Genomic DNA, 57,671 nt, shown 5'->3' with positions numbered 1-57,671 from the left:
GGAACGGCGAGTTCGGCATCGGGGCCCCGTTGCCGCCGGACGCGGGATACGAGGTCTCGGCGACCTCGAGTTCGTAGCCGGGATAGGTCTTGGCCAGCGTGTGCAGGTTGAGCTCGAGGGCCTCCGGCGTACCGTGCCACTCCGGGTAGTACGAGATCGCCAGTACGTCGGGATTCTGGCCCTTGGCCTTGACCCGGGTCAGGAACTGGTTCCAGAACTCCATCGTCTTGGCCAGCCGCCCGGTGCCGACGATCACATGGATCTCGACCTTGGACCGCGGTGACGTGTCGCGGACGGCCTTGATACCGGACGCGGCCAGCGTGGTGAAGCGATCCCACGACTCGTTGTAGAGCCGCTGCTCGACCGGATCGGTCGATCCCCAGTACTTCCAGAGCAGGCCACCACCGGGCTGGGACTGATAGACCGAGGCCTGGTCGACGAAGTACTGCGGCGCCGTCGTACCGATCAGTGCGGCCTCGCTGCCGTACATGAATCCGTTGATGATCTCGTTGCCGACCGCAACCTTATCGGGGACCGTGCCCTGCGCCGCCAGCCGGCGCAGATAACCGGCCGTGTAGTCGTACACCGAGCGGGTCAGATCGTCGAACTCCAGCTCGGCCCATCGCCGTGGCTTCGGTTGCTTGCTCGGGTCGGCCCATGAGTCCGCGTAGTGGAAGTCGATCCCGAGTCCCAGGTTCCGTTGCTTGATCCACTGGGCCGATGTGAGGGACCGATCCGGCCCCTGGCGCGGGACCGCGTTCAGCTCCCCCGTGCTCTCGTTCCTCGGCTCGTTGAAGATCCGCAACCGGGTGAACTGCATGCCGCGGTCCTTCACCACGTCCAGCAGGTGCGGCCCGGCGCCACGGTTCGCACCCAGCGGATCGACCCAGTACTGCCGGTCCTGATGATCGTCCACCCACGACAGGTCCGAGCCCAGTACGACGTCGTCGCGCAGGTAGTTCAGCACCTCGAACTCGCTGACCCCGGCCGGTGAGCCCATCAGGGTGAGGCGCACGTACCGCGTTCCGGGCCGGGTGAACAGGTGAACGGCACCACGCGAACGAACCCGGTCGTCCGAGCGGTCGGCAATGCGGGACCACCGTCGGCCGTCGGACGACGCGTCCACGACGTACTTGTTCAATGCGCGCGGATCCGCCAGCAGCACTCGCACCTTGCGCAGGTTGTCGTAGGCTCCGCCCAGGTCCACGGTCAGTCGTTGAGTGCCCGGCTTGTCCGGCACCCAGGCCGTCGTGGGATCACCGTCGATGGCCTGCTCGGCGGTGCCCGTCCCACTGCTCGCCGTGGCCGAGGCCCAGAACTTGGTGGCGATGTTGCTTTCGATCGGTTTGATGTCCGCGGTCCCGTAGATCGCGTGCGCTGGCAGCGCCTGGATGGCGGCGGCGGTCACGGTTGCGAGGGCGGTCAGTCCTGCGATGATGGGTCGTAAGCTCATGATGCCTCCCAGCGTTGGAGCAGGCGGTCGTACTCGGCCTGGGTGATGGGCAGGACGGTGCCGTGCCGCGGTCGTCCCGGCATGCTGTAGCTGGTCACCGGCGTCCACTGCCGCGCGTTCAGATCGGTGGTGGTGAACGGGACGTAGCCCCGGCCGCCGTACTCGTCGATGAACAGGTACCACCGCTCGGCCGTGTTGGACTTGAAGACCAGCGGTCCCTCACCCTGCCGGATCGCGTTGTTGCCGAGACACTCGGCGACGAACGAGAAGTTGCGGTTGAGGATGGTCGCCGACTTCTCGGCGAGGACGAACTTCCCGCACCGCGACTGCGTCGAGGTGCGCTCGTCCTTGGTGAAGCGGAAGTAGGTCCCGTTGTGCTTGGTCAACGTCGAGTCGATGGTGGAGTAGCCCTTGTCCACCCAGACCTGCGCAGCACTGAAGGTGCGGAAGTCCGACGTCGTCGCGTACATCATCCGGTTGTAACTGGTCCTGGTGTGGTTCGGGTCGCTGGTGGAGTACAGCTTCGAGGCCCAGAACACGACGTACTTGCCGAGGGTCTCGTCGTAGTACGCCTCCGGAGCCCAGGTGTTGCCCGCAGTGCCGGGTGAGACCCGGGCCAGCCGCGGCGCGCTCCAGTTCACCAGGTCGGTCGACTCCCAGACCACGATGGACTTGCTGCCGGTCCGCTGGACCTGGTCCCAGTTGCCGTTCCCGTACATCCGCAGATCGGTGGCGATCTGGTAGAACTTGTCACCCTGCGGCGAGCGGATGATGAACGGGTCGCGGGCGCCACGGGTACCCACGTTGGTCGTCAGCACCGGCCGGCCGCCGTTCAACTGACGCCACCGGGTCGGGTCGTTGCCCTGGCTGAGCGCGAAGTAGACCTGCTCCCCCGCGGACGTGTTCTCGCCGGTGAAGTACGAGAACAGATAGCCGGCGTACGTCGGCGCCGCGGCCGACTGCCCGGGGACCAGCGCGGCCGCGATCGCGATCAGCGCGCAGAAGAGGACGAACGGAGTACGGAAAGACTGCTTCATCAGAGCCATCCAGGGTGGGGACGCCGGGGGACTGCCCGCCTGGTGAACGGGCAGTACCCCGGCTGCTCGAGGGGTCAGAGGCGGGATTCCCACCGGACGTTCGAGCCGGACGCGTCGGCCGGGAGCCGGTCCCGGGCGGCGGTGTCGCCGTACATGGTCCAGCGTGCCCAGTCGACGACGGTCCGCGGGAAGCGCTGGTCACTCCAGAAGCTGGTGTGACTGCCACCGACGAACGTCATGAACGCCTTCGGCCAGGTGATCTCGTTGTACGCCGTCCGCGCCGACGAGTACGACGTGGTCCCGTCCCGATCGCCGTGGACGAACAGGACCTTCGCCGTGACCGTGCTGGACGGGTTGCCCATGTCCACGCAGGACTGCGGGTTGGCCGAGATGATCCGGCTGTCGGGCCAGCGGGTGAGCAGGCCGTGCGTGACCATGCCGCCCAGCGAGTGGCCGGACACCCCGACACCGATCCCGGTGTTGATCCGTCCGGCGAGCGGACCGCTCGCGTTCAGAGCCCGGGTGTTGGTGAGGATCTGCGAGACGTCCTTGGACGTGTTGCCGTTGTTGACGTCAGCGAAGTTGTGGTTGAAGTGCGGGGCGGGTACGACGAAGCCCGCCGAGGCCAGCGCGCGGATGATGAACAGCGAGTTCTGCGGGCTGCTGCCGTAGCCATGGGTGAAGTTGTAGATCGGAAAGACACCGTTGGCTGCCGGCGCGTTCGTCACCGGGTTGCCGCCGGCAGTGCCGGTGGCCGGGTAGTACACGTACGTGGTGCATCGGCGGCTGCCACGGGTCCAGTCGTACCGGCGTACGCCGACCGCGAACGGCGTGGTCGGGGCGGGGGCCAGCAGCGTGGGGGCCGCGGCGAACGCCTGCTGCGCGCCGAACGCGGTCAGGCCGGCGCCTGCGGTCACCTTGAGGAACGTACGACGTTGCATGGTCATGATGACTCCTTGGGGCGAAGGGTGGATCTGGCGGAACTACTGGCGTCACGCGGAACGTGGTGTTGTCACGGGAGCCAGCGGATCGAGGGGTTGATGCGACCGTTGCGGTCGAAGACGGCCTGGTTCTCCCATTCGTTGCCGGAGTTGTTGATGTCGGCCGGGTTCCAGCCGTTGCCGGGGACGGCGTACCAGGTGGGTTCCCAGTAGAAGACTCCGGTTGCACCGGCCCTGCGGGCGGTGTTCTGCACGGCCGCGAAGTTGGCCTGCTGTCCGGATTGGCTGGCCGAGTAGCCGGAGCACGGCTGCGCGGAGCTCATCACGTTGGCGGTGCGGTCGTGGTTGGCCGTCGTGTAGGGGTACGCCGTTTCGGCGAGGATGACCGGCTTCCCGTACCGCGCCTTGACGTCGGAGACGACGCCGGCCATGCCGGACATGCTTCCGTGCCAGTAGCAGTAGTAGGACAGCGCGGTGATGTCCCACCGGACGCCCTGCGCCCGGATGCCGTCGTAGAACCAGCGGGCGTTGCTGGCCACCCGCGCGGTGTGGACGACCACCTGCGTGTCGGCGTTGCACGCCTTGGTGGCGTTGTAGCCGGCCTTGAGCAGCAGACCGAGGTTCGTGAAGTTGCCGTTGCTCACCCGGCCCTCGGGCCAGAGCATGCCGGTGTTGATCTCGTTGCCGATCTGCACGCTGTCCGGCGTCGTGCCCTGCGCCTTCAGGCTGGTGCAGACGTCGTACGTGTAGTTGTAGACGTCGGTCTGCAACTGGCCGATCCCATGGTTGGCCCAGGCCGCGGGCTTGTACTGCTTGCCCGGGTCGGCCCACGTGTCGGAGTAGTGGAAGTCGACCATCAGCTTCAGGCCCTTGGCCTTCACCGTCCGCGCGTACTGCAGGACCTTGGCCTTGTTGTTGTAGCCGCTGCGCGGGTTGTTCCAGATCCGCAGCCGGGCGTAGTTGACGCCGGCGCTCTTCAGGATGTCCAGCGGATCGGCCTGGACGCCGTTGGCGTCGTAGTACTTCGCGCCGAGGTCGGCCGCCCGTTGCAGGGTCGACACATCCGCGCCCTGCATGATCGGATCGGCGGTCACGGCAACCACTTCGGTGGGAGCCGTCAGCAGAGCGGCTGCGGTCGCGAGTACCGCGGTGACTTTTCCGAGCTTCATGAGGGTCTCCGTTATCCCTTGATTCCGGACGTGACCACGCTCCGGATGAAGTACCGCTGGGCGAACAGGAAGATGAGCAGGACCGGGATCATGTACAGCGCCGCACCGGCGGCCTGGACGGTCGGGATCGCGGAGCCGCGCGGATCGCGGTACCAGGCGGTGATCGCGACCGACAAGGTGGTGTGGTCGACGTCGAGCAGCAGCGCCGGAGCGATGTAGTCACCCCAGGTCCAGGTGAACGACAGCAGCAGCGACGTGACCAGCGCGGGCCATGACAGCGGCAGGAAGATCCGGACGAACATCCGGAGCCACCCGCACCCGTCGACAATGGCCGCGTCCTCCAGTTCGCGCGGGATCGCCGCGAAGAACTGCCGGAACAGGAAGACCAGGTACGGCGAGGCCCCGAGCCCCCACAGGACCCACGGCCAGTAGGTGTTGACCAATCCGATCCGCGCGAACAGCACGTACGTCGGCAGCAGCGTCAGGATCTGCGGCAGCATCATCGTCGACAGCACGACCAGGAACAGCGCGTGCTTGCCGCGGCCACGCAGCCGGGCGAACCCGAACCCGACGAACGCGCTGGTCGCGGTGACCAGAACGGCGTACACGGTGGACAGGAACAGCGAGTTGGCCGTGTAGGCCAGGAAGTTGATGTCGGTCAGGGCCTGGGTGAAGTTCTGCCACTGCGCCTCGCTCGGCAGGATCCGGGCCGGCACGGCCGCCCACTCCGCCCGGGTCTTGAGGGCGGCGAGCAGCAACCAGCCGAAAGGCCCCGCGAACAGCACGGCCAGCGCCAGCAACAACACATAGCGCCCGGCAGCGCTCGATCTGCTCGTCTCAGCGGCCATCGTTGTCCACCTCGTAGTACACCCAGAGCCGGCTGGAACGCTGCACGAGCACGGTGATCGCCAGGATCACCAGGAAGCACACCCACAACATCGCCGAGCCGTAGCCGAAGCGGCTCGACGCGAAGAACTCCTCGTACACCTGGACCATGTACAGATGCGTGCCACGCGGCACCTTCCCGACCTCGGCGATGCTGTTGGTCTCGGCCAGCAGCAGCGGCTGCACCACGATCTGGAACGACGCGATCACGCCGGTGACCACCTGAAAGAAGAGCACCGGCGAGATCATCGGGACGGTGACGTGCCGGAACACGTGCCACCGGCCCGCACCGTCCATCACAGCGGCCTCTTCGAGCTCGGGGGGTACCCCTTGCAGCGCAGCGAGTGTGATCACCATGCCACCCCCCAGCCCCCACAGCGAGACCGTGACGAGCGCGTAGAACGCCATCGGATCGACCAGCCAGGTGACCGCCTCGACGCCCGCCACACCGAGCACCGCGTTCAGCAGTCCGGCGTCCCGGTTGAACACCAGCTTCCACATGATCGCCATCGCGACCACCGGCACGACCGAGGGCAGGAAGAAGATCGTCCGCCACAGGCCGACCGCCTTCAGTCGCCGGTTCAGCAGCACTGCCAGCCCGAGCGCGCCGGCGACGCTGAGCGGTACGACGAGCGCGGTGAACCCGATCGTCCGCGCCATCGCCGCCCAGGCGTCGGCGTCGCGGAACAGCTCGGAGTAGTTGCGCAGCCCGATCCAGCGCCAGCGCGGCGAACTGCCGTCGAAGTTGGTCAGGCTCATCCCGAACGCGTAGCCGAGCGGAACGGCCGTCAGCAACAGGAACCCGGCCACCCAGGGTGACACGAACAAGTAGAAGGTCCGGTTCGAGTACCTCGACCAGCTCCGCGCCGCCATCAGCCGATCTGCTCTTTGCCTTGTTTGAGCTTCTGGTTGATCTCGTCGGTGATCGCCTTGCAGGCCTCCTCCGCACTCGCCTGGTTCTTGATCGCCCGCTGCAGGTGCTTGTCGATGATGCTGCTGCACGTGTCGTTCGTGACGTACGGCGAGTCCGGCAGCGGTTTGGCGTGCGTCAGCTCGGCCTGCGCGACGGCGAAGGCCTGCTTCTGGTACGGCAGGTCCTGCGGGAGCTTCGGCAGCAGCGACTGCAGCGCGGGCAGGCCCCAGCCGCTCTTGGCGCGCTCCTCGGCCGGCGGACCGGCCATGAAGTACTCCATCAGCTTCCAGGCCTCGTCCTTGTGCTTGGCCTTGGCCGGGATGTAGGCGCCCACTCCCGCGTAGGTCGGGCTGACGCGGGTGTCCCCCATCACCGGCGCGGGCGCCATCCGGATGCTGCCCTGCAGGGCCGCTTCCTTGACGAAGTTGCCGCCGTACCAGTAGCCGTCCTGGGTGATCGCCATCCGCTGCGCCAGGAACGTGCTCAGGTCGGCACCGTCGGGCAGCGGATCCAGTGAGGTGGGTCCGACGCCCGCGCGGCCGAAGTCGACGTACCAGGAGATCGCGCGCCGGGCCGCCGCGGTGTTCAGGTCGACCTTGGTGAGGTCGTCGCTGTAGACCTGCTCACCCTGCTGCATGATCATCGTCATGATCGGTGCCCACAGGTTCCAGGCCCACTCCAGTCCGAGGCCGTAGACCTGGGCCTTGCCGCCGCTGCGGGTGGTCAGCTTCTTGCTCATGGCAAGCAACTCGTCATGGCCGATCGGCTCGGTGTCGCTCAGGTGCGGCACCTCGGCCTTGTCGAACAGCTTGGTGTTGTACCAGAGGGTGGCATCCTGGCTCCAGTCCTTGACGATGCCGTAGCGCGGCCCCTGGCCGATCCTGCTGCCGTCCCAGCGGAAGCTGTCGTTGACCTCGAGCAGGTCGTCGGCCCGCAGTACCTTGCTCTTCTCCAAGTACGGCGTCAGGTCGGCGGCCAGGCCGCGGGCGTTGGTGTTCGCGCTGCCGACGGCGGTCGCCCGGACCAGGTCCGGAGGGTTGCCGGAGGCAAGCATGGCGTTGAGCCGGGTGGCGTCGGTCTGGATGAACTCGATCCGGATCCCCGGATTGGCCTTCTCGAACCCCGCGATGTGTTCCTTGGTCAGCTCGTTGTTGTTGTACATCACGATGAGCGTCACGGTCCCTCCGGAGCCGCCGTTCGACGACGAGCCGGAGGTGCCGGCGTTGCAACCACTCAGTACGGTTGCCACCCCACCGGCGGTCAGTGCCGATCGGGCCAGGAACCGGCGCCGCGTGATCTCAGGGTTCATTCCGATCCTCCACAGTTATCCGTTCAGGAATCCGTCCAGGGCGGCCGTCGGCCGCCTGGTGCCGGAGTTCCAGGCAGTCATGTCGTAGCCGGTGAAGGGCGAGTACCCCTCGGGCTCCCAGTAGAAGGTGCCGAGACCGCCGAAGCTCTTGATCCCGCTGACGAACTGCCGCAGGGCATCGCGGGTCTGGGTCGCGCGGCCCACCGGTCCGCCGAACTCGACCTGCATGACCGGTTTGCCGTACGTGGACTGAATGGTCCGCATGTTGCCGATGATCGGGGCGACGTTGCTCCCGGCGGCGTACGACGAGAGTCCGATCAGGTCGTACTTGCCACCATTGCCGCGGTACGCGTTCATGAAGGTGCGGATGCTGTCCATCTTCTGCGGCTGCGCGAGATGGATCATCACCGGTGTCGTCGGGAAGATCTGCTTTGAAACGTCGTAGGCCGCGTTGAGCAGACCGGTCATCTGCGCGGGCTTGCTGACACTGCCGATCGGGCGGCAGATGCCGCTGTTCTGCTCGTTGCCGATCTTCACCCAGCCCGGCGTCACTCCCGCGGCCTTGATGACGTTCAGCGAGCTGTTCATGTAGCTGCGCATGGCGCCGAGCATCTGGGTGTAGTTCATGTTCGCCCAGGCCCGCGGTGGATTCTGCACACCGACGGAGTTCCAGGTGTCTCCGTAGTGATAGCCCAGCAGGACCTGCAGGCCGGCGTCACGGCAACGGGCAGCCATCCGGGCAGTCTCCTCGATACTGCAGTGCCCGTTGGCGGGACTGCTGGACGGGTTCACCCAGGTACGCAGGCTGATCGCGGTGATGCCGTAGGACTTGAGAATCGTGAACAGGTCCTGGCGTTGCCCGGACTTGTTGTTCCAGTAGTAGCCGTTCGCTTCCATCTGCGGCATCCAGCTGATGTCGGCGCCTTTGACGAAGGTGGCCTCCGGAGTCGCCTGGGCCGGGGCGGACCCCAGGGCGAGCACACCCGCACCTGCCGCGGCACCGGCCAGCAGGGTTCGCCGGGAGACACCCGGGGTGGAATCGTCGATCATCGAGAAACTCCTTCCGCAGGGGCGGTTGTGGAATGGAGGAAACCTGAATGACACGCAATTGTCTGTGCACGTTCACACTCTCAAGTGCACTGCTGATGAAAGCGCATGGTCATCGGTCTGACAAGACCTGAGCGACACTTGTGTGCACGTGCACAGCGCTTGTCAAGCTCTGTCAAGTCGCCGGACGGCGGTCAGCCCCGCAGGTCCTCGCGATGGCTTCCAAGCCGCAGCCGCAGCCGGTCGAGCTCGTTGTCGACCAGGACGCTGCCCGCGGCGCGAGCCGCGGAGACGACCGGGCGAGCCAGGTCCACGGCGGCGTCCATCGCACCCCCACAGGCGTGACTGTCAGCCAGCCGCAGGGTCAGCATGAGCCGGCTCGACGGCATACCGGCAGGCAGATTCGCCAGTGCAGACTCGGCGAACGTCACGGCACGAATCGCGCTCGCGCGGTCTCCGGTCGCCTCCGCCAGGTCGCGCATGGCACCTGCGAGATGCGACGCGATGTACGTCGCTCCCTCTGCGTCGAACAGCCAGGGCGCCTCGACGCGGTCACCGTCACCGAGCCGCTCAGCGACCCGCAAGACCTCACCGGACAACCGAGCGACCTCTCGCTGGTCCCCGAGCAGCGCGTACCCACGGAACTCGCCGAGCCCAGCTTGTACGGCGATCCAGCGGCGGCTGCCGCTGACCGCCGCCGCGGCCTGCGCGTAGGCCACCGCAGTACCGCCGTCGCGCTCCAGCAAAGCCAGGCTGCTCATCGAGCTGAGGGTCGAGCACGCCGCGGCGTAGTCCCGAGATGCCGAGGCCCACTCCACACCTCGGTGCAGCCAGGCCATCCCGAGCGCGCGCTGACCGCGATCGACCCGCAGCCACGCGGCACGATCGGCGTACAGAGCGGCGAGCCGGAGCATGGCCATCGCGATTGGCTCGGGCACCTTTGGCACCAAGGCCACAGTCGCTCTGAGCGTCTGCTCCAGGGGCGCGAGGAACTGCCCGCCGCGCCCCTGGAGATCCGCCTCGATCGCCGCGACCAGCGTCGCGGCCAGGACGTGCACCGCGTCGGTTCCGGTCGATTGCAGCTCGCCACCGACCAGGCCGGCCAGTCCGTCGGCAGCCGTGGCCACCGTGCAGCCGTCTGTCCCGTGCAGCGGGCAGATGACGCCGTACGCCGGAAGTCGGAACCGCCGGACCGGCTGCGGGTACACGGCTTCGCTCTGGACGGGTGGCCGGGGAAGTGGCACCCCGACCGTTTCGTTCTCCTGCTGACGCCGTGCTCGGGCATTCGTCGCCAAAGTGACCAGCGAGCCGCCCGCGCCGAGCAGCTCGTCGGCACCGCCGGCGAAGGCGATCCGGGGCACTCGGGCGCCGCTCTCCAGTTTCGAAACGTACGTGTGGCTGTAGCCGAGACGAGTGGCCAGCTGGAGCTGCGTCAGCCCCGCCTGTTCCCGCAGGCGGCGGAGCTCCCGCCCGAACCGGTCGTCGTCCGTTCCAGCCGCGCGCATACCTCGTTATAGCGTCAGGACGACAGCTTGTCAGCCCTCGCCGCGATCGTCACGGCCTGCGGTAGGAGCGGAAGTAGTCGACCACGAACTCCTTCGGCCGGCGGTCCGAGGGGTCGACCGAGCCGGTCCAGCCGGCGTTCTCGTAGACGCCGAGCAGGAACACCATCGGATAGGCCGGCGAGACGTTCATCGTCTTGGTGAGCACGTTGTCGACGTACAACTTCATCTGGGTCGGGGTCCACTCGAGGGCGTAGATGTGCATCTCGCTGGCGATGTCGAAGCCGACCCCGATGTTGTGATGGATCTCCTGTGCGTTCGGGTCGCCCCACTTGAACATGCCGAAATTGAAGTTCCGCGGGGTGCGGCCGGGGGGCTCGAGGATGTCGACCTCGGCCGACTGACTCGCGGTGTCCTGCTTGCCGATCATCCAGAACGCGGCGTGCAGACCGCTCCGGGCCGACGTCTTCGCACGGATCTCGAAGTACCCGTACTTCGCGGTGTACTTCATCACCGTCGGGATCGAGTGGTCGAACCGGTTGTTCTTGTGCAGACCGTTGCGCTGCCCGGTCTGGATACTCGACACCTTCATCTTGTCGTCGGAGTAGTACGTCGGCTGGTTGTCGTCGATCCGCAGTACCAGCGCGTTGTTCCGGAACCCGTATCTGGCCGCGGAGCGCCACTGCGGCGTGCGCGACTCGAGGTAGTTGGTGATCCACAGGCTCGAGTCCAGGCTGCCGTTGAACTCGTCGTGCCGGTCGAGCACCCAGCCCGGCTTCTGCAGCGGGTTCGGCGGCCGGTCGGCCGCCTGGGCAACCGGTCCCGCACCGGTCGCGGCGACCGCCGCGAGCGACAGGACGGCGGCGGCCGTGATCAGCTTGCGAGGGCGTGGCCAAAGCTTGTGCACCACAGTCATCTCCTTGGACAGAAGGGGCGGACCCCAACCGTAGAAGGGCGCAGGCGGTTGTTGCCCAAGGCCCGCTCAGCTGTCAAGGAACTGTCAAACCCGGTCGAGGCACTCAGGCCGAGGCGCGGACGACCAGCTCGGTCGGCAGAATCACGGTGGCCGCTCCCTCACCACCGATCTGGGCCAGCAACTGGCGCGCCATCGACTCACTGATCCGGTCCCACGGTTGCCGGATCGTGGTCAACTGCGGCTGGACGGCGGTCGCGACCGGCGAATCGTCGAAGCCTGCGACGGCGATGTCGCCGGGAACATTCAGGCCGGCCCGCCCGATCGTGGTCAGCGCGCCGTCGGCCATCAGGTCCGACGCGACGAAGACGGCGTCGAGATCCGGTGTCCGGCTGAGCAGTTGCTCCATGCACGCCGCGCCGCTCGCCCGGCTGTAGTCGCCGATCGCCACCAGACGCTTGTCATGGCGTACGCCGTACTCGCTCAGCAGCTCGCGATAACCGACCAGGCGCTCCACCCCGCCCGGGGTGTCCTGTGGACCCGCGATCGTCGCGATCCGGCGCCGGCCGGAGTCGAGCAGGTAGCGCATCATCGTGCGGGCGCCCTCGCGGTCGTCGGCCGCGACATACGACACTGCGCCGTGCCGGCCGAGCGGTTTGCCGCAGCAGACGAACGGCAGACCGGCCCGCTGCAGGTGCTCGATCATCGGATTGCCCCGGTGCGACGAGAACAGCAGGACGCCGTCGACGTGGTGGGCGGAGAAGTACGGGATGATCCGTCGGCGCTCGGCCTCGGTGCCGGCGGTGATCAGGACGAGCGGTACGTCGTACTTGGCCAGAGCTTGGGTGCAGCCGAGCAACAGGGTCATGAAGTTCGGGTCCTCGAACAACACGTCCTGCCTCTCCGACACCAGGAACGCGACCGTGCCGGCCCGCTGGGTGACCAGGCTGCGAGCCGCGAGATTCACGACGTACCCGAGTTTGCGGATGGCCGCATTGACCGCGTCCTGAGAGGCCGGGCTGACGTTGCGCCCACCCTGCAGGACGCGGGAGACCGTGCCGCGGGAGACGCCGGCTTCCGCGGCCAGGTCGTGGATCGTCGGCGGGCGTTCGGAACGCGCCCGCCCGTTCGGCTTCGGTGTCTCTGTCATCGATCCCCTCGTCGGCCGGGGCTGGAACGAAATCCGTCGGGAACCTACTGTGTACGTTCACAGTACGCGTGGCAAGTGAGGCGGGGGATCCATGGAGCGGGATTGGCCGGTGGGGCTGGAAGCCCTGGCCTATGGCGGCGACTACACGCCGGAGCAGTGGCCGGCCGAGGTCTGGGCAGAAGATCGGCAGCTGATGCGCTCGGCCGGCGTCACGATGGTCAGCATCGGCATTTTCGCCTGGTCGCTGCTGGAGCCGGAACCGGGCCGGTACGAGTTCGGCTGGCTGGATCACCAGCTGGCGCTGCTGCACGAGGACGGCATCCGCGTCGACCTCGGTACGCCGACGGTCGTCCCACCCGCATGGTTCTACGAGCAGCACCCTGAAGCTCTTCCCGTCACCCGCTCGGGGGTACGGCTCGAGCCCGGTGGCCGGGGCACGATCTGTCCCAGCTCACCGGCGTACCAGGAGGCCGCCGTCGCGATCACCGAGCAACTCGCCCGGCGGTACGGCGATCATCCCGCCGTCGCGCTCTGGCATGTTCACAACGAGTACGGCGCACCGGTGAGCGCCTGCTACTGCGACGAGTCCGCCAAGGCCTTCCGGGGCTGGCTGCGCGACCGGTACACGACCATCAAGGAGCTCAACGAGGCCTGGGGCACCACCTTCTGGGGTCAGACCTACAACTGCTGGTCGCAGGTGGAACCGCCACGGCAGGTTCCCCCGGTCGCCAATCCGAGCCAGCAGTTGGACTGGGCACGGTTCACCAGCGACGCGCTGCTGGCGAACTTCAAGCGGGAGCGCGATGTCCTGCACGCGCTCTCCCCACAGGTGCCTGTGACAACCAACTTCCACGCCGGGCTGGCACAGTGCGAGTCGCTGGACTACTGGGCCTGGGCCCGCGAGGTCGACGTCGTCACCAACGACCACTACCTGGTCGCCGAAGCCGACCGCAACCACGTCGGTCTCGCGATGGCGGCCGACATCAGCCGCTCGCTGGCCGGCGGCCGGCCATGGCTACTTCTCGAACATTCCACCGGCGCGGTGAACTGGCAGCCGCGCAACCTCGCGAAGCGCCCGGGTGAGATGGCGCGCAACAGCCTCGCGCACGTGGCCCGCGGCTCGGACGGCGCCATGTTCTTCCAGTGGCGGGCGTCCCGGTTCGGCGCGGAGAAGTTCCACTCCGCGATGCTTCCGCACGCCGGGACCGACAGCCGGATCTGGCGCGAGGTCGTCCAGCTCGGCCAGGACATCGCCGCGCTCGCGCCGGTCCGCGGCAGCCGCGTGGTCGCCGACATCGCCATGCTGTGGGACTGGCAGTCGTGGTGGGCGCAGCGTCTGGAGTGGCGTCCGAGCGCCGACCTCGACGCCCGCGAACGCGCCGACACCTGGTACGCCGCCGCCTACAACCATCACCTCACCGTCGACTTCGCCCATCCCGGAGCCGATCTCAGCGCCTATCCGCTGGTCGTCGTACCGGCCCTGTACTCGATGACCGACGCCACGGCCGCCAACCTGCACGAGTACGTCGCGAACGGCGGCGTACTGGTCGTGTCCTGCTTCTCCGGAATCGTGGACGAGCACGACATGGTCCATCCCGGTGCTCACCCGGGCGCGCTGCGCGACCTCCTCGGCCTGACGATCGACGAGTTCACTCCGCTGCGCGCGGACGAACAGGTCCAGCTGGACAACGGCATCACCGGCCAGGTGTGGTCGGAGATCGTCGTCCTGCGTGGGGCCGAACAGGTCTGGTCGTACACCGACGGCCCCGCTGCGGGGCAGCCGGCCGTCACCCGGCACACCGTCGGGCGTGGCACCGCCTGGTACGTGTCGACGTGTCCCACCGAGGACGGGCTCGCGACCGTACTCCAGGCCGCGGGTGCGCTCACCGCACCGGACCTACCGCGCGATGTCGAACTGGTCGAACGCGCCGGCGCCAACGGCCGCTACTTCTTCGCCATCAACCACACCGGCAACAGCGTCACCCTTCCCTTCAGTGAATCCGGCACCGAACTCCTCACCGGAGCCCACGTCGCCAATGCTCTCGAACTCCCACCAGGCGCGGTCCGCATCATCGCCACGGCGTGACGCTTCTGTGATCGTGCACAGCATTCGCTGACTCCTTGTCGTCAGGCATAAAAGCCGATGTCAAGCGAGTCGGCAAGACTTCGATCCCGACAATTTGTGCACGTGCACAGTTTCACCGTTACAGGTTTGATCAAGTGTGATCGTTTGTGTTCGGAGCGTTGACCGGGCACTCGGCCACCCACTGCCATGGACTTCCGCCCCTCAGTAGGAGACCGCCCCCATGGACTCACCAGTGGACATCCACCGTCGTACTCTGCTCGCCGCGGCCGGCGTCACCGCCGCAAGCGCCGTCCTCACTACCGGTACGGCGCGCGCCGACGCGACCGTCCGTGTCGACCCTGCCGCCGATCAGGGCGTCTGGGAAGGCTGGGGGACCTCGTTGGCCTGGTGGGCCAACGTCTTCGGCGACCGGGACGACTTCGCCGACCTGTTCTTCACCACCAGAACCGTGTCCTACAACGGCATGTCCCTCCCCGGCCTCGGCATGAACATCGCCCGCTACAACCTCGGTGCCTGCAGCTGGAACGCGGTCAACGGCCAGCGGATGGTCGTCTCGCCCAACATCCCGCGGTTCAAGCAGATCGAGGGCTTCTGGCAGGACTCACGCAGCGAGGACCCCGCATCGTCGGCGTGGAACTGGAACGCCGACGCCAAGCAGCGCGCGATGATCGTCAAGGCGACCCAGCGCGGTGCCATCAGTGAGCTGTTCGCGAACTCGCCGATGTGGTGGATGTGCGCCAACCGCAACCCCTCCGGCTCCGCGAGTGGCGGCAACAACCTCCCGGCGCAGAATCATCGCCGGCACGCACTGCACCTGGCCGCCACCGCCCGCCGCGCCCGCGACCACTGGGGCGTGAACTTCCGCACCGTTGCCCCGTTCAACGAACCGTCCTCGAACTGGTGGAAGGCCGACGGCAAGCAGGAGGGCTGCCACATCGACGCGGCCTCCCAGCGCGGCGTCATCTCCAACCTCCGCACCGAACTCGACCGGGCCGGCCTGAGTGGCGTGGCGATCTCGGCCTCCGACGAGACGAACTACGACCTCGCACGGTCGACCTGGGCCAGCTTCGACGCGGCGACCAAGGGCCGCGTCCGCCAGGTCAACGTGCACGGCTATCAGGGTCTCAGCGGCCGGCGTGAGCAGCTGGGCAACGAAGTCCGTGCCGCAGGCAAGATCATGTGGAACTCCGAGCACGGCGACAACAACGGCACCGGCATGCACACGGCCCGCTGCCTGCTGATGGACTTCCGCTGGCTCAAACCGACGGCCTGGTGCTACTGGCAGGTGATGGACCCGACCGCCGGCTGGGGAGCCATCCGCTACAACGGCAGCACCGGCCAGGCTGGTGCGATCGAGACGAAGCTGTATGTGCTGGCCCAGTTCACCCGGCACATCCGGCCGGGTATGCGCATCATCAACACCGGCGTGGACTACGCGGTGGCCGCTCACGACCCGGCCACGGGGCGACTGGTGATCGTTGCCGCGAACACCGGTTCCGCCCAGACACTGACCTTCGACCTGTCGCGGTTCGGCACGGTGACGAACAGCACGGCGACTCGCTGGTCGACGTTAACCTCGGGATCGGGTGATCGGTACACGCGCCGCCAGGACATCACGGTCAGCAGCAAGCTCGTCCGGGTGCCGATCGGGGCGAGCGCCGTACAGACGATTCAGCTCGAGGGCGTGACCCGATGAAGTCGATGCTGGCGGTTGTCGTCCTTGCCGCCGCGGTGATCCAGCCTGGAGTCGCGCACGCCGGTCCGGGTGTCACAGTGTTGTCCGACACTGTGCTGGACCAGTCCGCACTGTATTTCGTGTCGTACGACGGGTTGGTCAACAACAACGCCTTCCAGGACGCACTCGTCACCTACAACGGCTACCAGTACGCGGCGTGGTACACCTCCACCCGTAACGCCGTGGTTGCGCGGCGCCCGTTGGGCGGCACCGGCTGGCAGAAGGCCGTGCTGCCGCACCGCCTGAGTGCCAACGACTCGCACAACGTGATCTCGCTCGGGATCTCGCCGCAGGACGGCACCCTGCACGTGGCGATGGACACGCACAACACGCGGCTCTACTACACGAAATCGGTGGCTGGACTCGCCACTCAGCCCGGTACACACCCTTGGTCCGCGTCGCTCTTCGCAGCGGTGCAACGGACGCTGGGCAGTGCCGAGCTCGGGAACATGACCTACCCGCAGTTCGTCGTGACGCCCGAGGGCAGGCTCCAGTTCAGCTATCGGACCGGTGGATCCGGCAACGGCGTGAACGAACTGGCGGAGTACACCAGCGGCAGCTGGCGCAAGCTCGGCGGCTGGTCGTCGGCGACCGGCAACTACACCGGCCCGAACGGCGTCGTGTCCACGACGCGGAACATGTACCTGCACGGCCTGACCTACGACCGGCGCGGACGGCTGCACGCGGCCTTCACCTGGCGTGAGGGCAACTCCCGCGTCTCGTGCAGCTCCGGCGGACTCACCAACCACGACACCGGTTACGTCTACAGCGACGACCGAGGCCGCACCTGGCGCAACGGCGCCGGCACCGTCGTGGGCACCACCGGCGGCTCGCGCGTCTCGGTCAACTCCCCCGGCCTGGTCGCCGACCCGCTCGCCCCGAACCACGGCCTGATGAATCAAGAGGGCCAAGCCGCGGACTCGACCAACACCCCGCATGTCGTGATCAGCTACGTGCCCGGCCGGTTCACCCAGTGCGTCACCAACTACTCGCAGCAGCGCACCCAGAACGGCCGCACCTTCCACCTGGTCCGCAACGCCAACGGCACGTGGAGCAAGCGGGAGATCCCCATCCCGCCCGGCAGCACCCAGCGCACCAAGATCGTCTTCGACCGGAACGACAACGCCTACCTGATCATGCCCCGCGGCCGCATCGTCTCCGCCACCAAGTCCTCCGGCTGGACGGACTGGTCCCTGGTCCTCGACCGTCCCCTGAACGCCTTCGGCGAAGTCAACGTCGACGCGTCCCGGATGGCCGCCGACGGCATCCTCTCGTTCCAGTACCAGCAACGCTCCTCCGGTACCACGCCCTCCCCAATCCGGGTCCTGGACATCCGACTCGGCTAGTCCGCGAGGGCCGAACATCACCTACTCAGAAAGGTGAGCCAGTGACTACCACGAAATTAGTTGCCCCTGCCCTCTTGCTCTCGCTGGTCGCGGCAGGCTCCGTCGTGACGGTCGCCGATCCGGCGTCCGCGAGCAGTGACCTGGTGGCGAGCGTGTACTACGTCGCCCCGAACGGGAACGACTCCGCGGCCGGAACGCAGGCCGCTCCGTGGGCGTCGATCGCCCGTGCGCAGTCCGTCGCCAAGCCCGGCGACACGGTGTACTTCCGCGGCGGCCGGTACTCCTACACCCGCGCGAACAGCGCCTGCTCGAGCCAGACCGCCAAGGTCGACGCGATCACCCTGAACAAGAGCGGTACGTCCGGCAACCCGATCCGCTACTGGGCGCAGCCTGGCGAGAAGCCGGTCTTCGACTTCTCCCGGATGACCGACAACTGCCGGATCAAGGGATTCGGCGTCACCGGCAACTGGATCCACCTCAAGGGACTCGAAGTCACCGGCGTACCGCAGAACAACAACCGGAACGCCGAGTCCTGGGGGATCTGGATCGCCGGGAGCAACAATGTCTTCGAGCAGCTCGACCTGCACCACCACATGGGCACCGGTCTGTTCATCAGCGGCGGCGCCGGCAATCTCGTCCTCAACTCGGACTCGCATCACAACTACGACCCGCGCAGCAGCGACGGGCCCGGCGAGAACGCCGACGGCTTCGGTTCGCACTACACGCCGGGCGGCCGGGCCGCGAACGTGTTCCGGGGCTGCCGATCCTGGTGGAACGCCGACGACGGGTTCGACTTGATCACGACGTACTCGCCGGTGCTCATCGAGAACTCGTGGGCCTGGCGCAACGGGTACGTGCCGGGGACGACGACGCCGTCCGGCAACGGTGCCGGGTTCAAGGTGGGCGGGTTCGGTGCCGAGTACGACGCCAACGCGCCGAAGCACACCGTCCGGTTCTCGGTGGCGTTCCTGAACAAGGCGGCCGGGTTCTACTCCAACCACCACCCGGTGGCCAACGACTACTTCAACAACACCGGCATCAGCAACAACCCGAACTTCAACCTGCGGGGCATCGACTCGCGCGGCAACGCGGTCGGTCGCGGCAATCTGCGCAACAACGTTGCCTACAAGGGAACGGCGACGTCGTACCTGAGTGGCACGACCGCCTCGCACAACACCTGGAATCTCAGCGTCCCGCTGTCCGACGCCCAGTTCCAGAGCGTGTCGACGTCCGGCTGGGACGCACCTCGCCAGACCGACGGCAACCTGCCAGTCCTGCCCCACTTCCGCCTCGCGGCCACCAGCGCCCTGATCGACAAGGGCACGTCGGTCGGCCTGCCGTACCACGGGACGGCGCCGGATCTCGGCGCCTTCGAGCACATCGGAACAACGAAGGAGAAGTCATGATGCGAACAGCACGGAGGGCGCTGAAGCGAGGTGGCCTGATCGGGGCCGCATTGCTGCTGGTGTCAGTGGCGGCGCCGCAGTACGCGGCCACGGCCGGACCCCGCGCGAACCAGGTCTCGCAGTACTCCGAAGCCGTGGCCGAAGCGCCGCAGGTGGAGCGCGGGTTCAACGACCTGGTCGCCGAGTACAAGACGCGCACCCCGACCAAGTACACGCGTGCCTCGTGGGCTCCCTTCGCCAAGGCGCTGACCGCCGCGGACAACGTCGCCGCGAACCGCTCGGCGTCCGGCCGCGATGTCGCCGCCGCGAAGACTGCCCTGATGAAGACCGCCGAAGGACTGCAGGCCGTTGACGAGGGGACGTTCCAGACGATCACCAACAACACCTTCTGGAACGACACCAGCGGCAACCCGATCTACTCCCAAGGTGGCGGCGTCTTCAAGTTCGGCGACACCTACTACTGGTACGGCGTGCACTACCGCGGCGCCGAGCTCTACCGGGCCAACCCGACCCGGAAGTACGACGGCGACGTCACCTTCCAGTCGATTCCCGTGTACTCGTCCAAGGACCTGGTGAACTGGAAGTTCGAGAACCGGATCGCGACGCGTTCCACCGGTGTCGGCAGCGGCGCGAACCTGGGGGGCGCGGGCTGGGTCGGGCGGCTCGGCGTCGGGTACAACGAGAACACCGGCAAGTACGTGCTCGCCGTACAGATGTGGCACACCGGCCGAGGCGGTCACGGCGTTCTGCTGCTGCAGGGCGACACCCCGACCGACACCTTCGACTACGGCTACTTCCAGACCCAGATCGTCAACTCGCCCACGACCGGCACCGGGGACCAGACCGTCTTCACCGACGACGACGGCAAGGACTACCTGATCTTCTCCAACCGCGAAGGACGTTCACGCGGTTTCGTGGCCAAGTTCCGCGAGTCCGACTCGCTGCGACTCGAGGCCGGTAAGGAGATCCGCCGCGGCAGCGGTCGCGAGGGCAACGCCATGTTCAAGCTCGACGGCAAGTACTACCACGCGGCGTCGGACCTGCACGGCTGGAACACCTCGGTCAACTACGTCAACGAGTCGACCGGCTCCGGCGTCCAGGGCACCTACTCGAGCGAGTACGTGATGGCCGGCACCGAGCTGGACTACAGCCACGTGACCCAGACCGGGTTTTTCGTGACGGTCAAGGGCACCAAGCAGAACACTGTGATCTACGCCGGCGACCGGTGGGCCGACTTCGCGTGGAACGGCCTCGGCTACAACCAGTGGGTCCCGATCACGAAGAGCGGAACCCGGCCGCGGTTCCACTCGGTGAGCCAGTGGCAGTTCAACGTGACGACCGGTGAGTGGCGGGTCGGACCGGCGAACAACTACATCCTCAACCCGGACATCCAGGCCGACCGCATCATCGTCTCCAGCGTCCGGGGATTCCGGAACCTCGCCGGTTCGGTGACGAATGTCAACGGCGGGGTGAACGGATCTCGCTTCGCCCTCCAGCTGAGCAACAGCGGCCGCGTCGAGCAGCGGGTCGAGTCGGTGCCCGCAGGTACCTACACCCTGTCCGTGCACGCTCGGGGCAGCGCCGGATCAGTGGTGGTCACCGGCGCCAACGGCACCAGCCACACCCTCAGCATCCCGTCGTCGAGCGGCTGGGCCAAGCGGCAGCTCACCGGCATCGCGCTACCCAGCGGGGCCGCCACCGTCACCGCGCGGGCATCGGGGTCGGGCGGCGTCATCGTCGACCAGTTCTCGCTCGTCAAGACCGCTGGATGACTCTGCTTCATCAATCCGCTCTCAGAAAGAGGTACCGCCCCGTGCCCAGAAAACAGATTGCACCTGCCGTCGCCGCCCTTGGTCTGGTGATCCCCGCCGTCGTGATGACGCCGGCATCGGCCGGACCACAGGCCCTGCCCCCACAGTGTTCGGGAAGTGCCCCGATCAAGTGTCACTTCGCTGTTGCCCCGGGCAACTACGAGGTCACGGTCGATCTCGGTAGCTCGTCCAGGGCGGCCAGCACCGCCATGTCGGTGGAGGCTCGCCGCCAGGTCCTGTCCGCCGTCTCGACCAGCGCGGGCCAAATCGTCCGCTCCGTGGCGACGGTCAACGTCCGCAACCCCGAAGGACAACCCACCGGCCAGGGCGGAACCGGCACGTCGGGCCTGAGCATCACCTTCGAGGGAAGCGCGCCGGCGATCGGCTCGCTGACCGTGAAACCGGCCGTCGCCCCACTGGTGGTCTACCTGGCCGGTGACTCGACCACCTGCGACCAGTTCTATTCGCCGTACGCGGGCTGGGGACAAGCGTTCCCGACCCGAATCAAGAACGGCGCCGTGATCGCGAACTACGGCGACTCCGGCGAGAGCTCCGGCAGTTTCCTCAACAACAGCGCGCTGTTCCCCCGGATGAAGCCACTGATCAAGAGCAAGGATCTGGTCTTCATCCAGTTCGGCCACAACGACAAGCAGACCTCGGCGTCGACCTTCCGCAGCAACCTCACCAAGATGATCAACGGCGTCCGCGAGCGCGGCGGCGTACCGGTTCTGGTGACCCCGCCGGTACGACGGGGCTTCAGCGGCACCAAGCTGACCGCCACCTCGCAGCACGTGAACGGCGTCGGTGTCGACCTGCCCGCCCAGATGCGGTCCCTCGGCCAGAGCATGAACGTCCCGGTGATCGACCTGACCGCGAAGAGCAAGGCCCTGGTCGAATCGCTCGGCCCGACCGCGTCCCAGCCCCTGTACCTCACCCGGGAAGCCGGCGACAACACGCACTTCTCGATGTACGGCGCCGGCCAGATGTCGAACCTCGTCGCCCAGGGCGTCCGCGAACTCAACCTGCCGCTGACCGCCTACCTGCGCTGACGATCGGCATCCTTGCAGTCACATTGTTGCCGAAGGCCGCGGCGGCAGCAATCGTCGCGGCCTATCGGTGGAGTTGGAGGTGTTGCCAGCACAGCATCGCCAGGCCGGCGCTGGTTGCCCACAGCGCCGGGGGGCTGGGCAACGATTCGCAACCGCTCCCGCACCTGCGCGACCGAAGGCACCGGCAGCTCCTGCCAAGCCTCCCTGACCGCGCGAGCAGCGCTCCTTCACGCTGACGTCGTCGTACCCGCGGTCCGCGAACAGCTCCCGTCCGCAGGATTCAGTCGATGCCTTCGACGATGCGGAAGTCGCGCTCGACGCCGTCGGCGAGGGCGGCCAGCGCCTCTTGGTAGGCCGCACTCTCGTGCGCTGCCACGGCCTGCTCGAAGCTGTCGAACTCGACCACCACGGTGCGCTCGGCGATTCCGGCGTCATGTGCCACGACCCGACCGCCCCGGACGATGGTCCGTCCACCCGCGGGACCGACGGCCAGACCGGCCAACTCGTTGTAAGCAGCCAACTTCTCAGGGTCTGAAATGGTGCGGTAAACGCTGACCCAGTAGCCCTTGGGCATGGAACCTCCAGTAGTGGGACAAGTACATCTAGGCGGCCGCGGGCTTGCCGATGGCAACCATCCGCTGGACCGAACGCCTGGCCCGCTCGGTGATCTCGCCCGGCAGCTGGATCTCGTCGCGGCCCTCGCGCAGGCACCGGATCAGCAGTTCCGGGGTGATCATCTTCATGAACCGGCACGACGCCTTCGGGTTCACCGGGACGAACGTCGTGTGCTGATTCACCTTGCGCAGCTGGTGCAGCATGCCGATCTCCGTGGCGACGAGGGCGGTCGTGGCCTTCATACCGCGGGCGGTCTCCAGCATCCCGGCCGTGGAGAGGATGTGGGTCCGCTCGGCCGGCAGGTCGCCCTGTCCGGCCAGCCAGATCGTCGACGACGCGCAGCCGCATTCGGGGTGAACGAGGACCTCGGCGGTGGGATTGGCCGCGACCTGGGCCCGCAGGTCGACCGGGCTGATACCGGCGTGCACATGGCACTCACCCATCCACACCTCGATGTTGTCCCGGCCCGTCTGCCGCCGGACGTGCTCCCCGAGGAACTGGTCGGGCAGGAACAACACCGGCTGATCGCGGGGGATCGAGTTGACGACCTCCACGGCGTTGGACGATGTGCAGCAGATGTCGGCCTCCGCCTTGACCGCCGCGCTGGTGTTGACGTAGGCAACGACCGCGGCACCCGGGTGCTGGGCCTTCCAAGCGCGCAACTGATCCGCGTCGATGGTGTCCGCCAGGGAACAGCCTGCCTGGGCGGTAGGGATCAGCACGGTCTTGCCGGGGCTGAGCAGCTTGGCGGTTTCGGCCATGAAGTGCACGCCGCAGAAGACGATCGTGCCGGCGTCGGTCCCGGCCGCGATCCGGGACAGCGCGAGCGAGTCGCCGACGTGGTCGGCGACATCCTGGATCGCCGGCTCCTGGTAGTTGTGGGCGAGGATCACGGCGTCTCGCTCCCGGGCGAGGCGGCGTACCTCGTCCTGCCAGTGGGTCGATCGGGTCTCGGAAACAGTCACGTCGATGTCCTTCGGGAGGTTTTCGCCCCAGAGGCGATAACTAGGATCACGTTACCATCGTCGACGTGCCGGCAGCCAAGGAAGGTGATCGGGTTAACTTCCCCAGTTATCCCCACGAGGTACTCGCGGTGGTCCTCTCCGTCCGCGAGGGCAGGCTGTGCGTCCTGCTGTGGCAGCGCGCCCGGAGTCCGCACCGTGACCGATGGGCCCTTCCCGGCGGCGGGGTCGAGTCCACCGAGAGGTTCCGGGAGGCCATCACCGGGCACCTCGCCGCGAAGGTCGACGTCCGCGACGTCGCGCATCTGGAACAGCTGGCCACCCACAGTCGCGTCGACCGTGATCCTCGGGCCCGGGTGCTGGCCACGGGCTATCTCGGCCTGGTTCCGTCCGACGTCCAGCCGGACCTTCCGGCCGACACGGCCTGGCATCCGGTCGAGGACCTGCCGCGGACCGCGTTCGACCATCACCACTTCATCGACGCTGCCACCGGGCGGCTGCGCGCGAAGCTCTCGTACACGAACATCGGGTTCGCGCTGGCTCCACTGGAGTTCACCATCGCGGAGCTGCGCGATCTCTTCGCTGCGGCCCTGGGCTACCAGCTCGGCGCCACCAATCTCACCCGCGTCCTGACGCGCCGGCACGTGATCGACCCGACCGATCGACGGACCAGCTCCGGCCAGTCCGGTGGACGCCCGGCCACCGTCTACAAGTTCGCAAAACGCGAACTCACCGTCACAGACCCCTTCGCAGTCCTCCGCCCGCCTCGCTGACGTGGGGAGTATGGCGTCAGGTTGTGGGGAGGATGAGGGTTGTGACTGAGCGCGCGGGGAGGGTGAGGGTGGCGGTGCGGTTGGCGATGGTGACGGTGCCGGTCTGGTGTGGGGTGCCGGCGGTCTCGGTGGATTGCCAGACCTGGGCGGTGCCGGTCGGGTAGCCGGTCAGGTTCAGGGTGGTGGTTGTGCTTGTGGTGGCGGCGTTGACCAGGACGATGTTCTTGGCGCCGTCCGAGGCGAAGGCGCGCAGAAGGTTGCTGCTCGATGCGGTGGAGACCATGGTCGTGCCGAAGTGGCGGAACAGGCCTTCGCCGGTGAACATGCCCAGGCCGTGGTAGATCGGGGTCGGAGCGCTGACCGGGATGCCGCCTTCGCCTTCGGTGCTGGTGATACCCAGGCCGGTGTTCTTGGCGGCGCTGCCGTTCTTGTCGCCGTAGAGCAGCGTTGCTACGCCGGACTGCAGCATCGTGCCGAGCGCTGACGCGCCCCAGACAGTGGCCAGGTGCGAGAGCATCAGGGTGCCGTCAGGATCGGAGTAGTCCATGTTCCACTCACCGATCTGGATCGGCACGTCCCGTCCGGTGAGCCTCGCCGTACGGGCCTTGAGGTCGGCGATGTCGGAGCGGTAGCCGTCGATCACCGTGGTGAGCAGTTCCTCGGGGGTGTACCGCGCGTACCCGGCGCCGTAGTCGTGGTAGTCGATGAAGTCGACGCGACTCCCGGACACAGTCAGGAACGTGTCCATGTACGGCGTACCGAACTGCGGCTCGTACGACGCCAACGCAGGCCCGCCCACCTGTACGGCGGAGTCCAGCGCATGTAACGCGTCGTGCACCAGGTTGTAGCGAGCGCTGTACTCGTCGGCTGTCATCTTCTTCGGGTTGCCGCTGTTGTCGTGCTCGTTGCCGTAGATGAACTTGCGGACCGGCGTCCCGGTCGCCTTGAAGTGGTTGTAGATGTTCTTCGCGTCGGCGAGGTCCTCGGCCCGGGTCCGGCGTCCGTCCGCTGGGAGAATCAGCATCGGTTCGGCGCCGAGTTCGCGGATCGCCGCGACCCAGGCGCCACCGGTGATCGCGGTATCGCAGTACGAACCGCCACACACCAGCCGGCCGTTGGCGTCGTACATGAGTTCCATCCGGAGTACGCCGAAGCCCTGCCGGCGGACGTTTTCCCGGTGGGTGGCGTCGTTGGTGATGTAGCGCTGATTGCCATAGCCGGTGATATCGAGGCCGTAGTCGTTCGCCTCGAGCGTGGTGACCGGCTTGGTGAAGTCGACCGTGACGGTCGCTGTCGCGGCGTGGGCGGGAACACTGGGCAGAAGGAGAGAGCCGGCCGTCAGGAGTACGGCAGCCACTGTCGGTTTCGTGCGCATGCCGCCCAGCTTCGCAGCTCACACCCGCCGAACGCCGTCCACTTGTGGCCACTTACCGCAACTGGCCAGTCCAGGGTGCAGCGGAGAACAGCTTCGAAGTGCGCGACGAGCAGGCAGGCCGGCCGATTGGCTCGACCGTCGGCTCCCGTTCGCCTACGCCCTGATCGCAGGTTGACCTTCCTTGCTCCTATCGTGCGGTCACGTGCAGCTTCACGAGGAAGCGCGCACGGCAAAGGGGGCTTCATGTTTACTCGGTACGGAATCGGCCGGCTGACGCGGACGGTGGTTGCGCTCGGCGCCGCCACCGCGCTCACGGCCGGCGGCGCAGTGAGCGCGGGGGCCGCGTTGCCGAAGGTCACCGGCCCGACTTTGGCCGGGACCGCCGAGCCGACCTCCGCCAAGTACACGGCGCTCAACGGCGGGGTCACCGACGGCACCTACTGGTACGCCGTCGTCGCGGAGCACGCCAAGTCCGGTACGAAGGTCTACGACTCCACCCAGCTGATCAAGACCAAGCTGTACGCGACCAGCCCGACCAAGATCGCGACCTTCCGGATCCGCTCCGGCAACCACACGAACCTGCTCGGGCACGGCAACGACATCGCCTACAACGCCGACACCAAGCGGTTGCTGATCCCCGCCTGGACCAATGACGACTCGATCCAGGGTGCCACCCAGGGGCGGGCGATCCGGGTCGTCAACCCCGGCACGCTCGCGATCGAGAAGACCGTTTTGTTGCCGCGTACAACGACCGGGCTCTGCTACGACGTGGTGAGCAACCGGTACGTCGGCGGCACACTGAACCAGTACTACGCCTACGACAGCGCGTTCAAGCAGACCGGGAAGTCCCCGAAGCTGGCGATGACCGGCCTCGGGCAGGGCATCGACTGCGACCAGAGCTACATCTACGTGATCACCAGCCCCAAGGGCACGCAGAAGACCAACCGCATCTTCGTCTACGACTGGTCGTTCAAGTTGGTGCGCACCTACGAGCACGCCTCCGGCTCCGAGAGCGAACACCTCACCCACCAGCGCGGCACCTATTACCTGGGCTTCAACATCGGCGCCGGCAAGCTCTACCGCCTGGACGGCTTCCAGTTCACGGTGACGTACGCCGCCGCAGGTGGCACCGGCTCGATGGCGTCCACCGTGGTGCTCTACGGACGGTCGACGGCCCTGCGCAAGAACACGTTCGTCCGCTCCGGCTACACCTTCGCGGGCTGGACCGCGAAGCGCTCGTACGACAACAAGACCCGCTACCAGAACCCGAAGGACACCAGCAAGACCGGCTGGTACACCGCCGGCAAGCAGCCGAGCGGCTGGAAGCCGTACCTCTACAAGAACGGCGCGACCGTCCTGCACACCACCCCGCGCGGAGCCGTCGCACTCACCGCAGTCTGGCGCAAGGCGTAAACACCATCTCCTTCCCCGGTACGCCGTTTCTGGTCGGGAGCTGGCGCTGAACCAGCAGGCTTCAGCCAGGGGGCGGTTCGGATGAAATGGCGACAACTCACAGGGCTCGTGGCGATGACCGCCGTTGCGGCATCGTGGGTCGGCTCGTCGGCGCCGGTGGCAGCGGGGACGGCCGCTGCGGATGCAGCGCAGACTCAGCGCGCCACCGCGTCAGTCCCCTGTTCGGTGACCCTCGGCAGCCTGAGTAGCGCCGTCGGCGGCAACCACTCCGCAGAAACCATCAGCGCGACCACACCACCGTCGGTACGGCCGCTCGCAATCCGGGCGGAAAATGTCTACGGGGCACGTGTCGCGACACTCAGCGGCACCATGCACCTGCCAACACCCGCACCGGGACCCTCATCACCATCCACATTCCCGTCACGTCGCCGATGAAGCCGATCGTCAAACGGGTCAGGCAGTCGACTTGGCAAGGTTTCGAGGCCCTGGTAGCCCAGGCCTGCGGCCCGAGGGGCACTGTCGTCGTAGGCATCGACAAGGACAAGCAAGCCGCGTACCTCTACACCTTCAGCCACGCGACCGGCCTCACCACACCGATCCGCCTCCGCGGCAAGGTTCCCGGCACCTTCCCACGCAGCGCGCTCTACTTCCGCTGGTCGACTGGACCCGAGCCACCACTGTTCGGGGAGTAACCGCAGTCACGGAATCGGGTCGACGGCAACCTTTCAGCCTTTGGCGGCAACTGGGGTGTGGACGTCGACTCGATCAACCGGACGGATGGGTATGAGGACAACGAACCACGGTGGGGCGCACCTGCCGAGAAAGCACCGGCGGGCCGTCGGCATTCCGCTGGCTCTGCTGGCCGTGGGCGTGGTGGTCTGCCTGGCCGTCGCGCTGCTCCCCCAGGGCGGCGCAGCCCCTCGTGCCGCTGATGTGCCCGTCACGGCTGCCAAGTCGAGCGTCCCGTCCGATGCCGCCGGTCCGCACGTGACCACCGGCGTCACCACGAAAGCAACGCAACTGCCGGTGACGAGCCCTCCGCCACCGCGCCGTACTCCGAAGACCTCAACCGCCGGCACGCCGCCTGCGACAACTCGCACAGCTTCCGCGACCCGGCCTGCGACTACTCGCAGCCCACGCGCAACCTCCAGCACCCCGCGTACGACGTCCGCGGGATCCATGGCGGGACGGATCAAGCCCGGCGTCCGGTACCGCGGTGTGGCGACCGCCTATGAGGCAGGTGACGGTAACGGCGCCTGTCTCTACGGTCCGGCCGGCGACCTGATGATCGCGGCGATGAACCACACCGACTACGAGTCGGCCAAGGCCTGCGGTGCGCACGTGCTGGTCCGCGCCGCCAACGGGGCCTCCATCACGGTACGGATAGTCAACGAGTGCCCGTTGCCCTGCGCACCTGGGCAACTCGACCTCAGCCAGGAAGCCTTCGCCAAGCTCGCCAAGCTCTCCGTCGGTCGGCTCCCGATCACCTGGACACTGCTGAGCCCCGCCGCGCCGGGCACGATCGCCATCCGGTACAAGGACGGGTCAAGTCAGTACTGGTGTGGCATCCAGGCGATCGGTCATCGCAACCCGCTGGCGGCGCTCGAGGTCAGGACCACCAAGGGCTGGCGCACACTGCATCGCACCGACTACAACTACTTCCTCTCCACCGACGGCAGCGGATGCGGCAAAGCGATCCGGATCACCGACATCTATGGTCAGCGGCTGACCATAGACGCGACCGCCATCAAACCGGACGTCGTGCAGCCGACCAGGGTCCAGTTCGCCAAGCATTGACCGGTACGCTCGGGCCGCTTGTTAACGCGAACATCGCAGGGAGAGGCCGACCGAGGGAGATGCTCCACGACACGTCCGCGGAGTTCCACGACTTCGTCGAACGCCACCACGCCGAACTGGCTCGGCTCGCCCACCTCCTGACCGGCGAGAAGGACGCGGCCGACGATCTTGCCGCCGATGCGTTGGTCGCCCTGTGGCAGCGTTGGGACCGGTTGCGGGCAGCGCAGCACCCGGTCGCCTACGCACGCGGTGTGGTCGCCAATCTGGCGCGGGAACGGATCCGGAGCACGGTTCGCGAGCGACGGCGAGTGGCGCTGTTCTGGTCACGTAGTACGGAACAGGTGGACGGGCCGGACGTTGCGGTCGTGCTGGACGTCCGGGCCGCGCTCTCCCGGCTGCCGTTCCGCAAGCGGGCGTGCGTGGTCCTGCGCCATGCCTTCGACCTGTCGGAGAAAGACACAGCCGCCGCGCTGGGGATATCGGTCGGTACGGTGAAAAGCCAGACCTCGAAGGGCATGGCCGAGCTGGAACGACTGCTCGGCGCAGAGACAGTGGGCGAACTGACGGCAGGAGGGAGGAACCAGTGAACGAGGAGATCAACCGGCGGCTGCGGGAGGCCGCCGAGGCCCACGAGCCCAACCGCGCACGCATCGTGGCGCGCGTCGAGCGCGGCCTGGCCGACCCCACCATGAGGCACCGCACGCGTTCGATCGCGAGGTCGGGGCCCCGCGCGGCGATCGTCGCTCTCATCGCCGCCGCCACACTGGCGACCGGTGGGCTCGCCGTTGCCGCCATCGGCGGAGTTCCGTCGCGGCCGGCCCCCGCTCCCTCTCCCGCCGTACGGTCACCGCTGGTCACCTCTACTCCAACACCATCGCCCCGCCCCACCAGCACCAGTCCGGCCCCCACCACCACAGTCACCGCCCGCCCAACGCCGCCGCCCGATAGCCGGTTCCAGAACGGGCCGTTGTGGTCCGAAGGCTCGATCGACCCAGACAGCAACATCTACTGGGCCCAGAACAACCTGGTCCTCAGGACCACACAGCCGCTCACCTCGCTCACCGTGGAACTGCGCATCGCCCAGACCGGCGCCGTACGGAAGACCGGCAACTGGCAGACCCTGCCGAGCAACGACTTCACCGTCACCGTTCAGGAGTCCAGGGATGCACTGCGCTACCGCTGGATCCTCAAGCCGGGCCGAACCGCTCCGGCCGGACGGCACCAGTTCGCCGCGCAGTACAACCACGCCACCGGCGTCCGCACCGGCAAGCGCGACAGCTACCACGTCCACGCCCAGAGCTCAGGCGGCTCCAGCACAGTCTGGGGAGGGTTCACCCCACCCCGGTGACATCCGTTATTCATTGTGGAGGACCTGGGCGATCGTGGTGCGGGCTGCTGAGCGGGCCGGCAGGTAGGCGCCTGCGGCCGCGATCACCACGCCCGCGAGCATGAGCAGCGCGAGCAGTCCGGCCGGGAACACGTCGAGCATGAAGTCCGGGAGGTCGATCTGGGCTCCGTTCGCCATCGCCGGTATCACCAGGCGGTGCGCCAGGATCCCGAGCGGGATGCCGAGCAGTCCGCCGATCGCGCCCAGGGCCGTCATCGACGTCACGACCATCAGCACAACCTGCGCGGGAGTCATCCCGATCGACTTGAGCATGCCGAGGTCGCGGCGGCGTTCACGGGTGTTGAGGATGACGGTGTTGAACACGCCGAGAGCGGCGACCGTGCCCAGCATCAGGGTGAGCAGGACGACCGTGGCCAGCACGATCGCGACGAACGTCCCGGCGTCCTGACCCTCGCCCTCTATCAGGCCGGAGTCCTTCGCCTGGATCGCCTGTACGACGGCATCCAGGTCCGTCCCGGGTTTCACGTTGACCTCGTAGGTGCTGGCCCGCGCGGCCGGTGCGATCAGCCCGAGCGTCGCCCAGTTGGACAGCACCTCGTCACCCGAGTTGTACATCGCCTTGCCGACGATCTGCGCCCGCACACTCTTTCCCCGGGACTGCAGGGTGATCGTGTCGCCGACTGCGAGCCCACGCTGACGCAGGAAGCGTTCCGACACGACGACCTGCCCCGGCCCATCGAACCAGCGACCTTCCAGCAGCCGGTAGCCGACCTGCTGGAAGTCGCCCCGGTAGAACGACACCGGTAGGTCGGTTTGCGTACCCGCCAGCCGCATCGGCAGGTCGGCGGAGGCGGCCACCGAAGTAACCCCGGGAGTGGACCGCAGCAACGCCTCGTCCGCCGAGTCACTCAACTTCGCGCCCGACGGCTCCCCAGGACCGTTCGGAACCGGGCCGTTCGGGACCGGGCCTTCCGAACCAGGACCTCGGGTTCCGGGCTCGCTCGGGCCGGCGTACAGCGACAGGTCGACCGCACCGGACCGGCTCGCCGCGGTCTGGTACGTCGTCAACGACTTCCCCAGACCGACAGCCAGCGTCACACTCAGCACTCCGAGAACGACGGCCGCCAGCGTCAACGCCGTACGCCCAGGCCGAGCGAACGGCAGCCCCAGCCCGAGACTGAGCGGGCGTGGTAGCCGGCTACCACTGAGCCGGCGCTGGACCCGTAGGCCTCGTCCGGCCTGCGGCGCACTACCCGCGCTGATGGCCTGGGCCGCCGACAGACTCCGTGCCCGCAGAGCCGGGAACAACGCGGACAGTGCCACCACTGCCGGTACGCCGACCAACGCCGCGATGTCCACCCAGATCGGTACGCCGACGCCGCCCGCGCCGTAGTTCTCGAACGCCCTTGTCAGCAAGGAGGTCGCCAACACGTTGCCTATGACAACACCGATCGCACACCCGATCACGGCCGGGATCGACACCATCCCCAGGTAGACGGTCAGCACCTGAGTAGGCGTGAAGCCCAAGGATTTCAGCACGCCGATGTGCTTGACCCCTGCGACCACAGCGCCACTGACGACGTTGGCCACGATCAGTACGGCGACAGCGAGCCCGAGCCACCCGAACACCATCAAGAACGGCACGAACGTGTTGGGCTCACCGGCAGCCTGCGCTCGCAGCGTCAGATACGACTGCGTCCCGATCAGTGCACCGGACGGCAATCCGGCGGTCACCGCCTGCTGGCCGGCGGCCAGCTCTTCATTCGTGGCGGCCTGTGCGAACCGGTAGAGCATCTGGGTCGACGTCGGATTCAACGCGCTCATCTGCTCAGGCGTGACCCATGCACCAGCCGAGTGACTCACGCTGTACGCGAACCCGACGATCGTGAACGTCCGGCCGCCTACGCTGATCGTGCCGTTCAGCTGCGGCGCACCACGGCCTTCTGACGCGGTCGGGTTGCGGTTGAGCACGATCTCGCCAACCTTGTCGGCCCAGCGTCCCTGCCACACGTTGAGCCGGTCGACCGCCCCACCCGGATCTGCGCGCCCCACTGTGACCAGCGAGTCCTGACCACCCTCAAGAGTGACCTGCGCGAACGGCCCGGCGGTAGCCGCCGCACTCCGCGCCGCCTCTGTGAGCTGAGCGTCGGTGACCTTGGTGCGGTCGTACGACGCGCTCAGCTGTGCACCACTTTGCTTGGCGTACGCGCGGTTGAACGGACCACTCGATGCCGCCAGCAACCCCAGCGCGACCACGATCATCGACGTCGACAACAGCACCACCACACCGATGACCACGGTCTGCACGCGGCGTCGCCGTACCGCTGCTCGTGCCACTGGCCAGACGGCGGTCACGACGTACGCTCCAGCATGCGTTCCTTCGCGACCTGACCGTCGACGAAGTCGATGACTCGGCTGGCGCACCTGGTCGCCAACTGCTGGTCATGCGTCACCAGCAACAGCGTCTGACCGATCTGGTTGAGGTCGAGCAGCAGGTCCATCACCTGTTCGCCGGCTCGGGTGTCCAGCGCACCGGTCGGCTCGTCGGCCAGCAACAGCGCCGGGCGGTTCATCAGAGCACGTGCTACCGCGACACGCTGCCGCTCGCCGCCACTCAGCTGGGACGGGTAGACGTTGCGTCGTCCGGCAATGCCCAGCTCCTCGAACAGTTCGAGTGCACGCTTGCGGGCGGGGTTGGCCGCCGTACCGGTCAGCTGTGCCGCGAGTGCGACGTTGTCGAGGGCGGACAGGTCGTCCAGCAGGTTGAAGAACTGGAAGATCATCCCGATCCGCCGGCGCCGGAACAGCGCCAGTCCTTTCTCGTCCAGGCCACCCAGGTCCTCGCCGTGCACCACGACGGAGCCTGACGTCGGCCGGTCCAGTCCGGCCACCATGCTGAGCAGCGTCGACTTGCCGCTGCCGGACGGTCCCATCACCGCGACTGCCTCACCGGCGTGGATCTCCAGTGACACCCCGTCGAGCGCGACCGATTCGCCGTACTCCTTGCGTACGGCGGTGAGCCGTACGACCGCCTGTCCGCTGTCTGCCTCGTCTGTCATGCTGCTCACGCTATGGCCGGTCAACCGCCGCTGACGTCACCCTGGCGGTGTAACGTCCGCCGGCTGTCATCCTGGAGATGTACGGCGTGCCTCCGTGGGAGGATGCGCATTCGCCAACAGCTTTGGGACAGTGGATCTCGTGATCATCGTCTGGCTGCTCGCCGCAGCGCTGGCAGTGGCGACCGGCCTCCTCGCCTTCGCGCTCGTCCGGGCGCGGCGTGCCCACTCCCGCGCGTTGGAAGAGCGTGGCTGGTTGCTGGAGCGCGAACGAGAGGCAGCAGCTCAGAGCGCGGTGGATGCCGAGCGCGCCCGGATAGCGCACGACCTGCACGACATCGTGAGCCACAACGTCAGCGTGATGGTCATCCAAGCCGGTGCGGCCCGGCAGGTGCTGGCCACCGAACCTGACCAGGCCGAGGCCGCCCTGCTCGCCGTAGAGGCCGCTGGTCGCGACACCATGGCTGAGTTGCGGCACCTGCTCGGGCTGCTCGCGCCGAAAGCCGATGAGGCTCTTTCCGGGGACGCCTTGTCGCCACAGCCGAGTCTGAGGCGCCTCAGTGCGCTGGTCGACCGCATCGCCTTCGCTGGGCTACCGGTCGACGTACGGATCTCCGGAGAGCCGCGGCCACTGCCGACCGGTGCCGACGTGACGGCGTACCGCATCATTCAGGAGGCCCTGACCAACGCCCTCAAGCACGGCGATGGCGTGAAGGCCGAGGTGTCGGTGCGCTACAGCGACCACGCCCTTCGGGTGGAAGTCCTGAACACGGGTCCGAGCGTCCTGAGGGGTGGGGCGCGCACTTCACCGGGGTCCAGTGGTGACGGTCGTGGCCTCCTCGGCCTGAAACAACGGGTGGCCGTCTACGGCGGTGAGCTCGACGCGCGTCGCCGCCTCGGCGGTGGCTTCCGGGTGCGCGCCAAGCTTCCGCTGGAACGCCCGTGACAACCCGGGTCGTGATCGCGGACGACCAGGCGCTGGTGCGCACCGGCTTCCGGATGATTCTGACCGCCCGCGGTATCGAGGTCGTCGGCGAGGCGGCGGACGGTGCCGAGGCAGTGGACGCCGTACGACGTCTTCGCCCGGACGTCGTCCTGATGGACATCCGCATGCCCACCATGGACGGCCTGGAGGCAACCCGCCGCATCCTCGCCACCTCCACCGACTGCCGCGTCCTCATCCTCACCACCTTCGACGTGGACCGCTACGTGTACGCCGCCCTCGCCGCCGGCGCCAGCGGCTTCCTCCTCAAGGACGTCACCCCCGAACACCTCACCGCCGCCGTCACCCTGGTCGCCACCGGCGACGCCCTCCTGTCCCCCTCCATCACCCGCCGCCTCGTCGAACGCTTCGCCACCCCGGCCCCCACCCAAGCCGCCCTCCACCGCGACCTGACCGCCCTCACTCCCCGCGAACTCGAAGTCCTCACCCTGATGGGCCACGGCCGCTCCAACGCCGAGATCGCCACCGACCTCACCCTCAGCGAAGCAACAGTCAAAACCCACGCCGCCCGCATCTTCGCCAAACTAACCCTCCGAGACCGAGCCCAAGCAGTAGTCCTAGCCTACGAAACCGGCCTCATCACCCCAGGCAACAACTGACATATGTCGCGAGTGTGGGGAGTATGGCGTCGACTGGAAGTGTTGTGCTGTTGGACATCGATTTCTAGCGGCAATCTCCTTCCACTCGACGTCCGGACTCAGGCGGCGCGGATTACGAATGGCTTGGTCGACGGTGCCGTTCACCGGGACGATCGTTCCGACCGGGGCACTGGTTCTCGACGGGGCCGCCGAGATGGCAGCGGGGCGCAGGACGGGGGTCTCGAGGCGGCTGATCCATCCCGGATTCCCTGGGATCTGCAGGCAGGTGGTCACGTCACCAACCGGTTGCCGGTCGTGTGGCAGGACGACATTGCCTGCTGTATCGCTCAGGACCTTGGTGTACTCCCGCCTCTCCAGGCACCGTTCTTCCTCACCGACCAGAGCTTGTCGTACGGCACCACCTTCGGCGTCACCAGCGACGAACTCGAGACCGTCTACCATCGCCGCCTCGACAGTTCCGTTCGCGGTCGACGGAACGTTCGCCGTACCCCGCCACACGCCAGGCGTACCGTCGCCCTCAACCAGCGCCAGTTCCATCGAGGAGAACTCGGTCAAGGGACCCGTGCCACTGATCCGCTGCCAACGTCAATTCCACCTGTCTAGTGCAAGGCCTGGTGGACGGGGTGGAGTTGCTTCGAGGCGGTTTTCACGATGGTGAAGGTGCCGGAGAGGTTGGGTGAGATGTTGCCGGCGTTGTCGGTGGCTCGGACCTTGACGGTGTGGGTGCCCGGTGTGGTGATCGGTACCGGGGCGGTGTAGGCCGTCCAGGGGCCGCTGTCGATGGCGTACTCGATTGATCTGATTCCGCCGGCGTCGGTGGCGGTGGCGTTGAGGGTGGCTCGGTCGACGAACTCCCAGCGGGCGTTCTGGTTTCCGGTCAGCCAGCCCGAGACCGTGGGCGGGGTGCCGTCGCCGTCGGAGGGGACGACGGTGAAGGTTGCGGTGCCTACGGGGGAGACGTTGCCGGCGGCATCGGTCGCCCGGTAGGTCACCGTGTGGGCGCCGTTCGTGGCCACCTCGATCGGCACTGTGTACGGCGTCCACGTGCCACCGTCGAGCTGGTATTCCACCGAGGCCACACCGGACCCGGCGTCGGTGGCGGTCACCGTCACCGTTGCCTTGCCGACATAGTTGCCGTTGGCATCCTGAGTGCCGGACACGGCTGCGGTCGCGACCGGCGGCACGGAGTCCTGCTCGACCACCGTGAAGTGCGCCATCCCTTCGGGTGAGACATTGCCGGCGTGGTCGGTGGCCCGGTAGTGCAGCATGTGCATCCCGGGGGTGTTCACATCCACAGGCGCCTGGTACGGCGTCCACGTGCCACCGTCGAGTTGGTACTCGACCGTCTTCACGCCGGAGTCGGCGTCGGTCGCGGTAACGGTGACCCGCGCGGTGTCGAGGTAGTTGCCGTCAGCATCTTGTTCGCCGGTGACTGCGGCGGTCACCGTTGGTGGAGTGGTGTCCTCCGGTCGATCGACCACCCGGAATCCCACCGACTTGGTCGGCGACACGTTGCCGTCGTGGTCGGTGGCGCGGTACTGCACCGTGTGATCGCCGATCGCGCTGACCACCACGGGTGCGGTGTACGGCTTGAACCCGGTGTCGTCCAGCTCGTACTCCACCGACGCCACCCCGGACTGCGCGTCCTGAGCGGTCACCGTGACGGTGGCCTGGCCGAGGTAGTGGCCGTCGGGGTTCTGCGACCCGGAGACGGCAGCGGTGACGGTCGGCGGGGTGGTGTCCTCGCCGTCCTCGGTGACGGTGAACTCGCCGACCATCAGGGGGTGCCCCGGGATGGCGCAGAAGTACCGGTACTTCCCCGGTGTGAGAGTCACGTCGACCGAATGCAGGCCGTTACTCCCGTCGTCCGGGTACGCGAGGATGTTCACGTCGACGTCGTGGTTGTAGCCCGGCGTCGAGCGGTCGAACGTCAGCGTGTGCGACATGTCGGTGTCGTTGCCAGTGGCCTCGCTGTTCTCGAACACGATCGTGGTCGGGCCGGCGACCGCCTGGGTCGGCGCCGTGGTGTAGGCGGCGGTGCTGTTGCCCGCGGTCCAGGTCAGCACCTGAGCAGCAGCAGCTGGCTCCGACCCCACTGCAGGCATCGACTGGGGTACGAGCATCACCAGTACGGCGGTGAGCCCGGCTATGAGTCGTCTCATCACAAACTCCGGATCCGGATGTTGCGGAACTCCATCAGGTCGCTGTTCCCGTGGTTCTGCAGTCCGATGTAGCCCTCGAGGAACTGCCGCAGGTCGGTGGACGGGTCGCTCGGTCGCGACGACTGCTGTCCCGGGGTGTTGTCGAACTCGTTGATCACCACACCGTTCCGGATGATCGTGTAGTGCTGCCCGACCACCTTGACCTCGTACTCGTTCCACTGCGCCTTCGGGGTCGGCCGGGCCGCATCCAGTCCGATCGGGTCGAAGTTGTAGATCGACCCGGTCTTCTGCGGCTCGCCCGTATCACCGTCGTACAGCTGGACCTCGTGGCCGCAGTAGATCGCTACCCAGGCCTGTGAGGTGCGGGCCGAGCCGATGGTGCCGCAACTGCCGAGCGGCCGTTGCTCGAGCGGTGTGCGCGGATCCGGGAACCGGACGAAGACGCCGCTGTTCGCGCGAACAGCATCCGGCGCAACATCCCGGAACTGCAGCTTGAGCGAGAAGTCGCCGTACGGCTTCTTCGCGAACCACAGCATGCCGAGCCCGCCGGACGGTTTCAGCGACCCGTCCGGCTGTACGGCGAACTCGCCCGACGGCGCCTGGGCCCAGTCGTAGAACGACTCGTTCGTGCCGTCGAACAGCGGCTCGTAGCCGGTGAACCCGGGCTTGCCGATGTTCGATGCCCGGGCGATGGCGATCAGACTGTCCCGTTCGGCGACGGTGATGATCCCGCGCTGCCGCAACTGCCGGGTGGCCTGCTGGACGTGCGAGACGAACAGGGCATGGGTGGCCCACGTACTCTCGTCGTCGATCAGGTCGTCCACCTTGCAGCCACCGCCCGCATTGCGGTTCGGCACTGTCGTCGCGGAGTCCCCGATCGTCACCTGAGCACCCTGGTCCGCCATCACGCAGCCGGCGTTGACCGCGACCGTCGCGACCGCGGTGGTCCCGTCGGCGTAGGTGATGGTGACCTTGGCGGTCTGCAGGCCGGGATTCAGATAGGTGTGCCGCGGGTTGGCCTCGGTCGAGGTGGAGCCGTCGCCGAACGTCCAGGCGTACGACACCCCACCCGCTTTGGTGCCGTTGAACGCGTAGGTCAGCGGCTTGTTCTGCACCGCGACCGCAGAGGCCTTCGGCAGCGGCGTCGGCGGGCCGCCCTTGTAGCTGACCTTCACCAGCTTCTGGTTCGGGTGCAGGGTGAAGAATCCGCCGCCGTAGTCGAGCACATAGAGCGCACCGTCCGGTCCGAACCGGGCGTCCATCCAGCTCTGTACCTGGTTAGCACCGTTGCCCCCGGCAATGATGTGCTGGAACGACTCACCGAACGCCGGCGGCTGCGCAGTCGGTACGCCGGCCGGGTCGACCGTCACCGCGGTCCGCCGGGTCGGGGTCGAGTTGTCGCCGATGAACCACTTGTCGTCCCAGTACTTCGGCCAGGCCACCCCGCTCTTGGTGTTCACCCGGTCGTAGTGGTAGGTCGGCCCGGACATCACGGCCTGCCCACCACCGCCTCGGAAGTACGGCTGGGTGTAGACCGCGTCCGCGTCGTTGTACGTCGGGATCGAGCTCCCCGGGCGCTTCGGGAACACGGGTCCGCCGCCGCCCGGTGAGTACCAGATCATGTTGTCCTTGACCGGCGGCAGCTCGACCAGCCCGGTGTTGCGCGGCGAGGTGTTCAGCGGGTTGTCGCAGTCGTACCAACCGGTCAGCACCTCCGCGTCCGTGTTGCTGCGGTTCCGGTACGGCTGCCGGTTGCCCATGCAGAAGGGCCAGCCATGGTTGCCGGCCTCGGTGATGATCGTCGCGGTCTCGTACTTCGCCGGCCCGAGCTCCGGGTCCGGCGAACCGGCGTCCGGCCCCACCCAGGCGGCAGTCAGCCAGTCGGTTTCCGGGTCGATTGCGAGCCGGGAGATGTTCCGCACGCCCATCACGTAGATCTCTGGGCGGGTCTTCGCCGTACCCGGTGCGAACAGGTTGCCGGCCGGGATCGTGTACGTGCCGTCCGGCTCCGGGTGGATCCGGATGATCTTGCCGTTCAGGTCATTGGTGTTGCCGGAGGTACGCCGGGCGTCCTGGAACGACAGACCGCCGAACTCCTGGGTCCAGTTGTTGCCGGAGTACCCCTTCGATCCGCCGGACGAGTTGCTGTCGCCGGAACCGACGTACAGGTTGCCCTTGGAGTCGAAGGCCATCCCGCCACCGGCGTGGCAGCAACTGTGTTGCTGGACCTCCCACTGCAGCAGGTCCTTGCGGCTGGTCAGGTCGACGGTCTGGCTGGTGGCGTTGTAGGTCAGTCGCGAGACCGTCCGCTTGCCGGTGTGCCGGACCCGGTCGACGGTATCGTGCGGCATCCAGTAGACGTAGAACCAGCCGTTCTCGGCAAACTTCGGGTCCAGCACGATGCCGAGCAGGCCCTCCTCGTTCTTGATCAGCTCGTCACCGGAACCGCGATTGCCCATGACCGGCAGCGTGGTCAGCAGCTTCGCCTTCTTGGCGACCGGATCCCACTGGTGGATGGTGCCGCAGCCGAGGCCGACGTTCGGGTTCTCCCATTCGACCACCGGGCCGCTCGGGCAGGCCGCCTTGCCGACGTAGAAGACCTTGCCGTTCGGCGCGATCGTCATCCCGTGCGGTTCGCCGATCTGGTCGAGCTGGCCGGCCTGGTTGGGCGGGGTCAGCCGCTCGACGGTGTAGTTGGCGGCGATCGTCGCCTGGCAGTCGGCCCGGACCATGCCCGTGGTCCACTTCAGCGCGCCGAGCAGGTGCTTGCGGAACGCCGCCTCGCCGTAGCTGCCGTCGGTCCCGCCCATGCCTGTGTAGAAGGACCGGCCGCCGCCGTAGTCGCGGCACCAGGAGATCGGGTGGAACGGGCCGTTGGAGCCAGGGCCGGGGTCGTAGTGCCGCTCCTCGACCTGGGCGACGGTGTGCACGGTGCCGATCGGGTTGGTCGCCCAGTTGCGCCACTTGTCGGTCCGGGTCAGGTTGAGCGGCAGGCCGGCGTTCGCCGGGTGCTGCCGATCCAGCAGGTTGACCACTGCGCGCTGCGGAGTCGGCTCCGGCGGCGGCTGCGAGTCACCGATGTAGAAGAGCAGGTCGGCGAGTTGCAGCAGCGGCTCGCCGCTGTTCGCGGTGATGTTCAGCCGATAGTGCGCGTACGTCGTTGTGTTCGCGACCGTGAACACCCGTCGCTGGAGCCGCTCGGCGAAGACCTGGTTGGTTTGGGTGTCCAGGTCGGTCCAGGTACTGCCGTCGTTCGAGCCCTGCAGGGTCCAGTTCTTCGGGTCCCGGCCGACGAAGTCGTTCGCGGAGGTGAGCGAGTACCTGGTCACCGCAGCCGGCTCGGTCAGCTGCATCGCGACCCAACCGGTTGGTGCGCGGGCCAGCCACTTGGTGTTCGGGTTCCCGTCGGTCAGCTTCTCCTTGGTCTCGTTCGGCGGGTTCTCCGCGCTAGCCGTCACTGCCGACACCGGCCGTGGTGGCGGCAGCAGGGCGCCGACCGGGCGCGCGCCGATCAGGCCGGTGAACCACTCGGAGTCCGGCTGGAACTTCGACGCGTCGGCGATGCCGAGGTAGCCGTTGCCTGCCTTGATGTAGTTCTGCAGCGCGGTCTCCTGCTCCCGGCTGAGCGCGGTGCCCTGTGCGGACAAGAACACCACCGCGCGGTACGTCGCCAGCTTGGCCGGCGTGAAGACAGCCGGATCCGAGGTGACGTGCACGGTCATCCCGTTGGCCTGTCCGATGCCGGCAATCGCGTCGGTCGCCCGCTCCACCGGATCCAGCTGGTTGTCGGGTTCGCCGCGGAACACCAGCACGTTCACTGCGACATCGGTGGCGGTAGCCGCGGCAACCGGTGCCGCCTGCGCCACTGGCGGCGTACTGCCCGGTTGCAGGGTGCCTAACGCCAGTGCTGCGGTGACCAGAACGGCAGCGGTACGCCGCCGACGGTTGAGCCTCATCGTTCCCCCTCAGCCGTGATGGGTGGAGTGACCGGACTGGGTCCGGGCCAGGTGGTGCTGATGGAAGCGGTCGATCGCCGCCTGCGCGCCGGCCGGCATACTGCCGTCGGGGTTGCGGACCAGGAACAGGCCGACCATCCCCTGGTCGGAGTGCATCTGCACGTGGCAGTGGTACATCCACACGCCCGGCCCGACGCCTTCGCCGGCCAGCACCTGGAAGCCGAACGAACTGCCCGGGTCGAGGTTCTTGGTGTCGATCACCGGGCTCGGGTCGTTCGCACCGGTGAGCATTCCCGTGCGGGTGTCGGCCCAGCGATGTGCGTGCAGGTGGAACGTGTGCGGCAGGTTGCCGTGCCCGATGCAGACGAACTCGACCCGCTCCCCCTGCCGGGCATCCAGCATCGGAGTGTCCGGCGCCTTCTTGTTGTTGATCAGCATCTCGTTGAACACGACCGTGAACTGCCGGTCCGGGATCAGGTCGCCACGCCGACGGACGATCAGACCGCCGTACAGGCCCTTCTGGATCCCGGGGGTGCCGTGGTCGTTGCCCATCGCGTGGTCGTGGTAGTGCCAGTAGCCGGCACTACCGGGCATGAACCGGCCGTTGCCGAGGTCGACCTGCTTGCGGGTGCGCCAGACGTACGTGCGGGTCTCGCCGGGCGCGTTGAACGACGCGTTCAGCGGGCTGCCGTCGGAGTTCACGTCGTAGTCGACGCCGTGCGGGTGGATCGACAGCCGCTGGTCGGTGTTGTTGACCAGCTCGACCTCGAGGGTGTCCCCCTCGTAGATCTCCAGCAGCGGCCCCGGAATGGTCGCCTCCCCGGGCGCCAGTCCGTAGCCGAACAAATCGCCTGGCAGCGGCTCGGCGTACAGGGTGATCTGCCGGACCACAGCGGCGCTGTCGGGGGCCATGGCCACCCCGGTCAGCACCGCTCCACCGGCAACGGCGGCAGGGGCGACCAGCACCGATCGCCGGGACAACCGTGATTTTCGGGCGTGCTCGACCATCGTGGGACTCCGTTCGGGCGGGAACGCGTGTCTCCAGCTGTAGTTCAGCCCGCACACTATGTAGTCATCGACAAAAAGTTAAGACCTGACCCCAGGTTTTTGTCGTTCGTTGTCAGATCTGGGGACCGGTCCCGGGGGTTTGGTTGTACAAAGTTCGGGACCGCTCACCTCTTGGGGGTACGACGATGACGCTGACCCAGCGGACCGGCCCGCGGCAGGCGGCTGCGCGGGGCGGGGTTGCCGCGTTGCTGGCCGATGCCCAGGCGGAAGTGATTGAGATCAGTACGTTGACGCCGACGGGAGCGGCGTTCGGGCCGCGTGATGTTCAGCCCGGCATTCGGTACCGGGCGCTCTTCCCGGACAGTGCTCGGACCGCTCCGGCGTGGTCCCGGCATCTCGGGGCGCTGGCGATGGCCGGGGTTGCGGTGCGGACGACGCCGGTGGTGATGATGAACGCGCTCGTCATCGACGGCCGGACTGCTCTGCTGCCCGCAGACAACGCCGACGGGAGTGTGGCTGTGCTTCGGCTGAACAGCGTCGTAGCGGCCACGACTGGCTTCTTCGAGCGGGTTTGGCCGGATGCTGTGCCGTTCGGCGGGACCGACGTCGTCATGGCGGCCGAGCTGTCCTGGCGGGAGCAGGAGGTACTGCGGTTGATGGCTCTCGGGTGCACCGACGAGCAGGCCGCGGCGCAGTTGGCAGTCTCCGTGCGGACCATCCGCCGGATGGTGGCGCAGTTGATGAACCGGCTCGGCGCGCGCAGCCGATTCCAGGCCGGGGTGAAGGCCGCCGACCGAGGCTGGTTGCTGGAATGGATGACCTGAGTTCAGGCCGGGGGAAGCTCGGCGCTGGGGTTGTCTCCGGCCAGCTCGAGCCACTCCAGGTCCATGGGCACGATGGTGGTGGACTGCACGAGTTCCCAGATCAGGTTGACCGTCAGGGTCAGGCCGACCGGTTCGCCGACTTCGTCGCGGCGCAGACCGGCGACGCCGGCGTCGGAGAGCCGTTGCCGCAGGCGGGAGACGATGTGTTCGACGCGCTTCGCGGTCCACGTCTCGTGGGGCCGCAGCTCGGCGAGCTCGGCCGCGGCCTGCTGCCTGGTCAGCGGCAGGGGCTGCAGGTCGTAGGCCAGGTAGCGCTGGGCAAGAACTGTCAGCGTGAGGTGTTCTTCCGGGGTCAGCCGCCAGCGCTTCGGGGGCACGGTCAACTGGCTGGGCCGAGGTTGTGCGGTCCGGCCGTCGCCGTCCGAGACCAGCACCTCCAGAAGGTGTTCACGATGACGGTTTCCGCGCAGGAAGAGCGTCGTGTAGCCGACTGCCAGCGGCAACGGATCGCTGCCGGTGTGGAGCAGTACGGCGTTCGACACCCGGATCGGAAGCCGGCCGTGATTGCGCAGCCACCACCGCCCGTCCTGGTAGGTGATGGTGCCGTGCACCCGGCTGATCCGTACGTCGTTCTCGCCGATGCACAGGTCGACCGCCAGCCGGTTCCGCCCGAAGCTGATCTCGGCCCCGGGCGCGGGCGGCATGACCAGGTTCTCGGCGACCGTGAGGACGCTCAGGGTGCCCGGCTGCAGTTCGTGAGGGACGTGCCGAAGGCTTCGGAACTGGTTGAACTTCGCTCTGCTGGGGGTCGGCTCCATGGTCAGCCGGCGTCCGGAAGACGTCGTACGACGGCCTCGGCGGCAGCCCGGGTTTTCGCGCAGACAGCTGCCGAGTTCGGAGCGGCGGGATCGACCAGCTCGATGGAAACCACCTCTTCGCGCTTGTCCTCCGTGCCCTTCAGGACCGCCAGCCTCGGTGTGTAGAGCCGGTGCACCACCACGGCAGTACACATGGCCTTGTTGTCGGAGTCGGGGATCAGGCGCGCGTTGCGGTTGCCGACCTTGATGACCTTCCCACCCCAGTCATCGTCACCTTCGATCGGCCACTCCCGGGTGAACTTCGCGCTGAGCTCGCTCGGCCCCGCATCCCAGGTGCATCCCCAGTTGCCGAAGTCCGGAGCCGGCGGATCGCTGGGCTTACCGAGCGCCTGACTGGCCTCGGTCGGCCCGACCAGCGTGCAGGCGTCGACCTTGTCCAGCGAGTTCGCCGGCAGTTCCGCTCGCGGCGGGGGCAGACCTTTCGACAGGACCGCCAGCACATCCTGGATCAGCGAATCCGCGAACTGACAGAGCCGCGCATTCTCCGCCTTCTCGATGCGGAACGTCGTGATGGTGATGCGGTTGGTGTCGGGCAGGGTGAAGGCCCGCTCGCAAGTATCTCTCTTTTCGTCCGGGCGTTCGATCTCGCCTAGCTGGCCGGGCACGACCGGACGCGACGGATACTCCTGCGGGCCGGTGATCTCGAGCGCGGACTGCACCTGGCCGCTGCCGTCCTCGAGGGTGCTCGAGATCACGCAGCTGGCGTAGTTCCTGACCTCAGGGTCGACGAAGGCCTCCCCGAACTCACGCAGCGCGTCCAAAGGAATCAGCGCGCAGGGATCAGCCTTCGTCGGATCGGAGCCGAGCCCGATGGGATTCGGTGTGGCCGCCTGTGGGTCCGACCCACGGGGCAGCAACCAGGCCAGCAGTACGGCGCCCACCACCACGACTGCGGCAGCCGCGGTCAGGATCGCCCCCCGTCGTACCGGTCGGAGGCGCCGCTTCCAGGATCGGCGCGGGAGCTCGCGCCCCTGAATCAGCTCGGCGGTCTCCGCTGCCGAGGGGCGATTCGCCGGGGCCGGCTCCATCAGGGCATCGAGTAGCGGCGCAAGCTGCCGGGCGTGCTGGTAAGGGATCGGCGAACCCTTCGCCGCCCGCTGGATCTGGGAGAACGGCCCGTCGGCGCCATCGCCCCAGGGCGACCGGCCCTCGACGGCCGCGTAGAGAGTGGCGCCGAGCGAAAACACGTCGGAGGCCGCGGTCGCCTCCGAACCGTTCGCGACCTCAGGCGCGACATAGCCCAGCGTGCCCGTCAGCTGAGCTCCGCCGGTCTGCGTGATCTCTGTCCAGCGAGCGATCCCGAGGTCGGTGAGTTTGACAACGTCGTCGTCGGTGACCAGGACGTTGGCCGGCTTGATATCGCGATGCACGATGCCACGCTCGTGAATCGCGACCAGAGCCGTCGCCAGCTGAGCGCCGATCGTGAGCACCCGGGCCTCCGGAAGCGGACCACCGGATTCGATGATCCGATCCAGGCTCATCGCCTGCACGTACTCCGTCACCAGCCACCGCTGATCACCGTCGACGACGGTGTCGAAGACCGCCACCACGTTGGGGTGCAGGATCCCGGCACCGACTTTGGCCTCCCGGCGGATCTGCCCGGCGCTCCCCGCGATCGCCCGCTTCAGCGACACCTCGCGGCCCAGCTCCAGGTCCACCGCGCGCCAGACAGCCCCCATCCCGCCTTGGCCGAGTTCTTCTTCCAGGCGGTACCGACCGGCGACGAGTGAGCCAGGTTCCATCGGCTCATCGTAGGAACCCACGCCACCGGACGCCACTTGGGACCGTCACAGCGGCGTTTGGAGCTGCTACTGACCGTTCCAGGTGGCCAGGACTCGGAGTTTGTTCCAGGGGATGTGGCTGAGGGCTGCGATGGAGCCGTCGAGCCCCACTTTGTTGAGAATGCCGCCGGGACGCATGCCGTTGCCGGGCGTCTGCCAGGGCGCGCGGTTCGGGTCGGTGAGGTCGTCGCCGGCCACGCCGATGCCGCTGATCGGGCCGGGGCCACCGCTGTCCAGGACGTAGCCGCCGTACTTCTGCATGGCGACACAGATCATCTTCTCGCCTGACGATGCACCGGGCAGCCCCGCACAGTCGACGGATGGATCGAGCTGCAGGCGGGCACCCATCGGGACGCAGGACGAGCCCGAGGTCCCACCGTCCGACTTACCGGCTGGCTTGCGGAAGTTGCTGCAGGTTGTGCGGGAAGTGAAGTACAGCGCGTGCTCGATGGCGCCGGTGCTGATTTCGCTGTTCAGGATGAAGCCTGCACCCGCCTGTACTTCGGCTCCCGTACCGACCCCGGAGGTCTTCGACTCGGTACCGCCGCCACTGGCCGCCGGCCAGGTCCCGCCGCAGGAACCGTTCCACGAACCGCTGGCCTTGCTGGCACCCCAGATCGACTTCACGGTCTTGTCGTCCTTGTTGTAGACGACGATCCATTCGTCACCTGGCGATGGAAGCTCACGGGTTGCGTAGTCCGGGATGTGGATACCGTCGCCGACCGAGCATCCCCAGTCCTCACTGAATTCCGGGTGATACACCGGATCTGAGTTGCTCGAGGTGAAGACGGTGATCTGCCACTCCGGACCGTTCAGCCGCGGGGTGTTGCTGCCCATGCTGTTGACGATCGCCGACGAGTTGGGGTCGAGCCGCGGGTTGGCGCCGATCGCGGAGCGGAAGTAGTTGACCGACCCATCGGCCGCCGTGAACAAGTCGTTCGGGCCAGGCTGCCGCGGGTCCCAGTCACCGGTCGGCGGCGGGTCGGTGGGTCCACCGCCACCAACCCCCTCGTAGGCACCGACGTCGTACCCGTTGCCCTGCGGTCGCGCGACACCGTCCCGATCTGTCGCCGGAGCGCCGGTGGCACTGCCGGCGTCGATCGCCGCCGAGCCCTCTCGCAGGTGGAAATCACCGTTGCCCGGGTCAACGAATCCCGGGTCGCCGGTCAGGTTGTGGTCGGAGCTGAACGGCCCGCCGATCCCGGACGGGTTCCCGGCGAAGATCGTGTTCCGTACGACGTTCCCGGAGCCGCTCACCTCCGAGGCGCCGACGATTCCCGGCTTCGGGTTGTTCGCGATCGTGTTGTTGACGATCGAGATCCCCGAGATCGTGCCGCTGCTCTCCTTCCAGAACGAGATCCCGCCCCCCGCGTTCTTGTACGACACGTTGTTGACGATGCGGATGTTCTGCGCCTTCCGCGACGACGAGTAGTCCTCGACCGCGATCGCGATCCCGGCCTTCGTCGACTCCTTCGCGCCGTACGTCGTATTGCCGCTGACCTCGACCCCCGACGACGAGTCGACGTAGATGTTCGGGCCCCGGTTGTCGTGCACGAGGTTGTTCCGGATCACGCCGGCCGCGTTGTCGTCGTACTTGGCGTCGATCCCTTCCTCACCGTTGTCGTGCACATGGTTGTTCCGGATGTCGAACCGCGTGCTGCCCTCGCCGAGCGTGATCGCCTCGTGCGAAGCGCTGGTGCCCTTGTCGTTGTTGTGGTGCACGTCGCAACCGTCGACGACGATGTCGCTGCCACCGAGGATGACGAGCCCGCCGTTCGAGGACGACGACACCTCGCACCTGGTGAACGTGATGTGCGAGACCTGGTACCCGTACACACCATGCGTCGGCGACTTCGTCACCGCGATCCCGTCGAACTTCAGCCACGACTTGCCGTCCAGATTGAGCAGCCCGTTACCGGACTTCAGCGTCTTGTTGCCATCCAGTACGACGCGCGCACCGGGCGCGGCCTGGTAGACGATCTGCTGCCCGGACGCTCCGCTCTTCGGTTTCAGCGCCTCCTGATAGGTGCCGGCCGAGATCAGGATCGTGTCGCCGGGCTGCGACGCATCGGCCGCCGCCTGGATCGTGCTGTACTGCGCTCCCGCCTTCCCCACCGTCAATATCCGGCCGGCCGCATCCGCCGTACCGGCGACTGTGGCAGGCAGACCAAGAATCATCAGGCCGGCGATCGCCACGCAGGCCGCCTGTCGTCTCTTCATCGGGTTCCTTCGCAGTTGTCAGGTGACTTCGAGTTCGTAGAGGGAGTAGCCGTAGCCGGTTGCGCGTTCGGTGCCTTGGAGGCGGACGTGCCGGGCGTTGGTCGGGGGAAGGCGGACGATCTCGGTACCGCCGTCGCCGTCGGTGCGGATGTGGACGGTCTGCCAGGTTGTGCCGTTGTCGGAGACCTGTACCTGGTAGGAGCGCGCGTAGGCGAACTCCCAGACCAGGGTGATCTTGCTGATCGATCGGACCGACCCCAGGTCGACCGAGATCCACTCCGGGTCGTGTTCGAGCGCACTGGCCCAGCGGGTCGCGACGCTGCCGTCGACCGCGTTGGCCGGACCGAGTTCGGACGTCTCCCGCGAACTCGACTGGGTCGGCCGGTTCAGGGCGAGATTCGGATCCGGTGCAAATACCTCGAACTCATACAGCGAATACCCGTACTCCGTTGCTCGCTCGGTGCCGTGCATGCGGACGTGCCGTGCGGTTGTCGGAGTGAGATCGATGGTGTCTGTACCGCCGTCACCGTCGGTGCGGGTGTGAACAGTTCGCCACGTCACGCCGTCGTCGGACAGCTGGATCGTGTACCTCCTGGCATGGGCTACCTCCCAGACCAGTGACACCTTGTTGATCGGGCGCACTGAGCCGAGGTCGACCGAGATCCATTCGGGATCATGTTCCAGCTCACTCGCCCAGCGGCTTCCATAGTTGCCATCGGCCACCTTCGGAGCGGCGTACTGGACGTCCTCCTGCGAGCTGGCAGTGACGGTTCGGCCGAAGGCGAGGTTCTCCGGCACCTTGTCGATGCGCCAGCGCTGGCAGGGACCGTTCCAGTACGGCCAGACGATCAGGTCGGCGCCGGACTCGGGGCGGCACCCGGCGACGTCGAGGGATTTGCCGCTCATGGTCTGCGTGATGCTCCACGATCCGTCGGCTGCCGGTTCGATCCGCCACCGCTGGCAGTCGTTGGGTGTGCTCGTCCACAGATGGATGACGGCCAGGTTGTCGGTTGAGCAGCCTTGGACGTCGAGCGCCTTGCCACTGGCTGCGCCAACGACCTGGTAGGCGTCCTGACCGAGCGGGTGGATCATCCACTGCTGGCACGCACTGCCGCCGCGTGGATCCCACACCCGCAGATCGGAACCATCCGCCGTACCGCAGTCCGCCGCTTCCATGAAGCGGCCGCCCTTGACGGCGCTCAGGCGGTACCGGCCGTCAAGCTGGACGGAGTTTCTGGATGGCCGGAGGATCCACTGCTGGTCCGCGCCGGTGCCGCACGTCTGCTGGACCGCGGCCGCGCCAATTGTCTGCGCGGCATTCTCCACGCCGACGCAGAAACCGCTGTGCGCGTTGCGCAGCCTAACCACCGCGTCCTTGGTGAAGCCATCCAGGTACTCGATCGCGAACTGCTGACTGCTCGTCGCATCGCAGGCCTGTTGCAGCACTGGGCTTCCGGGCGACTCCTGCGTACCACCAAGGTCCACGCAGGTGCTCTTCCCATCATCCTTCACGCCATCGAGATGAGCCGGATGGAACTGATACTGCTCCACACCGGGAAGCTGGTCGAGCTGGAACCGCTGATGCAGAGCGCCCGTGCACTCCCCCTGATCCAGTACGGCGTCCAGCGACCTGCTCCGGCCCCGGACCTGCAGACACTGCCGACTGTGCCGAGCCACCAGCTCGTAACTACGGAACTCGAGATCCGCCTTCGGCCCGGTCTCCGCGTGCACCGAAGCACCCGTCCAGACCTGCTGAGGCGCAGCGAACGCCGTACCGGTCGACGCCAGTACCTTGAGCTCCCGTCCCCCGTCGGGACGCGCGGCCACCAGCACCAGGTCGTCGCGGCCGTCACCAGTCGTGTCGACGACGTCGTAGTCGGCCTTGGCTGGTTCCAGTAGCCCCGGTGTGCGCCACCAGGTCTCGACGGCCGGTCCGCCGGATCGCAGCACCAGTACGCCGAGATCGGTGTCGCCGTGGTCATACGGGATCACCAGGTCGTCCTGACCGTCGCCAGTCACGTCTCCTGCCGCAGCTCGGGCTCGATCCGCGCAGTAGATCCCGGGGGTGGAGTCGTACTTCGTCGTTCCCGCAGCGAAGCCGGTTCCGGTCGATCGGAAGAAGGTCGCTCGCAGCCGGCAACCACCACGATCGTCGAGCGAGACCAGGTCCTTCCGGCCGTCGTCGTCGAGATCGGCCAGCACCGGACTGCTCTTGGCCCACTGGCCAGAGCTCGGCGCTGTCCGGAGCCAACTCGTCAGCTGCCCAGTGCCTGACAGCACGAATGCCTGCCAGCCCCCGTCGAAGGTGTCGCGGTGCAGCACGATCTCGTCGCGTCCATCACCGTTGAGGTCACCCGCGAGCATCCGGGTCGTGCCGAGCGACCAGCCCTCGCCGCTGCTTCGCCAGACCGCCTGGCCGCGCGGCTCGTAGGCACCACCCGTGGCTTTCAGCAGGTAGAGACCGAGCCGCTGCCCGGTCTCGGTGCGCATCAGCATCACGTCGGTCTTACCGTCGCCGTCGAAATCGCCGGTCGCCGACCGGGTCCGGCTCAGCCCGTAACCACCGTTGATGCCGCTGTCCCAGCCGATCACACCGTCGTACCGGCCCTCTTTTCCCTGGACCAGATTCCAGACCGTGGTCTGGTCGAACCCCTTGTCGAACACAGCAATCGCGTCGGACCGCCCGTCCCCATCGACGTCGCCCCGCACCTTGGCAGGCGCCGGCGCAGGGTTGGCCTGCAGACTCCAGGCGTCCGACACCGGCCCGGAATTCCCGGCACGATCGACGGCTGCGACGTACAGGCGTTTCCCGATAATGCCGGTCGACGGATCGGGCGAGAGCGTGACCGGTACGACGGCGGTGCCGTCCGGGCCGACCGGTACGGCGCCCGTCAGTCGATCCTGCTGGAATCCGTAGCGGAACTGGACCACGTCACTGTCGGCCGGATGCAGGGTCACCCGGCCGGTGGTCCACGCATCGATCGCAGGTTCGCCATCGGGGTAGTCGGCGGATTCGATCGTCGGCAGACCTGGCGGCGTCTCGTCAATCGTGAAGTGGCACTTGGCCGTCGACGGGCCGTTGGTGGTGCCGTCGTTACTGCGCGCGCTGTAGGCGTAGATGACGTCCGGGGCAAGCTGGCCCGCAGGGATCGCCGGCCAGCTGAACGCGACACTCGATGCGGTGATGGCTGAGTTGATTTCATAGGTCGGCGTCGTGGCACCGACCCGCTGAATCGTGAGCCGAGTCGTCAGCACGCTGTTCTCAGGATCGCTGGCGATCGCGGTGAAAACGGGCTGCGTGGTGCCGATCGCGGCGGGCGCGGACGCCGTACCGCACGGCACCGGCGGCCGCAAGTTCAGCTTCGCCGGTGTGCGGGGTGCGAGATTCGGGACAGTGCCCGCGGCCGGGATCTCGGCGGCGACCAGCAGACCTGCCGTCAGCGTCGCGACCAGCGCGCCGTACACGATCTTCATGGTGCCCCCTCCGGTTCGAGGTCGCGAGTCTGCCACCGCCCGGACGGCCGGTCGATCCTCTTCAAACCTGCTCAAAAGGCCTTGTCAGCCTGCGAACCCGACTCGACTCTGAGAGCGCGTCTGGGAGCTCCGCGCCGTAGCGAGCATGTGCTCGGTGCGGTAGCTCGGTGTGCTGGAGGGGAGGCCTCGATGTTTTTCCATCGTGGCCTTTCCTCCAGTGCGGCGAGGTGCCGTGCCGAGTGCAGCGCAGTAGGCGGGGAGTTCCCAGACGGGCTCTTACTGCACCTCGTCCCCCTGCCCGTCCGCTGGAGGAACCATGTCCTCGTTACCGGTACGACGTCTGCGCCGATCTCGCCGTACGGCGCGGATCGGTATCGCGATCGTCACTGCCGCCGCCCTGATCGCCACCGGGACCGGGCAGGCCACCGAAGCCGCCACCCTCCGGATCGCCCAGGCCAACGCCGACGGCGACTGGAAGCCCGCCAAGGAGAAGTCGGTCAACGGATCGAACGCGCAGGTCGTCCCACGCAAGGCCGATCCGGCCCAGGCCCGAGCGATCACCAAGGCACCGGAGGTGCGCTGGCCCAGTGCCGGCAAGGCCGCGGTCACCGTGCCGGCACCGGCGACCAACAAGGCAACACCCGCCCCGCTGGCGAAAGCAGGCACGCTGCCGATCGAGATCGGCCCAGCAACCGCCGCTGATAAGGCTGTAGCTGCTAGTGCGCCGAAGACTGTCGAGGTTGAGCTACTCGGCCACCAGTCCAACTCGGTGCAGTTCAGCCTCCGCCGCACCGACGGCGTGCGCGCAGCCGGTCCAGTGTCCGTCCGCTTCGACTACAGCGCCTTCAAGAGCGCCTTCGGCGCCGACTGGAACAGCCGCCTCCGAGTCGTCGAGCTCCCCGCCGGCAAGTCGGTTGCCACCAGCAACGACGGCACCGGCACCCTCACCGCCGAGGTCTCTCCAGGATCCGAGCGCTCCCTGTACGCCGTACAGGCCGCAGCTGACGGACCGGCCGGCGACCACAAAGCCTCCGCGCTCGCGCCCTCCGCCACATGGCAGGTCGGCGGATCATCCGGCGACTTCGGCTGGTCCTACCCGATGGAGGCGCCGCCCGGTGTCGGCGGTCCCGAGATCGAGATGACCCTCGACTACTCGTCCGGCTCGGTCGACGGCCGCACCTCGGCGACCAACAACCAGCCGTCCTGGGCAGGCGAAGGCTTCGAATTCGCACCCGGTGGCTCCATCGAACGACGCTACGCCGGCTGCAGCTCCAAGTCCGAACAGAACGGCAACAACGGCACCCGGACCGTCGGAGACCTGTGCTGGGCAACCGACAACGCGACGTTCAGCCTGAGCGGCAAGGGCGGCGAGCTGATCCGCGACGACGCGACCGGCAAGTGGCGCCCAGCCGCCGACGACGGCTCGACCGTCGAACGCTTCACCGGCGCTTCGAACGGCGACGACAACGGCGAGTACTGGGTGATCACCAGTGCGGACGGCACGAAGTACTACTTCGGCCTGAACCGCCTGACCGGCTGGACCACCGGGCAGCCCGAAACCCAGTCCACCTGGACGGTCCCGGTCTTCGGCAACAACTCCGGCGAGCCCTGCAACAAGGGTTCCTTCGCGGATTCGCATTGCCAGCAGGCGTACAAGTGGAACCTCGACTACGTCGTGGACCGGCACGGCAACGCGATGAGCTTCTTCTACGACGTCGAGACCAACTACTACGCACGCAACTTCTCGGCCTCCTCGGTCAGCAAGTACGTCCGCGCCGGCAACCTGAAGCGCATCGACTACGGCCAGCGCGACGGCGCGGTCTACACGAACCCTGCCGGCGCCCGGGTCGTCATGACCACGGCCGACCGCTGCCTGCCGGGCACCGCCTGTACGACGAACTTCCCGCACATCTACCCGGACACCCCGCTCGACCAGCAGTGCACCAGCAGCTCGAACTGCGACAACAAGTTCAGCCCGACCTTCTGGACCCAGAAACGCCTCGCGAAGATCACCACCGAGATCCGCCGCGGCGACGAGTTCACCCCGGTCGACTCCTGGACGCTGCGGCACAGCTTCCCCGACCCAGGTGACGGAACCCGCGCAGGCATGTGGCTGGAAGGCCTGACGAACGCCGGCCACGTGAACGGCACGGTCACCGCACCCGAACTCAACTTCGACGGCGTCCAGCTACCCAACCGGGTCAAGAACAACGACAGCCTCCCGGTGATGAACTGGTGGCGAATCAGCGCCATCCACTACGGCACCGGCGGCGAACTCGCAGTCGCCTACTCCGCCCAGGACTGCGGACCAGGCAACTTCCCCGCCCCCGACACCAACGGCAAACGCTGCCACCCCGCCAAATGGACCCCCGACAAGCAGGAGGAACGCCAGGACTGGTTCAACAAGTTCGTCGTCACCGAGGTCTCCGAAGCCGACCGGGTCAGCGGCCTGGAACCGGTCGTCACCAAGGTCGAGTACCTGACCCCACCGGCCTGGCGGCACGACGACGAAGACGGTCTCGTCGAGATCGGCAAGAAGACCTGGTCCCAATGGCGAGGCTACGAACGAGTCCGCGTCACCAAGGGCCACCCCTCCGGCACCCAGTCCATCACCGAAAACCGCTTCCACCGCGGCATGGACGGCGACAAACTCGCCAACGGCACCAAAAAGGACGTCCACCTCACCGACTCCACCGGCGGCCGCGTCGAAGACGTCAACCCACTCGCCGGCCAACTCCGCGAGCAGCTCAAGTACGACGGTACGACGCTCGTCGACCGCAGCATCAACGACCAGTGGATCTCCGCCCCACGCGCCACCCGCGTCAAGCCCTGGGGCACCAGCCAGTCCTTCCAGGTCGAGGACGCGGGGATCAAGCAGGAGGAGATCGCCGGGACCCAGACCAGGCGCCGTACCCAGCTGAACACCTACAACGCGGCCGGCGTCGTCACCCAGAAGAGCGACCTCAACGACGTGGCCGTCGCCTCCGACGACACCTGCACCCGCTACACCTACACCGAGAACGCACCCGCCGGGATGCGGGAGCTGCCGATCCGCGAGCACACCGTCGCCAAGGCCTGCGACCAGCCCTGGGCGAACGCCGACGTCATCTCCGACAACAAGACGGAGTACGACGGCGGCACCCCGACCAAGGGCGACGTCACCAAGGTCGAAGAGCTGACGAGCTTCGACAGCACCGGCGCACCGATCTACAAGGTCGTCCAGACCGCGGCGTACGACGCCCTCGGCCGGCAGGTGCAGCTGACCGACGCGGACGGCCAGAGCACAACCCGTGAGTTCACCCCGGCGGCCGAGGGCCCCGTCACCAAGACCGTCGTGACCGCGGCCAACGGGCACACGGCCACGACCGAGTGGGAACCCGCCTGGGGCGAAGAACTCGCGGTCACCGGGCCGGACGGCCGCAAGACCGAGACCAGCTACGACCCGATGGGCCGGACCGAGAAGGTCTGGCTACCCGGCCGGTCGCGATCGGAGACGGCCAACTTCAGCTACGAGTACCTGATGCGCGCGGACGGCGCGAACGCCGTCAAGACCGTGAGCCTGCAGGCGAACGGCACCAACGAGACGACCATCGAGCTCACCGACGGCCTGCTCCGGCCGCGGCAGAAGCAGGAGGCAGCGCCCGGCGGCGGCCGCACGATCACCGACTACGTGTACGACTCGCGCGGCGAACAGGTCAAGGAGAACGGCCCCTACTTCAACAACGCCCCGCCGGGTGACCAGGTGCTGATCCCGGTCGAGTCGGAACTGCCACTGCAGAAGGTCACGACCTTCGACGGCGCCGAACGGCCGACGGCCGAGATCGTCAAGTCGCGGAACACCGAGAAGTGGCGGACCACGCACACGCACGGTCTCGGCACCCATGTGGTCCAGCCTCCGACCGGCGAACAGCCCGTCATGCGGATCACCGACGTCGAGGGCCGGCTCACCGAGCTACGGCAGTTCACGGGCACAACTCCGACCGGGAGCTACGACAGCACGACGTACACGTATCACCAGGACGGACAACTCGCCTCGGTGAAGGACCCGGTCGGCAACCGGTGGACGTTCGACTACGACCTCCGTGGCCGGAAGATCCGGGAGACCGACCCCGACAAGGGAACCTCCACCTACACCTATGACGACCTAGACCGCCTCCTTACCAGCACGGACGCGAGCGGCCGGACTTTGGCCCATGGATACGACGTGGTCGGCCGACGCACCTCCTTGCACGAGGGCAGCCTGCAGGGGCCGAAACGTGCCGAGTGGACGTACGACACGTTGGCCAAGGGCTCGCCGAGCTCGGCGAGCCGGTTCGTCGACGGCCAGGCGTACACGTCCAAGGTCAAGGGATATGACGCCGGTGGGCGTCCTCTGGGCCTCGAGGTGGTTCTGCCACAGCGTGAAGGCGCGCTGGCCGGCACCTACTCGGTAGCGAGCACCTACAACGCCGACGGCGAGCTGGCGACTACCGAGTTGCCAGGAGTCGGTGGGCTTCCGGCCGAGACCTTGAGCTATGGCTACAACGATCAGGATCTGCCGACGACGTTGACCGGTGCGACGTCGTACGTGACTGGTACGGCGTACACGCCGTACGGAGAGCTGGAGACGCTCACACTCGCGCAGAACAACGGGAAGTGGGTGCAGCAACTCTACGAGTACGAGTCGGGCACCCGGCGCCTGTCGCGTGTGGTGACCGAGCGGGAGACACTACCGCGCCGGATCTCCAGCCTCGCCTACAGCTACGACCAGGCAGGCAACGTCAAACAGATCAGCAACACGCCATCCGCCAGCAGCGCTGAAGTCACCGACACACAGTGCTTCGCCTACGACCACCTGCGGCGGTTGACTGACGCTTGGACGCCTTCCAGCAACAACTGCGCCGCCGCACCAGTTGAGACTGCCCTCGGTGGGCCCGCGCCGTACTGGCAGTCATGGACGTTCGACAAGGTGGGCAACCGGCTCTCGGAGACCAAACACGCTGCCGGGGGTTCGACAACCAGCACCTACGAGTACCCGGCTGCGGGCCAGCCACGGCCGCACGCCGTACAGAAGGTCACGACCACCGGCCCGGCCGGATCGAAGACCAACACCTATGGGTACGACGAGACGGGCAACCTGACCGAGCGGAACCTCAGCGGAACCGGCGAGACCTTCAAGTGGGACGTCGAAGGCGAGCTCGAGAGCATCACCAAGGCCGGCCGAACCACGTCGTTCGTGTATGACGCCGACGGCAACCGCCTGCTCCGCCGGGACAACGCCGGTACGACGTTCTACTTCGGCCAGACCGAACTACTGCTGAAGCCGTCCGGCGAGGTCAGCGGCACGCGCTACTACGAACACGCGAAGAAGACCGTAGCCGTCCGCATCGGCAACAACGTCACCTGGCTAGGCAACGACCACCACGGCACCCCCGAGCTGGCGATCAACGCCAACGACCAGTCCTTCGAACGCCGCCGTACAACCCCCTTCGGCGAACTCCGCGGCCAAGCACCGGCCAACTGGCCCGGCCAGAAAGGCTTCGTCGGCGGAGTCAACGACCCGAGCACCGGCCTGGTCCACCTCCAAGCCCGCGAGTACGACCCCACCACCGGCAAGTTCATCTCGGTAGACCCCGTAGCCGACTACGAAGACGCCCAACAACTCAACGGCTACGCCTACGCCAACAACAGCCCCATCACCTACAGCGACCCCGACGGCAAACTCTTCTTCATCCCCCTCATCATGCTCGCCATACGCCTCATCCCGGTCGTGGTACGAGTCGTCCAAGCGATTCCCACCATCGTCCGTGTGGTCACCCCGGTGGTCCGCACCATCATCAACACGGTCAAGATCGGCGAAAAGCTCGTTCAGGCGGCCAAGCGCATCACGACCTTCGTCAACAAGGTCAAGACCGTCATCAAGAAGGTCGAGAAGATTGCCAAGTCCATCAAACGGGCGGTCACCAAAACGGTCAAACGAATCCAGTCCGGCGTCCAAAAAGCCGCCGATGCCGTTAAGAGGGCGGCGTCGGCTGCCAAGAACTTCGTCAAACAAGCCGTCCAGAACGTCAGAAACGCGTTCAAGCCCCGAGATTCAGGCACTCCGAAGGGCAGCCAGCCTCCACAAAGCACTCCAGCACGGTCGACGCCCACGAGCTCCGCCCAGGGCCAGGCCAGCAACCCAGCCGCTAGGACCGGCGGAAAGCCGGCGAATCCACAGGCCAATCCGGCCGGCTCACCGCATTCTCCGAGTTTCATCGCCCGCTCCGACGGCCAGATCGTCGTCGTCCCCAAGGGCGCAACCGGCCCCGTACCGGTAAGATCCGGCAAGGGTTTCCAGTTCACCGGTGGTCGGGGTGGCCACGGCTTGTCCGACAAGGCCTCCGATGTCCGCATCATGGATCCGGTCCTCGGCGGCAAGTATCCGAAGCCCAACGGTTACGCGTCGTACTCCAATCAGGGCGGCCAGACAATCAACCCATACACCGGGCAGACCGTCGCGAAGAGCGATCCCTGGTGGCACATAACCTTCTGATATGAAGCTGACCTTCGAGGACCTTCTGACCCAGCCGTGGGGGCGGGGGAGCGCCCCCCCCGCCCCGGCCGCCCCGCGGACCCAGCCGGGCGCGCGGCAGGAGGCACAACAGACCCAGGGGCGCAACGACGCGGGGCGGGGGGGGGCGGGGCGCCCGGTAG

At 67.2% G+C, this 57,671-nt stretch carries 39 protein-coding genes (1 of these 39 cut by a window edge); 16 read left to right on the top strand and 23 right to left on the bottom strand.

Features of this window, described 5'->3' with window-relative positions:
* The 11 genes from ACFCV3_RS10740 to ACFCV3_RS10690 all read right to left on the bottom strand — a co-directional run.
* Positions 1–1,453 carry the 5' portion of a glycosyl hydrolase 53 family protein gene (locus tag ACFCV3_RS10740; protein ID WP_376028547.1) on the bottom strand. The gene continues 431 nt to the left of window position 1, outside the view, so only the first 1,453 of its 1,884 coding nucleotides appear in the window; the start codon lies at positions 1,451–1,453; the stop codon falls past the left edge of the window.
* A complete protein-coding gene (locus ACFCV3_RS10735; protein WP_376028545.1) occupies positions 1,450–2,490 on the bottom strand; it encodes a glycoside hydrolase family 43 protein in 1,041 nt (346 codons plus the stop codon). Before ACFCV3_RS10735 ends, ACFCV3_RS10740 begins: the two co-directional genes overlap by 4 nt.
* 74 nt (positions 2,491–2,564) lie before the next feature.
* The gene (locus ACFCV3_RS10730; RefSeq protein ID WP_376028543.1) at positions 2,565–3,437 is read right to left on the bottom strand and encodes an alpha/beta hydrolase family protein; all 873 of its coding nucleotides are present in this window, start codon (positions 3,435–3,437) and stop codon (positions 2,565–2,567) included.
* Between the two features lie 65 nt (positions 3,438–3,502).
* Positions 3,503–4,600, bottom strand: a complete 1,098-nt coding sequence (locus ACFCV3_RS10725; protein WP_376028540.1) for an arabinogalactan endo-beta-1,4-galactanase — start codon at positions 4,598–4,600, stop codon at positions 3,503–3,505.
* 11 nt (positions 4,601–4,611) lie between these two features.
* Positions 4,612–5,448, bottom strand: a complete 837-nt coding sequence (locus ACFCV3_RS10720; RefSeq protein WP_376028538.1) for a carbohydrate ABC transporter permease — start codon at positions 5,446–5,448, stop codon at positions 4,612–4,614.
* Complete coding sequence (locus ACFCV3_RS10715; RefSeq protein WP_376028537.1) at positions 5,438–6,358, bottom strand: carbohydrate ABC transporter permease; 921 nt, start codon at positions 6,356–6,358, stop codon at positions 5,438–5,440. Before ACFCV3_RS10715 ends, ACFCV3_RS10720 begins: the two co-directional genes overlap by 11 nt.
* Positions 6,358–7,707, bottom strand: a complete 1,350-nt coding sequence (locus ACFCV3_RS10710; RefSeq protein WP_376028535.1) for an ABC transporter substrate-binding protein — start codon at positions 7,705–7,707, stop codon at positions 6,358–6,360. Before ACFCV3_RS10710 ends, ACFCV3_RS10715 begins: the two co-directional genes overlap by 1 nt.
* 15 nt (positions 7,708–7,722) lie before the next feature.
* Positions 7,723–8,757, bottom strand: a complete 1,035-nt coding sequence (locus ACFCV3_RS10705; RefSeq protein WP_376028533.1) for a glycosyl hydrolase 53 family protein — start codon at positions 8,755–8,757, stop codon at positions 7,723–7,725.
* A gap of 191 nt (positions 8,758–8,948) precedes the next feature.
* On the bottom strand, positions 8,949–10,259 hold the full coding sequence (locus tag ACFCV3_RS10700; RefSeq protein ID WP_376028530.1) for a helix-turn-helix domain-containing protein: 1,311 nt from the start codon (positions 10,257–10,259) through the stop codon (positions 8,949–8,951).
* Positions 10,260–10,308: 49 nt separating this feature from the next.
* Complete coding sequence (locus ACFCV3_RS10695; protein ID WP_376028528.1) at positions 10,309–11,166, bottom strand: glycoside hydrolase family 16 protein; 858 nt, start codon at positions 11,164–11,166, stop codon at positions 10,309–10,311.
* 109 nt (positions 11,167–11,275) lie between these two features.
* Complete coding sequence (locus ACFCV3_RS10690; RefSeq protein WP_376028526.1) at positions 11,276–12,319, bottom strand: LacI family DNA-binding transcriptional regulator; 1,044 nt, start codon at positions 12,317–12,319, stop codon at positions 11,276–11,278.
* A gap of 91 nt (positions 12,320–12,410) precedes the next feature.
* Between ACFCV3_RS10690 and ACFCV3_RS10685 the strand changes: the two genes are divergently transcribed.
* The 6 genes from ACFCV3_RS10685 to ACFCV3_RS10660 all read left to right on the top strand — a co-directional run bounded on the left by ACFCV3_RS10685 (position 12,411) and on the right by ACFCV3_RS10660 (position 21,752).
* Positions 12,411–14,405: a beta-galactosidase gene (locus tag ACFCV3_RS10685; protein WP_376028524.1), complete on the top strand. Its 1,995-nt coding sequence runs from the start codon at positions 12,411–12,413 to the stop codon at positions 14,403–14,405.
* A 220-nt stretch (positions 14,406–14,625) separates the two neighbouring features.
* Complete coding sequence (locus ACFCV3_RS10680; RefSeq protein WP_376028522.1) at positions 14,626–16,101, top strand: glycoside hydrolase; 1,476 nt, start codon at positions 14,626–14,628, stop codon at positions 16,099–16,101.
* Positions 16,098–17,486: a BNR repeat-containing protein gene (locus ACFCV3_RS10675; RefSeq protein WP_376028519.1), complete on the top strand. Its 1,389-nt coding sequence runs from the start codon at positions 16,098–16,100 to the stop codon at positions 17,484–17,486. Before ACFCV3_RS10680 ends, ACFCV3_RS10675 begins: the two co-directional genes overlap by 4 nt.
* Positions 17,487–17,527: 41 nt before the next feature.
* The gene (locus tag ACFCV3_RS10670) at positions 17,528–18,892 is read left to right on the top strand and encodes a right-handed parallel beta-helix repeat-containing protein (protein WP_376028517.1); all 1,365 of its coding nucleotides are present in this window, start codon (positions 17,528–17,530) and stop codon (positions 18,890–18,892) included.
* Positions 18,889–20,664, top strand: a complete 1,776-nt coding sequence (locus ACFCV3_RS10665) for a family 43 glycosylhydrolase (RefSeq protein ID WP_376028514.1) — start codon at positions 18,889–18,891, stop codon at positions 20,662–20,664. Before ACFCV3_RS10670 ends, ACFCV3_RS10665 begins: the two co-directional genes overlap by 4 nt.
* 41 nt (positions 20,665–20,705) lie before the next feature.
* Complete coding sequence (locus ACFCV3_RS10660; protein ID WP_376028512.1) at positions 20,706–21,752, top strand: rhamnogalacturonan acetylesterase; 1,047 nt, start codon at positions 20,706–20,708, stop codon at positions 21,750–21,752.
* Positions 21,753–22,032: 280 nt separating this feature from the next.
* Here the strand turns inward: ACFCV3_RS10660 and ACFCV3_RS10655 are convergent, their stop codons facing one another.
* Positions 22,033–22,326 carry a DUF1330 domain-containing protein gene (locus tag ACFCV3_RS10655; protein ID WP_376028510.1) on the bottom strand — a complete coding sequence of 98 codons (294 nt, stop codon included), beginning with the start codon at positions 22,324–22,326 and terminating at the stop codon, positions 22,033–22,035.
* A 28-nt stretch (positions 22,327–22,354) separates the two neighbouring features.
* Positions 22,355–23,338: a quinolinate synthase NadA gene (gene nadA, locus ACFCV3_RS10650; RefSeq protein ID WP_376028738.1), complete on the bottom strand. Its 984-nt coding sequence runs from the start codon at positions 23,336–23,338 to the stop codon at positions 22,355–22,357.
* Positions 23,339–23,397: 59 nt separating this feature from the next.
* On the opposite strand from nadA, the gene ACFCV3_RS10645 reads away from it, so the two are divergent.
* Positions 23,398–24,102 carry an NUDIX domain-containing protein gene (locus ACFCV3_RS10645; RefSeq protein WP_376028508.1) on the top strand — a complete coding sequence of 235 codons (705 nt, stop codon included), beginning with the start codon at positions 23,398–23,400 and terminating at the stop codon, positions 24,100–24,102.
* Positions 24,103–24,118: 16 nt separating this feature from the next.
* On the opposite strand, the gene ACFCV3_RS10640 is transcribed toward ACFCV3_RS10645, so the two are convergent.
* Positions 24,119–25,477, bottom strand: a complete 1,359-nt coding sequence (locus tag ACFCV3_RS10640; RefSeq protein ID WP_376028506.1) for a hypothetical protein — start codon at positions 25,475–25,477, stop codon at positions 24,119–24,121.
* A gap of 243 nt (positions 25,478–25,720) precedes the next feature.
* Between ACFCV3_RS10640 and ACFCV3_RS10635 the strand changes: the two genes are divergently transcribed.
* The 5 genes from ACFCV3_RS10635 to ACFCV3_RS10615 all read left to right on the top strand — a co-directional run bounded on the left by ACFCV3_RS10635 (position 25,721) and on the right by ACFCV3_RS10615 (position 30,035).
* A complete protein-coding gene (locus tag ACFCV3_RS10635; protein ID WP_376028505.1) occupies positions 25,721–26,890 on the top strand; it encodes an InlB B-repeat-containing protein in 1,170 nt (389 codons plus the stop codon).
* Positions 26,891–27,321: 431 nt separating this feature from the next.
* Entirely contained in the window at positions 27,322–27,582 is a 261-nt protein-coding gene (locus ACFCV3_RS10630) for a hypothetical protein (RefSeq protein WP_376028503.1), read from the top strand.
* Positions 27,583–27,673: 91 nt separating this feature from the next.
* Positions 27,674–28,687 carry an expansin EXLX1 family cellulose-binding protein gene (locus ACFCV3_RS10625; RefSeq protein WP_376028501.1) on the top strand — a complete coding sequence of 338 codons (1,014 nt, stop codon included), beginning with the start codon at positions 27,674–27,676 and terminating at the stop codon, positions 28,685–28,687.
* Between the two features lie 59 nt (positions 28,688–28,746).
* Entirely contained in the window at positions 28,747–29,274 is a 528-nt protein-coding gene (locus ACFCV3_RS10620) for a SigE family RNA polymerase sigma factor (protein ID WP_376028498.1), read from the top strand.
* Positions 29,271–30,035, top strand: a complete 765-nt coding sequence (locus ACFCV3_RS10615) for a hypothetical protein (protein ID WP_376028495.1) — start codon at positions 29,271–29,273, stop codon at positions 30,033–30,035. Before ACFCV3_RS10620 ends, ACFCV3_RS10615 begins: the two co-directional genes overlap by 4 nt.
* A 6-nt stretch (positions 30,036–30,041) precedes the next feature.
* Here ACFCV3_RS10615 and ACFCV3_RS10610 read toward each other — a convergent pair whose 3' ends face one another.
* Positions 30,042–32,390, bottom strand: a complete 2,349-nt coding sequence (locus tag ACFCV3_RS10610; RefSeq protein WP_376028492.1) for an FtsX-like permease family protein — start codon at positions 32,388–32,390, stop codon at positions 30,042–30,044.
* Entirely contained in the window at positions 32,387–33,094 is a 708-nt protein-coding gene (locus tag ACFCV3_RS10605; RefSeq protein WP_376028489.1) for an ABC transporter ATP-binding protein, read from the bottom strand. Before ACFCV3_RS10605 ends, ACFCV3_RS10610 begins: the two co-directional genes overlap by 4 nt.
* A 130-nt stretch (positions 33,095–33,224) precedes the next feature.
* Between ACFCV3_RS10605 and ACFCV3_RS10600 the strand changes: the two genes are divergently transcribed.
* Together ACFCV3_RS10600 and ACFCV3_RS10595 are read left to right on the top strand one after the other, a co-directional pair.
* Positions 33,225–34,037 (top strand): sensor histidine kinase, encoded by an 813-nt coding sequence (locus tag ACFCV3_RS10600; RefSeq protein ID WP_376028488.1) that lies wholly within the window; start codon positions 33,225–33,227, stop codon positions 34,035–34,037.
* Positions 34,034–34,693, top strand: coding sequence for a response regulator (locus ACFCV3_RS10595; RefSeq protein ID WP_376028486.1), 660 nt, complete (start codon positions 34,034–34,036; stop codon positions 34,691–34,693). The genes ACFCV3_RS10600 and ACFCV3_RS10595 overlap by 4 nt, the downstream gene beginning before the upstream one ends.
* 599 nt (positions 34,694–35,292) lie before the next feature.
* On the opposite strand, the gene ACFCV3_RS10590 is transcribed toward ACFCV3_RS10595, so the two are convergent.
* From ACFCV3_RS10590 to ACFCV3_RS10580, 3 genes are read right to left on the bottom strand one after another with little or no spacing between them, the layout of a single operon-like run.
* Positions 35,293–36,855 carry an OmpL47-type beta-barrel domain-containing protein gene (locus tag ACFCV3_RS10590; protein ID WP_376028484.1) on the bottom strand — a complete coding sequence of 521 codons (1,563 nt, stop codon included), beginning with the start codon at positions 36,853–36,855 and terminating at the stop codon, positions 35,293–35,295.
* On the bottom strand, positions 36,855–40,811 hold the full coding sequence (locus ACFCV3_RS10585; protein ID WP_376028483.1) for a ThuA domain-containing protein: 3,957 nt from the start codon (positions 40,809–40,811) through the stop codon (positions 36,855–36,857). Before ACFCV3_RS10585 ends, ACFCV3_RS10590 begins: the two co-directional genes overlap by 1 nt.
* A 9-nt stretch (positions 40,812–40,820) precedes the next feature.
* The gene (locus tag ACFCV3_RS10580; protein ID WP_376028480.1) at positions 40,821–41,819 is read right to left on the bottom strand and encodes a multicopper oxidase domain-containing protein; all 999 of its coding nucleotides are present in this window, start codon (positions 41,817–41,819) and stop codon (positions 40,821–40,823) included.
* A gap of 185 nt (positions 41,820–42,004) precedes the next feature.
* Here ACFCV3_RS10580 and ACFCV3_RS10575 point away from each other — a divergent pair, with 185 nt between their 5' ends.
* Positions 42,005–42,643 (top strand): LuxR C-terminal-related transcriptional regulator, encoded by a 639-nt coding sequence (locus tag ACFCV3_RS10575; protein ID WP_376028477.1) that lies wholly within the window; start codon positions 42,005–42,007, stop codon positions 42,641–42,643.
* A 2-nt stretch (positions 42,644–42,645) separates the two neighbouring features.
* On the opposite strand, the gene ACFCV3_RS10570 is transcribed toward ACFCV3_RS10575, so the two are convergent.
* The 4 genes from ACFCV3_RS10570 to ACFCV3_RS10555 all read right to left on the bottom strand — a co-directional run bounded on the left by ACFCV3_RS10570 (position 42,646) and on the right by ACFCV3_RS10555 (position 50,996).
* Positions 42,646–43,461 carry an FHA domain-containing protein gene (locus ACFCV3_RS10570; protein WP_376028474.1) on the bottom strand — a complete coding sequence of 272 codons (816 nt, stop codon included), beginning with the start codon at positions 43,459–43,461 and terminating at the stop codon, positions 42,646–42,648.
* Positions 43,462–43,463: 2 nt separating this feature from the next.
* The gene (locus ACFCV3_RS10565; RefSeq protein ID WP_376028472.1) at positions 43,464–45,263 is read right to left on the bottom strand and encodes a protein kinase; all 1,800 of its coding nucleotides are present in this window, start codon (positions 45,261–45,263) and stop codon (positions 43,464–43,466) included.
* A 66-nt stretch (positions 45,264–45,329) separates the two neighbouring features.
* Positions 45,330–47,522: a right-handed parallel beta-helix repeat-containing protein gene (locus tag ACFCV3_RS10560; RefSeq protein WP_376028469.1), complete on the bottom strand. Its 2,193-nt coding sequence runs from the start codon at positions 47,520–47,522 to the stop codon at positions 45,330–45,332.
* Positions 47,523–47,540: 18 nt separating this feature from the next.
* Positions 47,541–50,996 (bottom strand): discoidin domain-containing protein, encoded by a 3,456-nt coding sequence (locus ACFCV3_RS10555; RefSeq protein ID WP_376028467.1) that lies wholly within the window; start codon positions 50,994–50,996, stop codon positions 47,541–47,543.
* Between the two features lie 316 nt (positions 50,997–51,312).
* Here ACFCV3_RS10555 and ACFCV3_RS10550 point away from each other — a divergent pair, with 316 nt between their 5' ends.
* Entirely contained in the window at positions 51,313–57,510 is a 6,198-nt protein-coding gene (locus tag ACFCV3_RS10550) for an RHS repeat-associated core domain-containing protein (RefSeq protein WP_376028464.1), read from the top strand.
* Positions 57,511–57,671 lie beyond the last annotated feature (161 nt).

Source organism: Kribbella sp. NPDC056345 (genome assembly GCF_042262745.1).
In the GTDB taxonomy this organism is placed as follows: Bacteria; Actinomycetota; Actinomycetes; order Propionibacteriales; family Kribbellaceae; genus Kribbella.
The sequence above is the reverse complement of the archived record's forward strand: the minus strand, read 5'-3'. Positions and strand labels throughout refer to the sequence as shown.

Coding starts and splice junctions, on each gene's coding strand:
- ACFCV3_RS10735 (WP_376028545.1), bottom strand. CDS start 2,490: ATGAAGCAGTCTTTCCGTACTCCGTTCGTCCTCTTCTGCGCGCTGATC.
- ACFCV3_RS10730 (WP_376028543.1), bottom strand. CDS start 3,437: ATGACCATGCAACGTCGTACGTTCCTCAAGGTGACCGCAGGCGCCGGC.
- ACFCV3_RS10725 (WP_376028540.1), bottom strand. CDS start 4,600: ATGAAGCTCGGAAAAGTCACCGCGGTACTCGCGACCGCAGCCGCTCTG.
- ACFCV3_RS10720 (WP_376028538.1), bottom strand. CDS start 5,448: ATGGCCGCTGAGACGAGCAGATCGAGCGCTGCCGGGCGCTATGTGTTG.
- ACFCV3_RS10715 (WP_376028537.1), bottom strand. CDS start 6,358: ATGGCGGCGCGGAGCTGGTCGAGGTACTCGAACCGGACCTTCTACTTG.
- ACFCV3_RS10710 (WP_376028535.1), bottom strand. CDS start 7,707: ATGAACCCTGAGATCACGCGGCGCCGGTTCCTGGCCCGATCGGCACTG.
- ACFCV3_RS10705 (WP_376028533.1), bottom strand. CDS start 8,757: ATGATCGACGATTCCACCCCGGGTGTCTCCCGGCGAACCCTGCTGGCC.
- ACFCV3_RS10700 (WP_376028530.1), bottom strand. CDS start 10,259: ATGCGCGCGGCTGGAACGGACGACGACCGGTTCGGGCGGGAGCTCCGC.
- ACFCV3_RS10690 (WP_376028526.1), bottom strand. CDS start 12,319: ATGACAGAGACACCGAAGCCGAACGGGCGGGCGCGTTCCGAACGCCCG.
- ACFCV3_RS10685 (WP_376028524.1), top strand. CDS start 12,411: ATGGAGCGGGATTGGCCGGTGGGGCTGGAAGCCCTGGCCTATGGCGGC.
- ACFCV3_RS10680 (WP_376028522.1), top strand. CDS start 14,626: ATGGACTCACCAGTGGACATCCACCGTCGTACTCTGCTCGCCGCGGCC.
- ACFCV3_RS10675 (WP_376028519.1), top strand. CDS start 16,098: ATGAAGTCGATGCTGGCGGTTGTCGTCCTTGCCGCCGCGGTGATCCAG.
- ACFCV3_RS10665 (WP_376028514.1), top strand. CDS start 18,889: ATGATGCGAACAGCACGGAGGGCGCTGAAGCGAGGTGGCCTGATCGGG.
- ACFCV3_RS10655 (WP_376028510.1), bottom strand. CDS start 22,326: ATGCCCAAGGGCTACTGGGTCAGCGTTTACCGCACCATTTCAGACCCT.
- ACFCV3_RS10640 (WP_376028506.1), bottom strand. CDS start 25,477: ATGCGCACGAAACCGACAGTGGCTGCCGTACTCCTGACGGCCGGCTCT.
- ACFCV3_RS10635 (WP_376028505.1), top strand. CDS start 25,721: ATGTTTACTCGGTACGGAATCGGCCGGCTGACGCGGACGGTGGTTGCG.
- ACFCV3_RS10630 (WP_376028503.1), top strand. CDS start 27,322: ATGAAGCCGATCGTCAAACGGGTCAGGCAGTCGACTTGGCAAGGTTTC.
- ACFCV3_RS10625 (WP_376028501.1), top strand. CDS start 27,674: ATGAGGACAACGAACCACGGTGGGGCGCACCTGCCGAGAAAGCACCGG.
- ACFCV3_RS10620 (WP_376028498.1), top strand. CDS start 28,747: ATGCTCCACGACACGTCCGCGGAGTTCCACGACTTCGTCGAACGCCAC.
- ACFCV3_RS10605 (WP_376028489.1), bottom strand. CDS start 33,094: ATGACAGACGAGGCAGACAGCGGACAGGCGGTCGTACGGCTCACCGCC.
- ACFCV3_RS10590 (WP_376028484.1), bottom strand. CDS start 36,855: ATGAGACGACTCATAGCCGGGCTCACCGCCGTACTGGTGATGCTCGTA.
- ACFCV3_RS10585 (WP_376028483.1), bottom strand. CDS start 40,811: ATGAGGCTCAACCGTCGGCGGCGTACCGCTGCCGTTCTGGTCACCGCA.
- ACFCV3_RS10580 (WP_376028480.1), bottom strand. CDS start 41,819: ATGGTCGAGCACGCCCGAAAATCACGGTTGTCCCGGCGATCGGTGCTG.
- ACFCV3_RS10575 (WP_376028477.1), top strand. CDS start 42,005: ATGACGCTGACCCAGCGGACCGGCCCGCGGCAGGCGGCTGCGCGGGGC.
- ACFCV3_RS10570 (WP_376028474.1), bottom strand. CDS start 43,461: ATGGAGCCGACCCCCAGCAGAGCGAAGTTCAACCAGTTCCGAAGCCTT.
- ACFCV3_RS10565 (WP_376028472.1), bottom strand. CDS start 45,263: ATGGAACCTGGCTCACTCGTCGCCGGTCGGTACCGCCTGGAAGAAGAA.
- ACFCV3_RS10560 (WP_376028469.1), bottom strand. CDS start 47,522: ATGAAGAGACGACAGGCGGCCTGCGTGGCGATCGCCGGCCTGATGATT.
- ACFCV3_RS10555 (WP_376028467.1), bottom strand. CDS start 50,996: ATGAAGATCGTGTACGGCGCGCTGGTCGCGACGCTGACGGCAGGTCTG.
- ACFCV3_RS10550 (WP_376028464.1), top strand. CDS start 51,313: ATGTCCTCGTTACCGGTACGACGTCTGCGCCGATCTCGCCGTACGGCG.